Origin of the sequence: Nostoc sp. DedQUE04 (assembly GCF_034530995.1) — a bacterium.
Classification (GTDB): domain Bacteria; phylum Cyanobacteriota; class Cyanobacteriia; order Cyanobacteriales; family Nostocaceae; genus Nostoc.
Window position 1 is genome coordinate 1 of record NZ_JAVRCA010000032.1, and the last position, 57,671, is coordinate 57,671.

Annotated in this window: 34 protein-coding genes (1 of these 34 running past the window's edge); 12 read left to right on the forward strand and 22 right to left on the reverse strand. The window is 42.3% G+C overall.

All coding sequences use genetic code 11. The features are described 5' to 3' along the window. The first annotated feature begins 288 nt into the window (after window positions 1–288). Window positions 289–450: a hypothetical protein gene (locus tag RM049_RS39355; RefSeq protein WP_416211953.1), complete on the forward strand. Its 162-nt coding sequence runs from the start codon at window positions 289–291 to the stop codon at window positions 448–450. 293 nt (window positions 451–743) lie between these two features. Here the strand turns inward: RM049_RS39355 and cas5 are convergent, their stop codons facing one another. The 11 genes from cas5 to RM049_RS21190 form a co-directional block, all read right to left on the reverse strand. Then, the gene (cas5, locus tag RM049_RS21140) at window positions 744–1,370 is read right to left on the reverse strand and encodes a type I-MYXAN CRISPR-associated protein Cas5/Cmx5/DevS (RefSeq protein WP_322705558.1); all 627 of its coding nucleotides are present in this window, start codon (window positions 1,368–1,370) and stop codon (window positions 744–746) included. A gap of 1 nt (window position 1,371) precedes the next feature. Beyond that, on the reverse strand, window positions 1,372–2,346 hold the full coding sequence (locus RM049_RS21145; RefSeq protein WP_322705559.1) for a DevR family CRISPR-associated autoregulator: 975 nt from the start codon (window positions 2,344–2,346) through the stop codon (window positions 1,372–1,374). A gap of 55 nt (window positions 2,347–2,401) precedes the next feature. Beyond that, the gene (cas8a1, locus tag RM049_RS21150) at window positions 2,402–3,892 is read right to left on the reverse strand and encodes a type I-MYXAN CRISPR-associated Cas8a1/Cmx1 (RefSeq protein WP_322705560.1); all 1,491 of its coding nucleotides are present in this window, start codon (window positions 3,890–3,892) and stop codon (window positions 2,402–2,404) included. Between the two features lie 103 nt (window positions 3,893–3,995). Next, window positions 3,996–4,703: a type I-MYXAN CRISPR-associated protein Cas6/Cmx6 gene (cas6, locus tag RM049_RS21155; protein ID WP_322705561.1), complete on the reverse strand. Its 708-nt coding sequence runs from the start codon at window positions 4,701–4,703 to the stop codon at window positions 3,996–3,998. Window positions 4,704–4,870: 167 nt separating this feature from the next. Continuing rightward, the gene (locus tag RM049_RS21160; RefSeq protein WP_322705562.1) at window positions 4,871–5,818 is read right to left on the reverse strand and encodes a TnsD family Tn7-like transposition protein; all 948 of its coding nucleotides are present in this window, start codon (window positions 5,816–5,818) and stop codon (window positions 4,871–4,873) included. Window positions 5,819–5,822: 4 nt separating this feature from the next. After that, window positions 5,823–7,490: an ATP-binding protein gene (locus tag RM049_RS21165; protein WP_322705563.1), complete on the reverse strand. Its 1,668-nt coding sequence runs from the start codon at window positions 7,488–7,490 to the stop codon at window positions 5,823–5,825. Next, window positions 7,474–9,705 (reverse strand): DDE-type integrase/transposase/recombinase, encoded by a 2,232-nt coding sequence (locus RM049_RS21170; protein WP_322705564.1) that lies wholly within the window; start codon window positions 9,703–9,705, stop codon window positions 7,474–7,476. Before RM049_RS21170 ends, RM049_RS21165 begins: the two co-directional genes overlap by 17 nt. A 20-nt stretch (window positions 9,706–9,725) precedes the next feature. Next, window positions 9,726–10,370 (reverse strand): TnsA endonuclease C-terminal domain-containing protein, encoded by a 645-nt coding sequence (locus RM049_RS21175; protein WP_322684354.1) that lies wholly within the window; start codon window positions 10,368–10,370, stop codon window positions 9,726–9,728. Between the two features lie 327 nt (window positions 10,371–10,697). Further along, window positions 10,698–12,569 carry a glutamine--fructose-6-phosphate transaminase (isomerizing) gene (gene glmS, locus RM049_RS21180; protein WP_322705565.1) on the reverse strand — a complete coding sequence of 624 codons (1,872 nt, stop codon included), beginning with the start codon at window positions 12,567–12,569 and terminating at the stop codon, window positions 10,698–10,700. Between the two features lie 565 nt (window positions 12,570–13,134). After that, window positions 13,135–13,380, reverse strand: a complete 246-nt coding sequence (psaC, locus tag RM049_RS21185) for a photosystem I iron-sulfur center protein PsaC (RefSeq protein WP_012411495.1) — start codon at window positions 13,378–13,380, stop codon at window positions 13,135–13,137. Window positions 13,381–13,906: 526 nt separating this feature from the next. Beyond that, window positions 13,907–14,143 carry a hypothetical protein gene (locus RM049_RS21190; RefSeq protein ID WP_322705566.1) on the reverse strand — a complete coding sequence of 79 codons (237 nt, stop codon included), beginning with the start codon at window positions 14,141–14,143 and terminating at the stop codon, window positions 13,907–13,909. Window positions 14,144–14,352: 209 nt separating this feature from the next. Here RM049_RS21190 and RM049_RS21195 point away from each other — a divergent pair, with 209 nt between their 5' ends. Then, window positions 14,353–14,721: a Dethiobiotin synthetase gene (locus RM049_RS21195; RefSeq protein ID WP_322672787.1), complete on the forward strand. Its 369-nt coding sequence runs from the start codon at window positions 14,353–14,355 to the stop codon at window positions 14,719–14,721. A 92-nt stretch (window positions 14,722–14,813) separates the two neighbouring features. On the opposite strand, the gene RM049_RS21200 is transcribed toward RM049_RS21195, so the two are convergent. The 4 genes from RM049_RS21200 to RM049_RS21215 are packed head-to-tail and all read right to left on the reverse strand — an operon-like array spanning window position 14,814 to window position 17,509. After that, the gene (locus RM049_RS21200; protein WP_322684356.1) at window positions 14,814–15,425 is read right to left on the reverse strand and encodes a hypothetical protein; all 612 of its coding nucleotides are present in this window, start codon (window positions 15,423–15,425) and stop codon (window positions 14,814–14,816) included. Continuing rightward, the gene (locus tag RM049_RS21205) at window positions 15,403–15,609 is read right to left on the reverse strand and encodes a hypothetical protein (protein WP_322672789.1); all 207 of its coding nucleotides are present in this window, start codon (window positions 15,607–15,609) and stop codon (window positions 15,403–15,405) included. The genes RM049_RS21200 and RM049_RS21205 overlap by 23 nt, the downstream gene beginning before the upstream one ends. A gap of 51 nt (window positions 15,610–15,660) precedes the next feature. Beyond that, complete coding sequence (locus RM049_RS21210; protein ID WP_322705567.1) at window positions 15,661–16,755, reverse strand: aromatic ring-hydroxylating dioxygenase subunit alpha; 1,095 nt, start codon at window positions 16,753–16,755, stop codon at window positions 15,661–15,663. A 19-nt stretch (window positions 16,756–16,774) separates the two neighbouring features. Beyond that, entirely contained in the window at window positions 16,775–17,509 is a 735-nt protein-coding gene (locus RM049_RS21215; RefSeq protein ID WP_322705568.1) for a DUF3865 domain-containing protein, read from the reverse strand. Between the two features lie 676 nt (window positions 17,510–18,185). Between RM049_RS21215 and RM049_RS21220 the strand changes: the two genes are divergently transcribed. After that, window positions 18,186–20,408, forward strand: a complete 2,223-nt coding sequence (locus RM049_RS21220; RefSeq protein ID WP_322705569.1) for a sensor histidine kinase — start codon at window positions 18,186–18,188, stop codon at window positions 20,406–20,408. Window positions 20,409–20,634: 226 nt separating this feature from the next. Next, complete coding sequence (locus tag RM049_RS21225) at window positions 20,635–20,961, forward strand: anti-sigma factor antagonist (protein WP_322684360.1); 327 nt, start codon at window positions 20,635–20,637, stop codon at window positions 20,959–20,961. A gap of 113 nt (window positions 20,962–21,074) precedes the next feature. Here the strand turns inward: RM049_RS21225 and RM049_RS21230 are convergent, their stop codons facing one another. Next, entirely contained in the window at window positions 21,075–21,395 is a 321-nt protein-coding gene (locus RM049_RS21230) for a hypothetical protein (RefSeq protein WP_322705570.1), read from the reverse strand. 620 nt (window positions 21,396–22,015) lie between these two features. Here RM049_RS21230 and RM049_RS21235 point away from each other — a divergent pair. The 6 genes from RM049_RS21235 (at window position 22,016) to RM049_RS21260 (ending at window position 33,332) form a co-directional block, all read left to right on the forward strand. Beyond that, on the forward strand, window positions 22,016–27,001 hold the full coding sequence (locus tag RM049_RS21235; protein ID WP_322705571.1) for a CHAT domain-containing protein: 4,986 nt from the start codon (window positions 22,016–22,018) through the stop codon (window positions 26,999–27,001). A gap of 242 nt (window positions 27,002–27,243) precedes the next feature. Then, a complete protein-coding gene (locus RM049_RS21240) occupies window positions 27,244–27,981 on the forward strand; it encodes a DUF928 domain-containing protein (protein ID WP_322705572.1) in 738 nt (245 codons plus the stop codon). Window positions 27,982–28,058: 77 nt separating this feature from the next. Continuing rightward, a complete protein-coding gene (locus tag RM049_RS21245) occupies window positions 28,059–30,287 on the forward strand; it encodes an adenylate/guanylate cyclase domain-containing protein (protein ID WP_322705573.1) in 2,229 nt (742 codons plus the stop codon). Window positions 30,288–30,881: 594 nt separating this feature from the next. Next, entirely contained in the window at window positions 30,882–32,006 is a 1,125-nt protein-coding gene (locus RM049_RS21250; protein WP_322672842.1) for an acyl-CoA dehydrogenase family protein, read from the forward strand. Beyond that, entirely contained in the window at window positions 31,996–32,745 is a 750-nt protein-coding gene (locus tag RM049_RS21255) for a PIG-L family deacetylase (RefSeq protein ID WP_322705574.1), read from the forward strand. The genes RM049_RS21250 and RM049_RS21255 overlap by 11 nt, the downstream gene beginning before the upstream one ends. Next, entirely contained in the window at window positions 32,742–33,332 is a 591-nt protein-coding gene (locus RM049_RS21260) for a class I SAM-dependent DNA methyltransferase (RefSeq protein WP_322705575.1), read from the forward strand. The genes RM049_RS21255 and RM049_RS21260 overlap by 4 nt, the downstream gene beginning before the upstream one ends. A gap of 59 nt (window positions 33,333–33,391) precedes the next feature. Here the strand turns inward: RM049_RS21260 and RM049_RS21265 are convergent, their stop codons facing one another. Further along, window positions 33,392–33,535 (reverse strand): hypothetical protein, encoded by a 144-nt coding sequence (locus RM049_RS21265; protein WP_322705576.1) that lies wholly within the window; start codon window positions 33,533–33,535, stop codon window positions 33,392–33,394. A 61-nt stretch (window positions 33,536–33,596) separates the two neighbouring features. Then, window positions 33,597–34,919 (reverse strand): glycosyltransferase family A protein, encoded by a 1,323-nt coding sequence (locus tag RM049_RS21270; RefSeq protein ID WP_322705577.1) that lies wholly within the window; start codon window positions 34,917–34,919, stop codon window positions 33,597–33,599. 410 nt (window positions 34,920–35,329) lie between these two features. Between RM049_RS21270 and RM049_RS21275 the strand changes: the two genes are divergently transcribed. After that, window positions 35,330–35,539, forward strand: a complete 210-nt coding sequence (locus tag RM049_RS21275) for a hypothetical protein (protein WP_322672801.1) — start codon at window positions 35,330–35,332, stop codon at window positions 35,537–35,539. A gap of 341 nt (window positions 35,540–35,880) precedes the next feature. Here RM049_RS21275 and RM049_RS21280 read toward each other — a convergent pair whose 3' ends face one another. The 4 genes from RM049_RS21280 to RM049_RS21295 all read right to left on the reverse strand — a co-directional run bounded on the left by RM049_RS21280 (window position 35,881) and on the right by RM049_RS21295 (window position 54,051). Further along, window positions 35,881–40,725 (reverse strand): thioester reductase domain-containing protein, encoded by a 4,845-nt coding sequence (locus tag RM049_RS21280; protein WP_322705578.1) that lies wholly within the window; start codon window positions 40,723–40,725, stop codon window positions 35,881–35,883. Next, window positions 40,722–51,617, reverse strand: a complete 10,896-nt coding sequence (locus RM049_RS21285) for an SDR family NAD(P)-dependent oxidoreductase (RefSeq protein WP_322705579.1) — start codon at window positions 51,615–51,617, stop codon at window positions 40,722–40,724. Before RM049_RS21285 ends, RM049_RS21280 begins: the two co-directional genes overlap by 4 nt. Window positions 51,618–52,128: 511 nt before the next feature. Further along, complete coding sequence (locus tag RM049_RS21290) at window positions 52,129–52,560, reverse strand: ATP-binding protein (protein ID WP_322705580.1); 432 nt, start codon at window positions 52,558–52,560, stop codon at window positions 52,129–52,131. Window positions 52,561–52,593: 33 nt separating this feature from the next. Continuing rightward, window positions 52,594–54,051, reverse strand: coding sequence for a GAF domain-containing SpoIIE family protein phosphatase (locus RM049_RS21295; protein WP_322686932.1), 1,458 nt, complete (start codon window positions 54,049–54,051; stop codon window positions 52,594–52,596). Window positions 54,052–54,568: 517 nt separating this feature from the next. On the opposite strand from RM049_RS21295, the gene RM049_RS21300 reads away from it, so the two are divergent. After that, window positions 54,569–57,671, forward strand: the beginning of a protein-coding gene (locus tag RM049_RS21300; RefSeq protein ID WP_322705581.1) for a polyketide synthase. 3,323 nt of this gene lie beyond the right edge of the window; 3,103 of the gene's 6,426 nt are visible here — the first part of the coding sequence; the start codon lies at window positions 54,569–54,571; the stop codon falls past the right edge of the window.

Here is a 57,671-nt window from a genome sequence, read left to right on the forward strand (position 1 = left end):
TGTTGTTATATTCTCCCAGAATTTGTATATCTTCCAAAAGTGGATGCTCCCGTTCCGCTTACCCCATATCCCATTGTTCAACGTCTGACGACATCTAAATGTTAAAGAACTCAGTTTGGGCATTCCCCAGCACTCAAAGCTCCCGACTGCTCAACGTCTGACGACATCTAACTAATGTTAAAGAACGTGACGGCGGTGTTGATGACGGCATCAACACGTTTCTGCTCAACGTCTGACGACATCTAATGTTAAAGAACGTTTCGATAATCTGCTTGGCTCAACCAGAATATGACTGCTCAACGTCTGACGACATCTAATGTTAAAGAACGAAACAGCGTTCCTTCAACATTTATCTTTTTGACAACTGCTCAACGTCTGACGACATCTAATGTTAAAGAACAGATTTTTGGTATTTGTGTACGTAAAGAGCGCATACTGCTCAACGTCTGACGACATCTAATGTTAAAGAACAGCGATGGCTAAACATCTTAATCCATCAAGTCTTCTAGATAATCTTACAAGCACCTGTCATTAGGAGGCACTAAATTTGCAAAATTTAATGGGCTAGGCTAGCTTAACAACACCCAGAAGGCTTATTGTTGGAACTTTCTGAGGAATTGCAAGCATCCTTAATCATAATGAAAACGCTGAATTGCTGATTCAGTAGAGAATACCGACTTTTTATCTCTTTATGTCGGCTCAACAAGCAGGTATGCTTGTCAAAATCTAAATATCCTCATTTTTCAACTAGTTTGAATTGTAGTCCACGATAAATCCGGTGGTTGCCATATTTGGGACTCTTGAAGCTCATAACACTGCCAGCGTGTTCTCTTAGACCCAACATGGTCAACCCAGTAGGGTAAGGTTAGCGAACCATCTTCATCTGTAACTAACCACCACAAAGACTCACCATGATACTTCTCAGGTAAAAGGGTAACAGTATTGACTAGATCCCGACTTTCACCTAAACACAGTCCACCAAATCGATTAATAGAAGCTGGGTTCGCAAATGCCTGCTGCAAAAGTTCTGGTAAAGTAGGCTTTGCTTTGTCTGTTTTCACCCAAACTACAAACTCAACGTTCGTTAGTAACTCTTGGTAATCAGGTTTAGTATTCTTAGGGTCGTGGATATCTTTCGTTTTAAACCTGCGAAAAGTCCGAATTACAATAGATTTTTCTGGTTTGGACAAGAGCGCGATCGCTAATTGAGTTCCACAATGTTTATAACGATCTATCTCACCAATCAGAGAAAGCAACATCCCGTACACCGTAGAAGGTGGAGGTACTGGATACGTTTCAGCGTATTCTCTAGCACGGGATTGACGAAAGCAAGCAATAGGTACTTCAACTTTCAAAGCAATTGTCATCATGTTAATCGCTCCCCGATGACAACTGCAAATCTTCAGCAATGACCTGTTTTAATGCTTTGACCGCCGACTTCACTCCAGGAAACACATTTGCTCCCAAATCTTCTAAACCCTGAGAAATTAAGCCTCCAATCCATAATTCTTTGGGATCAATATCTCCTACCTCTACCTGTCGCACTAAGTTGGATACTGACATATTTCCCAGTTCGTCTTGCTCAAAGCAATATAGAAAACGAGGGGAAAAATCATGTGTCCACCGCAGTACAATACTTTCAGGGGAGAAATCATACAAAAAACGGGCATGATTTCCCGCCACTTCACCAATCGAAATCAAACCATCTAGAACAGCATGGATGCGAGATTTATCTTTGAGGCTATCGGGTGTTAATGCAAAACCATATTGATAACGAGTAGCATGAATCTCTGTGGCATAAAGAGAATTTCGTCCTTTTACTCCACTAACAGCATTAAAGGTAATGTTTCCCATAAAGGGTATCATTGATACTGCACGAGTAACTTCTAATACACCTCGTCTAGCAGTTATTTTTCCTTTAGGCTTTTGCTTTCCCTTACGTGGAGAAGTTTGCTTATCCTTACCTTTAGAACTTTTTTTGTTCTCATCTTGAGATGCTTCCTCGGCATCGCCTCCAGACTCATCTGACGCTTCCACTTTTGCTGCTTCAGCCTGCATAAATCCCAAAATATCATCATCAATAAAGCGAATATCATCAAAGTTGGGGTCTTGCAAAATATAATCTGCTACTGGTTGAGCGTTCTCATCCCAACGTCGATTCACCGGATAGCCAACATTTTGCCAGTAGTACCGTAATGCCCAACGAATCGCCTCAGATGAAACTGTAGTATGAACTTCACCTTTCCAATTCAATTTTTGTAAGGGAGTTATATTACCTTCATTTTCCCCACGATTATTAGCTGCGGTTCCATAGCTAGTCAAAATATTGCCGAATAAATGAAACATTTAAAATTGCCTATTAAATTCATGTTTTGTGTTTTATTAAGCAAAAAATGTGTAATTATTCACTATTAGAATCAGAGATTTCCAATATTTGTTTCTCAACCATATTGCTTTTTGGATAACTAGCAAGAGCAATAAAAGTTAAATCTCTGGCAACTTTCCAATCCATTATGCCAGAAGTTAATGGCAGTAATTCTTCCCAGTGTTTTTCTAAAATGGAAAGCTGACCTGCTCTTCCCCAGAACTCCGCAATAAATTTCCGAAAATTTTCAGCATTTGTACAACGTCCTAGTTGCGATAAAATACGTATATTCTCACGCTCAATTTGAGCATATTGACCTTCATTTGTTCGTCCATAAACTTTAGCGTATATTTTCTTCAATGCCTCATGACAAGCTTTAATAAAGAGTTTTTGACTTTCTAGATTCCATTCAGCGTTTTGAACCATTTTATAAACTCCATCAGTAGTAATAAATTTAAATAAACTTTTATTTTTAAAGATTGTATATAAATTAGCCCACCAAGGAAAGCCTTTTACTAAGTTATCGGCAATTGTTCCCGTAAACACATCGCTAATGATAATATTTTTATTTTTATATTTAATAATTTGGTACTTTGGAAAATAAATACGACTAAGCTTATAGATAAAATCTATTATTTCAGTTGCTTCTACCACTGCTATTTCTATGCGAGTTTTTTGCTGCTTTGACCAAACTACCGTTCCAAATAATATTACTTGGCATCGTTTGACTTGATTGGGTATAGCCAGTTCTATAATTGTTTCGCAAGTAAGGAATCTTAATGCAGCATCTCCTAAGCTAGATACATGGAAATCCTTGTAATCTAAGTTTCCCAAATTCCAGTATTCCTGGGCATAAATTTCTAAGTCAACCACTTCAGGTATAACTAAGGCATATTGTGTATGTTCCAGTTTCGTATGCGATCTCAAAATAAAATAGTGGCAAGCAACAAGAGCATATAAAAGAGCAAAAGCCAATTGTGGTTTCTCTTCAAACCTAGTTTCTTTTGTAAAAGCGACATGACGAACTACAGATCCTGGATATAGCCACCCTGCTACACCAATTGATTGTCCTAATAATTGACCTTGTTTATCACAGAGTTGTTTAGCAAAATGTTGATGAGCATAGGAAACTGCTTTCTTATACTCGACATCGATTTCTATACCATCAACTATTAATGACCAGGATTTACCGCCGTCAAATTTAAAAACCTGGTTATGTTGGAGAAACGTTCCTGTTATTCCCAAGTGAATATTAATTTGGGTTTCAATATTGATTAAATGCGTATTTAAGCCTGTCAGCGAAATTAAACCTTCTCCATTAATCTGAAAAGATTGCTTTAGCAGCCAGTCTAAAACTACGAAATCCTGCCCTTGCCATTCAAGGCTAATACTGCGAGGAGTCAGCAACCAAGTTAAATTACCAGGTCGTTCCGCAGGTATTGGGTATAGTTTTTCTAGTTGCTTGAGCGTCATCCACAGCCCTGCTATGCCAGCACGATGTATCCAAGTTATGCTTGGATCGCCCAAATTTAACTGAATTTTGGGGTTGACAACACTAGCTACTACGGACATCTTATTTATTTCTGGGAAATACTCTCAAACTTATATTGGGTAGTAGTTAAAAGCAGCTTTAACTTGCGTTTCTCTTTCTCTTCACAGGCACAAAAACGCCACAGCCCATCTTACGTTTTCCCCCAATGCCATATCTCAGCAATGTTAGCGAATCTTCATCGTTGAGATTAATGATTTCTAACCCAAAACCTACAATAGTAAAGCGTTTAATTTTGATACTTCTACGTTTTGGGCTACCATCAGTATTTTTGGTAATAAAGGCTTTCCCCTGGATACCCAGTTGTTCTAACTGACGCTGTGCTGCTGCTAAAAACGACTCTGGTTCTTGATAACCCTGGATAATCACTATACGCGATCGCAATCTCTCAGCTGGCTCAAGCAAATAAATTTCAGGAATCCCCAAGCGAATTGTATGCTTACCAATTTTCAGCGACTTCCCTGCTAACGGATAGATTAGACTGATTTTGTCCACAGGTAGGCGAATCTGAAGCCTGGAATTATCAGTCAGATAAACCTGACCATCCTCGCTGGGAATACCTGCAATAGTGTGAATACCCAATGTATTATCCATGTCGTGAACTTGGGATTGAAAATGAGCGATCGCAGAATACAACCCATAACCGTGATCCACAGGTATAGTCTGACCAATGATGCTAAAACGTAATTCAATCCAGGGTAACTTAGGCGTTAAAGTTTCTTTTGGGTAGGTTTGGGTTAAAGTTTCTGTTATGGGGGTTTGGGTAGGTAAGCTAAAATAGCTACTCATCTCTTTCACCATATCCTGTTGAACCAAACACACAAAATCTTAGGCTACTCATTCTTATTTCCTTAGAATACCCGATAGTTTTATATATAAGTTTTTATTAAGCGAAATTAACAATAATAATATTTTGTAATAAAAATGGTTTTAACTATAAAACTGCCAACTAATATCTACCTAAAAAAATTTTCTAGAGAGTTAGCTAGAAAATTTATAATTAGAATATGTATGATTCGGTCAATGACTGGGTTTATATCACAGGCTAGCAGGCAATTAGAAAAATATTTATCGGGATTTTTAATACAATTTTGATTAATAGTTTCAAAAAAGTCTTGTCCATAAAAGTTAAAGATAGATTTTGAAAAATCTTTCTCTTTAAATATAAATTTACTACCTGGAAAAAGTGTGATTAATTTTTTATTAACTAAATAATGCTTATATTGGCTGCGAAGCCAAGCTAAACCTTTAAAATCCATATTATTACTAATTAGCCACTCAACTTCCCTGGCTAACACTATTAAGTTTTGTAAAGTTCCTTCTGTATAATTTCTTGTGTTCGTATTGAGAATACAATTATCTGGACTTGCAGCATGATAGTGTGTGTTTCGCGTTTCGACAATAACTGAGCTATCATATAGAGCTGAATTATGAACAGAGCAAACCATTACACCAGGAATTTGGTGAAACCGATGCCAGTAACCTTCTCCAAATTTTTGCGTATCTTCTTCCATACATATAGGACAAAACTTGAGAAACTTTTTTGCTCTATCGGTAGAATTAAAAGCTACTTTAGCCATCTCTAAGATAGAGCCATTTAGTTTTTTCTTCATTGACTCTCTTACTACCCAAGCTTCCTGTGGAATTAGAAAAGCCGTATAAAAAGGGTATAAACTATGATTTTGAATTATATTTTCTACAGTCTGCTTTGAACGCAAGGGTAAGTTATTAACTAGATAATTTAAGTTACTAGGTAAAATAACTCTACATATTTGTTGAGAATAATATCCAAATAGCTCTATTTCTGTTTGCCTGAAACTTGTGTTACCACTCCTGATATGGTATCGAGCTAAACCACTATACAAAAGCTCATCAGGATAAAGTTGTGGAAAAAAACTGAGCATAAGCCTACTCAATATTGATAAAGTCTTGAAGTGGGTTTTTAATTATATCTGCTGCTTTTAAGTCTTGATAAGCAGGAATTTTTTTATTTTTGGCATTCTCGACAATTTGGCGAATATCATTACTCTGATATTTTGGCTTTGTTTTGCGTATGTTCGTCTTTGCAGTGCCTTTCTTAACTGGCTCGCCTTGCAAAGCATAAATATATGCTTCTTTTACTAACGAAGGAATATCTGCATTATCTTCATTAATTGCAAGAACTTTTTCAGCACACTCTTTAGCTACAGAAGGCTCTACATCTAACTTCACAAGTTCAACAATAATATGACGTAGCTTTACTGATTGATTTCCCCTGTTTTGCTGCTTACGTGCTAATCTACGAAATTCTTCTAAGTCCCTAGATTCAAGCTCAGACAAACACTTGTTTTTGTATTCTATAGCATCAATGGGAGCAATATCTTTGTATTTAATCATCCAATCCTGATCTCCTGACCTTATAGCATCCAGCATTGGTTTGACTAAATATAGTCCGTCTTTCGCTGATTGGTGAATTAAGTCAACAGTAATTTTCTCATCACCTCCGAGCGAAATTGCCCTCCATTGAATCATTTTATAGAGCTTGATAGCAATATCAATAATTCCTTGACACTCGTAGTAGAAAGCTTCGTTAATTTCATCAGAAAAATCAACAGGAGTTTTTGTCCACTGATACTCCCATATTCCCGTGAGGAAGAAATCCCAGTCATCATCTTGAAGCATTCTCTCCCAAATAACACTTCCTTGCCCTGTTCCTCTTCTAGCATTCCGAAAATTACCTTGTAAAATTGGAAAAGCCTCGTTTGTTCCCACTCGAATTACTGGAACTCCGATAGTGTTATCCATTTTGACTAAAAAATTTAATAAATCATCTCTATTCCTTCTTGCGTTCACCAAATTTTGCATTTCATCTATAACCAAAACTCCTAAGTGATGGGTATGAGCAATTTGGGCAACTTGAGCTAACATATAGTCTTCTGAATTACCTCTAGAACCAAATTTCTTGAAGTAGCTAGTTCCAAGAAGCCTGTCAACAGCAAGAAAAATATCCGTACATAAACCTTTCAAAGAGCGGGGACAATCAACTTTCAGCCAAACAATTTGGAAAGTAGTATATTCTGGATGAAGAATGACCTGCGGGTATAAAGACAAAATATTCAGCAGATTAGTTGACTTGCCCATTCCTGATGGGCCAATCAGTGTCAGCCCTGATGCAGAGGTAGGAACATAAACATAATTTTCCAATGTTTTACCGCCGCCATCTTTTATAGCATCATAGATTTGCCTTGACCTACGTGTATATTCTGGCTTCAAAATATTTCGAGCTATATAGCCTTGCATAATTAACACAGCAATTACCTTCTGTAGCTCGATTGTCTTATTCTGTGGATCAAAATATCTCGATAATCGTTCAATGCAATGAAATCTATACTGTGGCTCTAGCTCCGTCTCTACAGAATCATAATCAGGCACTTCTGTCACTTTTTCAACAAACTCATCTCTTGAAAGGATAGGAGGTAATGCCTGAACTAAGGGATTAATATTATATTCAGCTAACTTATGGTCACTATATTTAGCAATAGCAGCCCAATCACCATTTGGAATTTCAACCCATTCACACTCATTCTTTCCGTCCACGTTTACGCTCCAGTCGTTTCTGCTTAAGAATATCAAGATGATTAGGTCGCAACGATTTGGGTGGTTTTAAGCTTTCATTGTTCGTCTCTACAGCTTCTGTACTAGTTGGAGTTTCTGTTTTTGCTAGCTCAAATCCCTCATTTTCACGTCGTTTAGCCTTTTCAAAAGCCCTATTTTCTCTAATACCAGCAACTTTTTTGCTCTTACTTAATGGTTCATCCTGAGCCGCCTCTGTCATGTTTTCAGCTTTACTAACTATATGTTCTATATCTGCTATTAAATCAACTTTTTCTTGTAGTGTTTTACCTTGAGTTTTCTGCTGTTGTAATTCTTCGTAAGCAAGCATATACTCAATATCATAAAAGTTTTTGTTAATATATCTACCTTCTGGGTCAATAAGAAAACACTTTTCAAAATTTCTACCATCCTCTAATGGGAGGTAAATAAAATTAGGGTTCCTAATATCATAGGAAACTATTAACGATTTCTCTGATTTAGAGAGCATATTGCTTCTAGCTTTTTCAAACCATTGTTCCTTCTCTGCTTGAGCAAAGCTATAGTACATATCCTTGCCTCTGAGTTTAATGCCTTTAGCAGTGATGGTGGCTTTTTCAGTTGGCATTAGATTTAATTTGACAATATCTTCAGAAAAGCTTCTAAGTCTACCAGAGCGATTAGCGATACCCCACTTCCATAACTCTCTAGGGATAGGAGGTACATCATCAGCAATCATCGCTTCATCCCTCTCATATTCATTAAGAGGTTTATTATTGTGGAAAATAATTAAACGAATAATAATTTCAGCAAATTGGTCTATATCGAGTTTACTATCCAGTCGATAATCTCTTGCGCCTCTTTGTCTAAAATCTGTATCCACATAACCAGGTAAGAAAGGCTTTACATACTCATGAATTATACGAAAGTGCCTTTCGACTAAACCCTTCCAATCTGCTCGGTAGGAAGCTGCATTTTCGATACGAACATAAAGATTAGGGATTAATGGCTCTACAGCCATTCCTGCCAATTCTCCCCTGTCTCCTAGAATTGCATCTGGCATTTGATTACAAGACCATTGTTCTTCAGCAATATCAATGTTATATTCCTGACAAAGCATGACTTTATCTGCGGCTACATTAGTTAAAGCCATCATCGCTCCTATCCAAGACGGTCCCTCTAAACCGACATAAAAACCTGTTATCATTCGACTAAAAACATCAATAATTACGTATATAACTGGTCTACCAATTATCCAGTTACGATTGTATTTAGAAACTAAATATACATCTCCGACTGTAGCATCAATTTGATATCGAGAACCGGGGCCAATAGTTTCCATTTTAGAAGTTCCCAAAATAGCTCTATTTTCTAGAGCAAATTTCTTCGCTCCTATTCGAGATGTCAAAGTTTTTGTTACATCATATTGCTCAATTTGATACCAGTATTTGAATTGGGTAATTGTAGGTATTTTCTCAGTCGGAGTTAAAATAGATTTTCTAACACCATTCTCGTCATATCTGATTCCTTCTTTATAAAACTCCTTTACCATCGACTCGTAGGCAGTTGTAAAATAGTTTTCCTTTGGATTATTGTAAAATTTGCTAATAGCTATTCTAAAAATTCTCCTATCCTCTTCCGTGACATTGACCCCTTCACCAATTTCTGGGTCGTATGAATATTTTTTAGGTCTTCCTCTCTTTTTATTGGAATCTCCTCTAATTTTACCCTTACCTGATGAATTGATAAAATCAGGAATCAAAGCATTTTTTGTTTTTCCCCTTTGCCAAAATCGTCTCATGTATCCATAAACAGTTCTTTCTACTAATTTATCTTTTTCTCTTCCTTCGTTATAGCTTTTAATAACTTGCCTTACCAGAGAACCTCGAATATTCCTATAATATATTGAAGGTTCCTGGACAACTAAAGATGAAATTATTTCCCAAGCTTTATCTCTATACTCTTTATCTCTATATGTTAAATTTTCCTCACGAATTATTCTTGCCCAAGGGTCTTGTTTCTGCTTAAATGCAAGACCTTCAGACATAGCTTCTAAAATTTCAGATACTTTCTTCGGTTCTGGCAAACCTTTTTTAGAATTAACATCAAGAACAAAGGCAATAATATAACCTTCGTCGATCCAAATAATTCTTTCAATCAGTTGATTATTTCCATCTGATTCCCACTCGATAAGGTCATTGATAAATAAATTTTCATGCATCTTACTTACCAAGTAATTTTTCAAAATATAATTTTTTCGATAACTTTGCTGGAAGGACAAGCAGATATTTTAGTCTCCAACATATCTATAATGATTTTTTTTACGGCAATTAAATGCTTAAAAATATAAAGTGATGTACCAGACTTGATATTCATTTCTTTATCTAGAGCAGTAGTTACTCTATTTATTGCTGTATCATGTTCCTGAAGCCTGCATTTTAAAATAGTTGCTAGCTCATGTAATTGAGCAATATCCATCTCAGAATTTGCTTCTAATTTATAGGCAGAATGAATCCACTCAACATTTTCCGCTAATAGCCTTGGAATTTCATTTTCTGTAACAATTCCCCAGTCTATGCTTTTTGCTAAGTAGTACCGCCTCTCTAATTCCAATTTTTCAATTACTCGCTTTTTCTCTAGCTCTGTTGATTGCTTAACTGTTCGGGCAATCTGAACCTGCTTTCCATTCTGATTTACTGTAAGCATGAAATCAGTTGTTAAGACATAAGGAGTACCACTTTGTAGGTCTACAGGATACTTTATACCCATCTCCGTAGCAATACTCATCGCTAGGTCAAGGTCGTCTAGAGGGAATTGCTCTCTTGTATCTGTGACGACATCTGACCACTCAAATAAATAAAATAATCGTTTTTCTTGGTCTGACAAGAAATGATGTACTCGGTTGCTTTTCCAGCCAGGAGTCCTAGACGAGCGACCTTTCGAGGGAAAATCTTGGATTGTAATCCAGGGCTTATAGTCTTTACCACTCCCCCGCCCACGACCTTCTTTTCTATAGCGCTCAAATTTGGCTTGTGTCCATTCTCCTCTGCCTCTAACCATAAAAATAACCCCTGAGAGCGATCGCATATCTTCTTAATACAAGCGTACTCTGTAAAGGGTTATTGTTTAACCGAATTATTAATTGTTTAGCCGAATTATTAATTGTTCAACCGAATTATTCCTCCACACATGGATAAAATTTTGTAAAAAATATTACTCTACGGTAACACTTTTAGCCAGGTTTCTTGGCTGGTCAACATCTAAACCGCGACGGGCAGCAATGTGATAAGCCAATAGTTGCAAAGGTACAACTGTAAGGAGGGGAGAAAGTAATTCTTCCACATAAGAAACAGGGAGTAAATCGTTAAAAATTTCCCCAGCTTCGCCATCGTTGATGGGAGTCACGCCAATTAAGCGAGAATCTCTGGCTTTGGCTTCTTGGGCATTAGAAATAACTTTTTCATAAACACTCCCAGGGATTGCGATCGCAACTACTGGTACTTTCGCATCTAAAAGTGCGATCGGGCCATGTTTCATCTCTCCAGCCGGATACCCTTCAGCATGAATATAACTGATTTCTTTTAATTTCAATGCCCCTTCCAAAGCAATGGGAAAGTTAATTCCTCTACCCACAAAAATGAAATCTTGAGTTTCAGCAAATTCATGGGCTAGCTGTTCAGTTAAACTTTCCTGATTTGCCAAAGTCGCTTCAATTTCTTTGGGAATCTGTCGCAACCCATTAATAATTTGATCTAGTGTATCTTTTGAAACTGTCTGACGACGAGCTGCTAAATCCAATGCCAAAGCATAAAACGCCATCAGTTGAGCAGTAAAAGTTTTTGTCGCCGCCACCCCAATTTCAATTCCCGCTAGGGTACTGATGACATGAGGTACTAGATGACCAAGGCTGCTTTCAGGACGATTGGTAATGCCCAGTAGTCGCGCTTGATATTTGGGTTCTTTCCCTTGGCGACGTTCTTTTTCCATCGTCAAAGCTGCTAGGGTATCGGCTGTTTCACCTGATTGGGTAACGCCAACGATCAAGGTGTTAGCCGTCACGGGTGATGGTGCATAGCGATACTCAGAAGCGTAATGCACCTGAGTTGAAATTCCTGCTAATTGTTCAATTAAATATTTTCCAATTAATGCTGCGTGCCAACTGGTACCACAGGCGACGATCTGAATTTGTTCTAAATCGGTATATAAATCTTCAGGTAAACCAAGATTGATTGGCGATTCGGTAGATTCGGCTGGATTAAAGTATGCGTCTAAACTCGCTCTTACTACTCCTGGTTGCTCATGAATTTCTTTGAGCATGAAATGTTTGAATCCCTGCTTTTCTACCATTGCCGGATTGAAGTTGAGCAGCCGGGGTTGTTTTTTCAACCTGTCGCCAGCAAAATTGTAAATCTCAACGCCCAAAGGTGTGAGGCGGGCAATTTCGCCATTTTCCAGAGGTAGTACTGCACGGGTGTAAGAAACGATCGCAGGTGTGTCAGAGGCACAAAATAACTCCCCTTGACCAAAACCAATTACTAAAGGTGCTTGTTGGCGAACAACAATCAATTCATCGGGGAAATCAGCAGAAATAACTGCAAGTGCAAACGCCCCGCGCAAATGGTTAACGGCTTGGCGAACTGCGTCGATGAAGGGAGATGAAGGGGGAAGATTCTTTAAAAGCTCGGCTATTAGATGGGGAATGACTTCGGTATCAGTTTCAGAACGAAATTCGTGTCCTTTTGCTTTGAGTTCCTCGCGTAACTCGCGGTAGTTTTCGATAATGCCATTTTGCACCACTGCCACTCGCTTTGCTGTATCCAAATGGGGATGGGCATTATACTCTTCTGGTTTGCCATGAGTTGCCCAGCGTGTATGACCAATACCAATTTGGGCAGGGGTTTCTATTTGTTCCAGTTTAGAACGCAGGTTATGGAGTTTACCCTTTGCCCGCACACAATTTACCTCACCTTCCCAAACAGTGGCGATTCCAGCCGAATCGTAGCCCCTGTACTCTAGTTTCTCCAGTCCAGCTAGTAAAATGTCTGTCGCTGCTTGAGTGCCTATATATCCAACAATTCCGCACATTCTTCACGCCACTTTTTTTCAGGATGATTAAATCCAGTATAGTAGGTAGCATAAAGTGGACGTTTTGCAAAGAAAAAGGGAGTGATTTACTCCCCTACCACTAGTAGTTCGCCTTGGCAACGCAAGCGGGGAAAAGGGTAAGGGGGAAGGTGGGGTCCCCTCTGGGGATAAGGGGCAAGGGAAAAGGTTTTTTATCCCTTACCATGAGTCCCTTTAACCTTTACCCAACCTCCACCTAACATTTTTAGGTTGGCAGACTACTAGGTATTGTTATGGATTTTAGGTTTTTTTACAGCGGATTCGCCGTCAGCTTTTGACCTGACGGTACAAATACAACTTCTAGGATTTAGATACCCAGAGATTATATCCCCAATCTAAAATTGCGATTTCGTAAGGCGGGCAGTGTCCACTCTACGATCGTAAAGGTGCTTGCTATTGAGACAATTAAAAGTCTTGAGTGCTGAGTTCCGAGTTCTGGGTTCCGAGTGAAGAATCAAGAAATTGTGTTTCTGATTTACTTCTTTTTGTCTCAGCACTCAGCACTGGGCACTCAGCACTCAGCTTTTTAGTAAGCTAGACCCATACTGCGAGTTGTTTCAGCGCCCAGGTAAACCCGGATGCTCAAAAAGTCGGTGGGACAAGCAGTTTCGCAGCGCTTACAGCCCACGCAGTCTTCTGTACGGGGTGAAGAGGCAATTTGAGCAGCTTTACAGCCATCCCAAGGAACCATCTCAAGTACATCAGTAGGGCAAGCGCGGACGCATTGGGTGCAGCCAATGCAGGTATCGTAGATTTTTACGGTATGAGACATTGAAAAAACGGCTCCTTTCGAGTGTTCTTTTCTGCGAAAGAATCATAATCAACGCATAGTCTACCGCAGTGGTTGATAGGCCGTAATCAAAAGGCTACATAACTTTAAACAATGTAATAAGCACCGTTAAAATTTGCTTTTGCGAGATTATCCCTATTGACTGATAATCAGCAACATTATCAGAGCGTATTTCCCACAGTTACATACCATAATAGGGTTTAATCGTAAAGACAAATGAAACAAAATTAAAATTAAATAGGGACATCTCCATAATTTTAACTATGGGGATTTTGGTTAATAATTTGATTTTGCAATCGCCACATCTCCGTGTAAACGAAAACAGGTTGGCAATCTAGATTACGCAAAAACTTGTTTTCATTACTGAATAAAACTGCTGAGTGCGATGTAAATGATTAATTTCGAGACTGGGATCGCACTCAGCAATTTTTTTGCGATCGCTCACTAATAACTTGTATATTTAATTTTTTAGGCCTGGCAATTTCATAATATTTTTTCCTACATATCATTAGAGGATTTCAGAAATTGCAAACTCATCATTTATAGTAGCAATTTGTGTTTGAATATTTGGCAGGGTAGCGGTTAATTGCAGTTGTTCATCTAGATTTTTAGCATCATTAAAATTATCTTTTACATATTCCCTTTCTCGGATTTGTCGAACAATACTTTCTAACAACCAAAGTTGTTCTTCTACAGACAAGGCAAGGATAGAGCGCTCAATTTCTAGTAAATTCGATGAGATCATTTTACTTTTGATTCCTAGTCAGATGTATTTTTCAAAGATATTATATTCAGTCTATCTGGTTAACCTAGAGCATGGCCAATTCCTCATCATTTTCCCCACGCCTATCATTTCACAAATCATCGGAGATTGCTATAAATAACTAGAAAGCCGTTTTATTACTTTTTAATTAAGTATTACTGCTGAAGCAAAATGTACGCTAAACTGACTACATGAATTACGAAACAGCTAGGAAACTCCTCATAGATCAGACAATCACAACCGAGGAAAACCCAGATGCGCTGTTAACGCGTATGAAACAGGGCAAACCGCCGGTACCCGGTCAGATCACTTCGATTTTGTTGGCATTGAAAGTGGTGTTTGAAGCCCTCAAAGATGCAAAGAACGTAGACCGAGAACTGGCTTTAGCCCTTTATCAGTTAAGCATTAAGGCGCAACAACTATTTGGTGCAGGGCGTAAAGCCGGGGTTGATTGGCCACCACTACTCAAAGAAGATTTACTACGAATTTCCTTAGCAGCTGAAAGTATCTTTTCGGGTATATGGCAAACCTTAGCGACTATGGAGTTGGGGAAGAGATGAGGGAGAAATCAATTCAAAATTCAAAATTCAAAATTCAAAATTAAAGAACTTCTGCCTGCTACCTCCTGCCTCCTGCCTCCTCTTGTCGCCCACTAACGAATTTGCAGTTCATTTTCTAACTTGCCTAAATCAGTTTTGAGCAAAACGGTCATTTGACCGGTAAAAGCTTTGCCATTCTTGGGTTGGGCAACTTCCACCCAATATACATAGCGATCGCCTACTCGTAATTCTCCCTTTAAGGCTTCCCGAATCGGAGTTTTAGCCAGACGTGCGGAATTAACTACCTTCTGGTTGGGATATTGATACACAACTTGGGCGCGATCGTAATCTTGATAAATCTCCAAGCCATAAATCACCCGCAAGGATTCTTGGAGACGCGCAAATGTCATGCCGTTAATAGCATCATACATAGTAATGCGCTCAGTCCGAATTGTGCCCCGGTCTTTGGAAAACTCCACCCTACCAGGAGGCAATACCGACGCTTGAAAAGTGAATCGTTGGGCAGCAGTATCAGTCTTTTGCACAAATAATTGCTCCCCTCTCCTGGGGCGGAGTGTCGGATGTGCTTTAATCCAAGTGCCTACCTCTTCTGTACTTTGTCCTGGTAAAGCATTGGCTTGGGAATCAAAAAGCGTTCCCACACAGAGCCAGGGCACTAGAGAAAAAGGCAAAATTAAACAGTTAAGTAGAGATTTTTTGAGCATTTTGCTGTTCAGGATTTTTATAGAAATTTCCCCATTTGGGATTAACCATAGTCTTCCCGTTTTTCAGCAAAATTACTTCAATGGATTGTAGCGATCGCGCATCTAAGCCTTTATGGATCGCCGTAGGGGCTAAGATTGTACGGACAAGAAGATAAATTTTGGGACTGGGAGATTCAGAACTCATTATATTGGGTATTGGATTCTGCCTTTAAAGAAGATGACTATTGATGACAAATTAGTACTTCGACAAAACTTGATGGAAGTGAGAAATTCCATATTCAATATCTGCAAACTGAAGTACACCATAAGCTTTAGAATGAACGCTTGCTTGTAGCGATCGCACCACCCCAAAGTCTTCATTTAACACCCGCTCAAATTCCGGTCTAAATTCATCCTGCTTATAAGGAAATGCTTCAATCTGTGCTTTTGTTTGATAAATGAAAACCTCAAACTTAGTTCTTGTGGGAGATAAAGGAGTCAGCCGAAAAACTGAAACTTTGTCTCTTGCAGTATTCACCATCATATTAGGAAAGATGAAGCCCTGATACGATTGTCCACTTGGTTCTCCTGAAAAAGCGGGGTGATCTTTGACAAATTCATCATCTGTAAAAGGAACAAATATCTGATAGTGTCGCCCAGTTGAAGTGTAAATAATATTCTTCGGATCGAAACACTTTAAGCTTTGGGCATGAACAACTGACAAGTGATAACACTCTAGATAATTTTCAATGGGAAATTTCCAATTGGCTGGCTCTTCATAAAACCAACGATCGACCTGCTGAAGTTCCTGCCAAGAGTGCTGATATTGCTCTAAATAGGCTGAGAATCCGGCTAAATAACTGACTAACGATTCGCCTTCTGCTTCTGAGCAAATAAAGATAAAGCCGCCCCATGTCTCTACTCGTCCCTTAGCTAGATAGACAGCCGACTTATCTAAATTGGGAAAACACTCAGCGCGAGGTAAACCTTTAAGATTGCCTTCATAATTGAAGTTCCAACCATGATACGGACAACGCACCCGTTGACAATGACCCTGCCCTTGTAACATCAGCGCTCCGCGATGCGGACAAACATTGTGCATTGCTTGCAATTCACCATTATTATCTCGAATCACGAACATGGGCTGATCGCCAACTTGGCAAGTGAGATAATCCCCAGGATTAGGTAGATCGGATTCACGTCCTACAAACTGCCAGGTGTTACGCCAGATAGTTTGCTGCTCGTAAGCAAAAATTTGCTCGCTAAAGTAGTAATCACCAGGTAGTCCAAATTTTGGTTTATTACTATTAGGAGTTTCATCTACAAATGATGAATGCGTGAAGATATTCATAGTGTTAAGTTCTATTTAATCAGTGGTGTTGAGCGATCGCTGTAGTCAGAACAACCCCAGATGAGATTGCCTCTTGTGCTAATTCCTGCCACCAAGCTTCCATCGCATCGATCGTTGCCCGAAACCCTGCTGCAAACTCTCCAAATTGTTCGGGTTGGATATATGCTGCCAGAGATGTTCTCAAGCCCGCTTCATGTTCAATTTCCCACTCATCTAAATGTTTGCTAAAGAAATATTGCAAATCTTTGGGCATTGCTCCTTCCAGCAACCACTCTACAAGTTGCACGATCAGAGTTAATTCTGGAATTGAGGTTGCCTCGATCGCATAGGTTGCTCCCAGCACATTAGGTAGTTGTTGCTCAAATATCGATTGCACAGTTCTTAACAATTTGGATGTTGCGATCGATGGCGTTGCGTTCTTCACAGGAACATTCAGTCCTTGTTCTAACCCTTCAGCTAAAAGCGTGTAATGAGAAATTCCTTGTGTACTTTTACCCATCTCTTCAGCAATGTTTTCTTTGAGTTCTTGGGCTACAATGTCCCATTCTGCTACCAGCGCTTTCTGTCTTGCTAATTCTGTGAAACCCACCAACTCCTTTGGAAAAATCGAATATTGCTGCATGATATAAGCAATCTGAGCAAAGCTTGCTTGACTCAGCATTTGTGCAACAGGATTTTTTGTAATACTAAATGCCAGGTAATCCTGAGCGAGCAGTTGATTTAGCTGCTGAGTTAGGCAATCGAATGTGTTCACAATTTTAGTCCTTTCAAGAGTTGAAGTAGTGTCGGTCGATTTGTCTCAAAAGTTGGTGTGAATATAAAAAAGGTGATACTAGCGGCAATATCAAAACCAAGCAAAATTGATACGTAAAATTAATACGCATTTCACTAGCCCGATCGCCAAGTATTTCTGAATACAGCTAAGACAAAATTGATACTCAGTTAGCTTGGTTGATTACCAAAGATTTCTGAATACCGATATCAGGTCTGAAATTGCAAACAGTTAATTTATGAAGTTTTTGGCATTCTTGATTGCCAGATTTGGTTTTTGGAATTCAAAAACCTTGAATTTTTATTTCTACAAATATTAAATCATTATAAACATTAATACTTCATTAAGATTATTTAAGTAATGTTTAGCTACTGAAACATTTTTCAAATGGCATTATTAAAGTAAACTTAATTACTAAGTATTGATATTTAGTAAATCACATTAAATATCCCAAATAGCAGGACAAAGATGTATTTATCTTGTTCACAGAAGCAAGGAATGAGCTTGATTGAGGATAAAGTTCGGGAAGATGAAGCACAAATTATCTTAAAAATAGTATAAATACAACTAAGTGATTTTTCTGGTATTTGATAGTATGAAGTTTGTGATGGGTAATCTAGGTTAAGCCAAGACTTGAGCGAACCAAGATTTACCACTTATGAAGATACATCCGTCTAGCAAAGTCCGTGCATTTTCATTACACCTTGTTCTGATCGTTCCTTTCGTATTGCAAGTTTTTGGCATCGTGGGACTGGTTGGATATGTGTCATTTAAAAATGGCGAGAAAGCGGTGAACGATCTGGCGGATCAGTTGATGGAACGAACTAGTGGTGAAGTAAATCAACATTTGGATGCTTACCTGTCGATTCCCCATAAAGTTATCCAGTTAAATGCGGATGCAATTAATATGGGATTGCTGGATGTGCGCGATCGCCTCAAGGTTGGTAAGTATTTCTGGCACGAAATGCAAGCCTATGACCTAACCTTTATCAGCTTGAACCTAGCAACTGGAGAAGGAACTGGAGCCGGCCGCTACGATGGCAAAACAGTGACAATCGATGATAACGCCATCAAAACTCCAAGTCTGCCGAAAAATACGAAAACTTACTTAACAGATAATCATGGCAACCCAACCAAAGTGATGACAACCAGTACTTGGGATACCGTCAATGAACTTGCCTATACTGAACCTGTGAAAGCCGGAAAACCTATCTGGGTTCGCATTTATACTTATTACGATCCTGCTTATCCCCCCTATATTGTGGCATCGGCAGGTCGTCCGATTTATGATGCCAGCAAAAAACTGATTGGTGTTGTCGGGGCTGAAATTCACCTGTTGAAACTCAGTGAATTTTTACAAAAATTAAATGTCAGCCACTTTGGACAAGTTTTTATTATGGAGCGTGATGGTATGTTGGTTGCCAATTCTGCTCAAGAAAAGCCTTTTACTGTAGTCAATAACCAAATTAAACGCCTGAAAGCGATCGACAGCCCCAATCCGGCGGTACAAAACATTGCCAAGCAGCTTCAGCAACGCATTCCAAATTTCCAGTCGATTACCAATACCCAAAAACTGAAAGTTAATGTTCAAGGGGAAAATTTCTATGTGCATATTGTACCTTGGCGAGACCAACATGGTTTGGACTGGTTAGTGGTAGTTGGTATTCCGGAAAAAACTTACATGGCGCAAATCCATGCCAACACCCAAATTAGTATCCTGCTGTGTTTTGGGGCGCTGATAGTAGCAACAACGATTGGCATATTTACCTCGCGTTGGATTGCCCATCCTATCTTGCGCTTGAATCAGACTACCCAGGCAATAGCATTTGGTGATTTACAACAGACACTCGAAGAAGGGAATATCAATGAACTCAACACTCTTGCTCACTCTTTTAATCACATGGCAGGACAATTGCGCGAATCCTTTGTGGCTTTAGAAAATAGTAATGCAGAACTAGAAGCGCGAGTCGAACAACGGACTGTTGAACTGAAAACAGCCTTGAGTGAATTGCAACGTACCCAAGCACAAGTAGTTCAAAGTGAAAAAATGTCTAGTCTGGGTCAACTGGTAGCAGGTATTGCCCATGAAATCAATAACCCAGTCAACTTTATTCACGGCAATCTTACTTACTTGGATGAATATACTGAAAACTTGTTACAGATGATTTATCTCTACCAAGAACGCCATTCTAGTCACGATCCAGAAATTCAAGCATTAGCAGAGAAAATCGATCTAGAATTTCTTGTGGAAGATTTACAAAAGATGCTGTCTTCGATGAAAATGGGGACTGAAAGAATTCGTAATATTGTGCTATCGCTGCGAAATTTTTCGCGTATGGATGAAGCGGAATTTAAGACAGTTGATATTCATGAAGGTATCGAAAGTACACTCTTGATTCTGCAACATCGCCTTAAAGATAAACCAGACCGTTCAGCAATTGAAGTTATTAAAGATTATGGCAACTTGCCGCAAGTAGAATGCTATCCTGGTCAACTCAATCAAGTATTGATGAATATTTTGGTAAATGCAATCGATGCCCTTGATGAAGCAGACATCAAGCGTACCTCTCAACAGATACAAGAAAATCCCAGTCAAATTACTATCCGCACTTCAGTGGTTGATTCACAATCAATAGAAATTGCGATCGCTGATAATGCACAAGGAATGCCAGAATCGGTTCAAAACCGGATCTTCGATCCATTTTTTACTACCAAACCCGTAGGCAAAGGAACAGGTATGGGTATGGCAATCAGCTACCAAATCATTACGGAAAAGCATGGTGGGAAATTGCTATGTTTTTCTAGCCTTGGGCAAGGCACTAATTTCATAATTCAAGTGCCTATCCGCCAACAAGCTCCTGAAGGCGTCGTCAAAGTATAGACTGTTAATATCTCCCTGCCCCTCTGCCTACAAAGCGATGGGATTTTTTTTGAGTTGGAAGTCCCTTACGCGTAAACATAGCCCAAAGTAGGCATCACCTGTTCAAAGATTATGTTTACAACGCCAATTTTCAGCAATATTTAAGTATAATTGCTTGTTGATAAATTATCTCCGACATTAAAATCTTACGAATAGATTCAAATAAATAAGCATAGAGGAAAAAGTTATGGCTTTGAGCGTCACACTAGAGATCGGCAATGATGTTGCTAAAATCACTTTGTCTGGAGAATTAGATGCAATGACTGCACCCATTTTCAAGACAGAGGTAGAGAAAGCAGCAGTTGAGCATCCAAAACACCTCGTGTTGTTGATGCAAGACTTAGAATATATGGCCAGTGCGGGTCTGCGGGTACTCATTTTTGCTAAACAAACAATAGATGCTAATGCAAATATTTACATAGTTGCTCCGCAAGAAATGGTCTTGGATACACTCAAAAAAACTGGACTTGACCAAAGCCTACTTATAGTTGATGAATATGATGCTGCTTCCTGAGAAACTCAACTAGTTACTACCAAAAAAACAAATTTACGCTGGCAAAAACTCTAATCTGCACAAGCATCAACTAGGTAGGCAATAGCATCGTCTGCAAGTGCCGCGATCGTTTCCTAACTGAGTGAAGGCTCAGAAAATATAAAATTCAAAAACATGTTTTTCTGAAACCTTAATGCCTCAACCATAAAAACACCTGGAAACACCGATGCTGAAGCTACAGCATTAATTTCTTCGAGTTGAAATACCCCATAGCGATCGGAAATGTTAACTAAACCAAGCTTAGTGACTCCAACACTTGCCAGTACTTGATTTAAGAGCATCCCCTTCGTTGCCACTGCCAGTCCAAACGCTAGTATCATACTAAATAGATCGTTGCGCTGGATATTCGTAGCGATTTGTTGTTTCACATCGCGTGCTAAATCCCAAAAGGACATACTTGGTTTTAAGGTATGAAATGTAACAGTAAATGAAGCTAATGACCCCATCTGCTCATCACTAATTATTGGTTACGTTAATTAAGAGACAATTTATAAAGTAAATTTTTAAACTACAAGACAACGCAGTATGTATTCGTCGTGAGAAGTTAAGGTCAAGCCTTTTAAAATAATTTGTTCTTTAATAGATAGTTTTGGTTTACGACCTCCTCGTATAACAATAATTTTCACTTTTTTCAATTCTAATAAAGCTTGTTTTTCATGATACAATCATTGGGTATTTAAAATTAATTGTTGTAATTGTTCATACTCCCAACTAATCAAAAACTTTGTTTTTTAGGATTGTCTTCAAGATAATTAAGTATGTTGCTCATATTTTTGTGTAAAAAGATTCTCTAAGATTTTTATATATTAGAATGATACTATTTTAAAGATATCTACTGTTTGGACTTTGGACAAAAAGAAGATAGTTCGCAAGTGTTCTTTCCCCTCTGCTGGCTACGAGGAAAAGTTTGTGTAGCGCACCACTAGAATTATGGCGATCGCACATAGCAATAATGCTCATAGATGATGGCTTTTATTCCAAGTGAATTATCAACTTTAAGCTTGGGGAATTGGCAGTGAACAGAAAAAATCAAAAGTCAAAAGGAAATAGTCCGTTGGTAAGGCAGTACGTTGGCGTTAGCGTTAGCGCAGCGTTAGCGAGTCATCGAGCGTCAGCGGTAGCGAGTCATCGAGCGTCGGTAATTGCGCACTTGTACTCCTTTGGGGAAGCAAGCTACTTACAGCGTCTTTGTCAGCAAAAGCAACTGGTGTTTAGAAGTCAGAATGCTGCATTGCCGATCGCGCTCACCCTATGCTTCTGGTTAGGGAGCATTGCTGCCAAACCCGTACTTGGACAATCGATTGTTCCAGCTAATGATGGGACGGGGACAGTTGTAACTCAAGAGGGTAATCGCATCGATATCCAAGGAGGTAAACTTTCTGGCGATCGGGCGAATCTATTTCACAGCTTGGAGAAATTTGGACTCAATCAAGAGCAGATTGCCAATTTTCTCGCGAATCCCGATATTCACAATATTCTCACACGAGTTGTCGGTGGAGATCCTTCAACCATCAATGGATTGATTCAGGTAACTGGAGGAAATTCCAACTTATTCATTATGAATCCAGCAGGAGTCATTTTTGGGCCGAATGCCCAAATTAACCTTCCGGCTGATTTTACAGTAACGACTGCTACAGCAATTGGTTTTGACAATCGTTTTTGGTTTAATGCAGTCGGTAAAAATGATTACTCCAATTTAAATGGTAATCCCTCTGGGTTTGCCTTTGATTTCGCCAATCCTGGGACTATTATCAATGCTGGTAGTTTGTCAGTTTTAGAAGGATACAATCTGGCTTTAATCGGTGGAAGTATTATCAATACGGCTACATTGAGCGCACCTGGCGGCAATATCACTCTTGCAGCAGTACCGGGAACAAACCTGATTCGGATCTCTCAAGCAGGAAACCTGCTGAGTTTAGAGCTAGAACTACCAAGAAATACAACAGACCAACACCTAGCAATTAACCCTCTGGATTTGCCAACGCTGTTAACCCAAGGGGCTAAGGGACTAAATCTGGGTGTAAGACCTAATTTAGATGCTGGCACAGTACAGTTAACACGATCTGGTACAACTATCCCAACTGCCGCAGGAACTACGATCGCTTCTGGAACCCTAGATGTTTCCAATACAGGAGTTATGCAGACAGGTGGTACAGTAAACGTCTTGGGCGATCGCGTCGGATTGATTGGTGCTAACATTAATGCCTCTGGCACATCTGGTGGCGGCATCGTTCGGATTGGGGGAGATTACAAAGGTCAAGGTATCTTCCCCAATGCCTTACAGACATTTGTTAGCAGCGATTCAGTAATTAATGCTAACGCCCTGCGAAACGGTGATGGCGGTCGGGCGATCGTTTGGTCAGATAATAACACTCAGTTCTTTGGTAAGATCGACGCCATCGGCGGGCTTAATACTGGGAATGGCGGGTTAGTAGAAGTATCTAGCAAGGGATTGCTCTTATTTCAAGGCTTAGTTGATTTGCGATCGCCTGCGGGAGAAGTCGGCACGCTCCTGCTAGATCCGACTGATATCACCATCAGCAGCGCGATGGATACCGCCAGTATGACCTTCGGTAGGGGGATATTTGCTGACACCACCACAACCTCTTCTAATCTCAACTCGACTAGGCTACAAAATCAACTAGCTTTGAGTAATGTTACCGTTTCGACAACATCGGGTTTGGCTGGTAAAGGAGATATTACAGTCAGCAATCCAATCTCCTGGAGTAGCGGTTCTTCGTTGAAATTAGCTGCCGATCGCAATATCAACATCAATGCCAACATCGGCACAACGGGTACTGCCAATACAAATCTAACGCTAGAAGCTAATAACAGTATTTTTATCAACTCAAATGCCAAGCTAACAGCCAGTGGTGTGGGGAAGTTGGATGTCACCCTCAATGCAAATCGAGACGGTATCAATGGAGGAGCGATCGCTATCAAAAGCGGTGCTGCGATCGATTCTAATGGAGGCAATATAGTTCTGGGCGGTAGTAGTAACCCCTTAAACGAGCCAGCACAAGGAACAGCAGCAAATCCCATTGGAGTCAGCCTTAATGGAGCTACTCTCAACTCTGGAAGTGGCAATATTTCAATTAAAGGTCAGGGAAACAACGCTGATGCGAGCGAGCAGAAAGGCATTTTGCTGAATAATAGCAGCATCATGGCTGAAAATGGAGATATCAGCTTAACAGGCATAAGCTACGGGAATGGAAACAATAACAACGGGATTCAGCTTAACAATAGCCTGGTGAGTTCCACTGGTACTGGGAGGATTACACTCCAAGGTACTAGTAACGCCAGAGGAGGTAGGGACAACGACGGCATTGAAGTAAACAGTAGCGCCATCACCGCGACTAAAACGGGGACAATTGCTCTAGAGGGGATTGCCGGAGTCGGGACTGATATTAGTGAGGGGATATATATCGGTCGCAATTCCAAAGTCAGTTCAGCCAATGGAAATATCAACCTCACGGGTACTGGCGGTAATGGAGCGGGAAATCGTAACTTCGGCATTTTACTGGAAGACGGCGCAGAAGTGGAATCGACGGCAACAGGAAATATAACCTTAGAAGGTGCTAGTAGAAACAGCACAGAAGGAATTAGCATTAAGAACAGTTCGATTAACCCCACTGGAACAGGCAGCGGTACGATCGCCCTCACTGCTGATGAAATGAACTTCCTTGGCTCCACCCAAATCAAAGGTACTGGTATCCTTCAGTTGCAGCCTCGGACTCCTAGCTTAGGCATTACCTTGGGTGGCAACATTAACGATGCCCGTTTAAATCTAAATGCCAGTAAATTAAACACCTGGCAAAATGGCTTTTCTCAAATATCGATCGGGCGAGATAACAGCAGCGGTAGCATTACCTTGGCAGGTGATGTGACTTTCAACGATCCGGTTACTTTGCGATCGCCCTTTGGCTCAGGTTCCATCAATACTAGTGGATTTCAACTCACTGGAGCTGACAATGCCACCCTTAACCTGCAAGCCAACCAAAACATTACCACTGGCGATGTAGTAAATCAAGGTCGGGAAATTAGAATAACCAGTACCAGTGGCAATATCAATACCAGTGCGGGAACTCTCAATACTAGTTCTACAACTGGGAATGGAGGAGCGATCGCTCTCGAAAGCGGCGATGCCATTTCCACGGGCAACCTGAACAGCTCAGGAGTTAACGGTGGTGCCATCATCGCCAAAGCTGCCACCAATATTACCACTGGCGCAATTGATTCCAGCAGTAGTTTCGGCAACGGTGGCAATATCACCCTTGACTCCAGCCGTGACATTCAAGCTACCCAGATTAACGCCCAAGGTGGGAAAAACGGTAGAGGCGGTGACATAGATATTACCGCTAGACAATTTTTCCGAGTCACAGACACCTTCACCGACAGCAACAGCAGTCTGGCTAGCATTTCCAGCCTTGGCGGTAACAGTGGCGGAGACATCACGATCCGGCATGGGGGAGGCAACTTAAATCCGTTTCAGATTGGCAATGCCTCGGTAAATGGTACAGCTGGTGCGATCGTTGGCGGGAAAATCTCTATTATCCCCCCTCCACCTGCAACTGAGACTCCACTTGTTAATTTTAATCCCGTCGATCTCAGCAATCCCTTCCCTGTTACGCAGCCACTACAAGTAACCTTTGCCTCCACACCAGCAACTGACACCAACCTACCAGAACTGGAGGAAGCCTTCACCAAGACCTTTGAGAACCATTTGGGCATCAGCAATGCCCGCATCAAAACCCTAAAAGAAGCTCAGGCTATATTGCGCCGAATTGAACAAGCCACTGGCATTAAACCTGCCCTGATTTATGTCTTATTTCAACCCAAAACCGAGCAAGACTCCAAATCTCAACCAGAGGAGACTGTTAAGCAACCACAACCTATCTGGGAGTTCAATTCTCAAAGTTTGGAGCAGCGCCGACAGCAAGTACAACCCACTACGCAACAAGCTCAAGGTAACTACCAGCTCGAACTAGTGATGGTCACTTCCTCTGGAACACCAATCAGACGGCAGATTAAGGGAGCGACGCGAGAGCAAGTCCTCAAAAACGCTCAAGAATTCCAAGCAGCTATCACTAACATTCAACGCTCTCCCCCATATCTAGCTTTGGCTCAAAAGCTCTATAAGTGGCTGCTTGGGCCTTTGGAAAAGGATTTACAAGCTCAAAAAATCACGAATCTCAGCTTTTTGATGGACGCGGGTTTACGCTCCCTGCCCATCGCCGCCCTGCATGACGGACAAGGGTTTATTGTGGAAAGATACAGCGTTGGTCTTATGCCCAGCCTATCACTTACTGACACTCGCTATGCGGATGTGAGAAATCAGCAAGTCTTAGCGATGGGAGCCGATCGCTTCCCCGATCAAAAGCCTTTACCAGCAGCTTCAGTAGAGTTGTCTTTAATCGTTAGTCAATTGTGGTCTGGTAAGTCTTTCCTCAACGAAAACTTCACAGTGGAAAAGCTCAAACAAGCCCGCGCTTTACAGACGTTTGGTATTGTCCATTTCTCTACCCATGCCAACTTTCAGCCTGGTAATATCAATAAATCCTATATTGAGTTTTGGTATAGCAAATTACTAATTAGCCAATTGCAGCAGTTGAAGTTAAGTCAGCCACCAGTGGAACTATTGGTTTTGAGTGCCTGTCGTACAGCATTAGGCAACCCAGAAGCGGAGTTGGGATTTGCAGGTTTGGCGGTGTTAGCAGGAGTGAAATCAGCGATGGGCAGTCTATGGTCTGTCAACGATGAAAGCACAATGGGACTAATGACAAGTTTCTACGAGAAATTGAAAGAAACTCCCATCAAAGCCGAGGCTCTACGGCAAGCACAGGTAGCGATGCTCAAGGGCCAGGTGCGACTAGAGAAGGGTCAGTTGGTAACAGCGAGTCAGAGTTTTCCTTTACCGCCGGAGTTAAGACAAATAGGAGACAAAGAATTTGCTCATCCTTATTATTGGAGCGGTTTCACGCTCGTCGGCAATCCCTGGTAAGGGACTTCCAGAAAATAAATTATCCAATTAACTGGGAGCGGAATGGCACGCTTGTAAAGCCCAAAGACTTATTGTACCCTCGTTCCCAGCCTGGAGGCTAGGAACGAGTTCCAAGAGGCTCTGCCTCTTGACTCAGCACGGGCTAAACTTTAGCTATCCGCTAACAGCACTCAAGTATACTTCTGAAAAGACTGATTTACTGCTTCAAAGATTTACATTCAATAGAAGTCTTTACGTGGATCATGAATTTACCAAAATCTTTTCTGTTTTTAGCGATCCTTGTTAGCGCACTTTCTCCCACCATTGTCACTTTTGCTGGCTTGCCATCACGGCGATCGCCATCCAACGTGGAGTGGAAAGTCAGTCTCAAATTCCCACCTGTAGATGACCGAGGAGCGCCCTCTCAAACATTGGGTGGAGGAACGCGTGGCTCTTCTTGTATCGATGAGAGAGGAATACCGATAACGCCTTTGATGCCGTCAAAAAATAATTTTGGGAAAACGGTTGCAGCCAATCCAACACTATATTGGTACATTCCTCAAAATACTGCCCAATCTGGAGAATTGGCTTTGACAGATGAAGCTGGCAATCAGGTTTATCTGACAACTTTTAAACTGCCTAGTACTCCTGGCATCATTAAACTGGAATTACCAGCAAATGTTTCTCTCCAAATTGGCAAGTATTATCGATGGTACTTCACGATGATTTGCGATTTTCAAGACCGCTCTCAGGATCAATTTGTCAAGGGATTACTCCAGCGTACTGAAGTAAGTTCATCCCTGAAAAATCAGCTAGCTGGGGCAGGACTTCTGGAACAGGCAAAAATTTATGCAAAGTCTCAAATTTGGCAGGAAGCACTGAATACCGTTGCTCAATTGCGCCGCCAGAAGCCAACTGAATGGGAAGAACTTTTACAATCAGTCGGTTTAGAGGCGATCGCCAAAGAACCTTTCCTTGACTGCTGCACGAGCGATCCCTAACCTCAGTACAGCTAAATATCAGCAAAGTTAAAACGGCTACTTTGCTACCCGGAAAAATTAATTTTGGTACAAACAAGATGATCTGGAGAAAGTGGAAAAAGCTACTGTGGCAATGGCGCGGTGTTTTGATTACTACTCCTAGTGTGGCTGGTGTAGTCATCTTATTACGCTTTGCTGGTTTAATGCAGCCTTGGGAGTTGGAGGCTTTTGATGGATATATGCGTCTGCGACCCCAAGAAGCACCCGACGATCGAATTGTCATTGTGGGAGTAAATCTTGCAGACATGAAAAAAATTCGTCAGCCAATCGTTCCAGATGGTCTGTATGCTCAATTGTTGCAAAAATTAAAAGCCAGGAAACCACGAGCTATTGGTTTAGATATCTACCGCGATTTACCTGTAGAACCAGGACATCAAGAATTAACCAAAGTATTTACATCTACCCCTAATTTAGTCGGGATTCAAAGAGTGGTAGGAGATAACCAACGCGAGCCAATTGACCCGCCACCAGCACTCAAAGATAAAGGGCAAGTAGGTGCAAATGATTTGGTTTTAGATCCAGATAAAAAGGTAAGACGCAGTTTGCTCTACTTAACAGATAAAAATGGAGAGACTATTTACAGTTTTGCATTATATTTAGCTTTACTTTATCTCGATGCCGAAGGTATTGCACCCCAAACTTCTGGACAGACAAAAAATTGGCAGTTAGGAAAGACAAGATTTATCCCTTTTGCTGCTAATGATGGTGGCTATGTGCGAGCTGATGACCGTGGCTACCAAATTTTAATAAATTACAGGGGGCCAGCCAAACGCTTTTCTACAGTCACGATGACAGATATTTTAGAAGACAAGGTACCACCAGAATGGGGACGCGATCGCATTATTTTGATTGGTAACGTCAGCGAGAGTTTTGAGGATTTATTTTTCACTCCCTATAGTAGTGATTTGTTGACTTCTCCCGAACCTATGCCTGGGGTAGAGATTCACGCGAATATGGCTAGCCAAATTATCAGTGCAGCTACAGCAGGTCGCCCACTAATTAAGAGTTGGTCGCAGCCAATAGAAATAGGATGGATTTTTTTGTGGTCTTTTGTGGGTGCAAGTCTAACTTGGCAATGGCGATATGCAGGTGGGATAAAATTTTTATCCTTCCAGAAAATAACTAGCCCAATTTTGGCAGCAGGTGTGCTATTGGCTAGTACATATACAGCCTTTATCGCCAGTTGGTGGATACCTGTAGTACCACCATTATTAGCATTGTTGGGATCTGCGATCGCCATTACAGTCTACATCGCCCGTACTGCTGGAGAAATTCGTTATACATTTGGGCGTTACTTAAGCAAAGAAGTAGTCACTACCTTATTAGAAAGCCCAAAAGGTTTACAGCTTGGGGGCGAACGGCGTAAAATCACCATACTCGTCTCCGATTTAAGAGGATTTACCAGTATTTCGGAACAATTACCCCCGGAAAAGGTTGTTCAAATTCTCAACTTTTATTTAGCATCAATGGCAGATATCATTACCCAATATCAAGGAACCATTGATGAGTTTACAGGCGATGGTATTTTAGTATTGTTTGGTGCGCCTACTGCCAAAGAAGACGACACTATAAGGGCTATTGCTTGTGCGATCGCTATGCAGTTAGCAATGATGAGTATAAATGAAAAGATGCAGCAGTGGAATCTGCCACCATTAGAAATGGGAATAGCTGTCAACACCGGCGAAGTTGTTGTTGGAAATATTGGTTCTTATATCCGAACCAAATATGGTGTAGTCGGTGGCCAGGTGAATCTCACCTATCGTATTGAATCCTATACAATTGGAGGACAGATTGTTATTTCAGAATCGACATTTAAAGAAGTAGAGTCAATTGTTAAAATCTGTGGACAAAAGCAAGTACAAGTAAAAGGAATTAAACTACCGATAAATATTTACGAAGTTAGCGGGATTATTGGAAAATACAATCTCTTTCTAACTCAAGAAGAAGAAAGATTGCTACCCTTAGCTGAAGCAATACCAATAGAATATACAATTTTAGATGAAAAGCACATTGATAAAACCCTTTTTCAAGGCAATTTAGTTAAACTTTCCACAAAGGGAGCCGAGGTACGTCCCAAGGATATAGAAAAAGATGTCATCCCTTCTTTATTCAGTAATATTAAATTAGTTTTATCACCAAATTATTCAAAAGAATTAAGCGCTGATATTTATGCTAAAGTTTTAGAAAAACCAATAGAAGATGGGTTGTTTTATATCTACTTTACTACTAAAAGTTCTGAGATAAAAGCAATTTTTAGTAAGATTTAAGTAGTTGGGATCGGGCAGGAAGGAAGAGGATTTTAGCCTCGTTCATTGTTGGGAAAGGGCTAAAGGATAAGAGTTAAGGGTTCTTTACCTTTTCTCCTTCCCCCAAAACCCGACAAGTATTGTCTGCCGGCCTACTTAACGCTACTCTTAATCAAGCAGACATTCAATGATAGCAATAAATCTACCAAACTGTAAGCGTTTCGCGTCAGCAATATCGCATCCATCAGTTCAAAAGTTGCATCATACGCTCTACCTGAATAGTTATACGCTGCTTAATGAAATTCTTCTAATTTGGCACGTTTAATATTGGCAGATGAGAGTTGATGGTTAAACTCTGGTGATTCTGCTAAAATTAAAGTATACTCCATTGTCCTACGCAAAAAATAATTTATGCATATAATAATCTCCCTTTTGTTAGGTATATAATCATACAAAAGATAGAGATGTTAACTTATTTAATTTAATTATTATTAACAAGATATAAAGAAATATTACAGAAAGGAGTCGGCTATTAGCATCCAATTATTAAAGAATGTCGTCATCCCAAAATGGCATAGTTCCAACATTGCTCTGGATCTCAAACGTGCCGCAGAAATTGCGGATTATTGTTTAAACAATGCCACTGCAATCGATTGCAATACTGCTTTTCCCAAGCAAGAGTTTGAGCTAATTGCTAAGGCTGGGTTATTGGCTGCACCATTAGCGAAAGAATTAGGCGGATGGGGTGCAGGAATTGATGCTAATGTTACCTACGAGCTTTTAATGCTATTAAAGCAGATAGGGCATGGCAATCTGGCAGTTGGGCGAATTTATGAAGGACATATCAACGCCCTACAACTGATTCAGACCTTTGGTTCGATAGAACAGATCGCAAGCTGCGCTGATGATGCCCGCGATCGCCAGAAAATATTTGGCGTTTGGAATGCTGAAGCCTCTGATGGTGTGAAGATAATTCCTTGTGAGAATGGGCGTTATCGGCTGGAAGGTTCTAAAACGTTTTGTAGTGGTACTGGCTATGTTGAACGTCCTTTCGTGAATGGAGTATTGCCAGAGGGCGGTTGGCAAATGTGCATTGTGCCAATGGACGAAGTGACAACTCTTAGCGATCCCGCTTGGTGGCAACCTTCTGGGATGCGAGCTACTGCTAGTTACAAAGTGGATTTTAGCGGTGTCGAGTTGGATCGGAGCTATTTAATCGGCCAGCCAGGAGATTACTATCGACAGCCTTGGTTATCTGTTGGGGTAATTCGGTTTGCTGCTGTGCAACTAGGTGGAGCAGAAGCACTGTTTAACCTAACTCGTCAGTATCTACAAAAGTTGGAATATACAAACGATCCATATCAACAGGAACGGCTTGGCAGAATGGCGATCGCCATTGAAAGTGGTAATCTCTGGCTGCGGGGGGCTGCGGATCGAGTAGCAGCCTATGCACCAGTGTTTGGTGGCGATCCCACTATTGTTCACCCGCAAGCAAACCAACTCGTCGCCTATGCCAACATGGTCAGGACAGCAATTGAACAAATTTGCATTGATGTGATGCATTTGTGTCAACGTTCTGTGGGAACTCGCGGCTTACTACCACCAAATCCGATGGAACGAATTATCCGAGATTTGACTCTATATCTGCGTCAACCTGCTTTTGATGCAGCCTTGGCAAATGTCGGGCAATATGTTTTGCATGAAAGTAATCCGGCTTCAATACTTTGGAATGATGAATGAATTTGGCTTGATTGCATTACCACTAGACAATCCTAATGTTTTGCCCTGGCGTTCAGTTAACGAGATCGCTTGTAGCCCGGTACTGATTGTTGCACCCCATCCTGATGATGAGACATTAGGTTGTGGAGGTGCGATCGCTCTATTACGGTCTTTAAATTGTCATGTGCAAGTGTTAGTCATCAGTGATGGTACTCTTTCACACCCTCGTTCCCAGAAATATCCCGCAGCTAGACTCCTAGCTCTGCGGGAAGCAGAAACGCTATCAGCATTAAAATTGCTGGGTGTAGAGGTGAATGATGTCACCTTCTGTAGAATGCAGGATGGGTCAATTTCAACACAGTATCAAAGTGCAGTAGCTAGTTGTCGTGCTTACATTACAGAAATCGCCCCACAAATTATCTTTTTACCCTGGCGATATGACCCTCATACAGACCACCGAGCGACGTGGAAGTTAATTCACACAGTGCTGAATGACTTGCCCTTATCCCCCCGATTGATTGAGTATCCGATTTGGGATTGGGACTTTGACCAACGAGAGAGTCTGCCAGTACCTCTTGAGGTGACAACTTGGCGATTGAATATTAGCGCAGTGGTGGAGTTGAAACAGCAAGCGATCGCTGCTTATCGTTCCCAAACTACAGACTTAATTGATGACGATCCAGAAGGCTTTCGCCTAACTCCCGAAATGTTAGCAAATTTTACTCATCCTTGGGAAGTTTATATAGAGGAAAACCGATGAACCCGTTACAATCTAATTCCCTACCACCCAGCTACTTTGATAAACTCTACAGCGAAAATCCAGACCCGTGGAAGTTTGAGACAAGTATTTACGAAGCTAACAAATATGCTGCCACAATTGCAGCTTTACCCAAAGACCGCTATCGGTCTGCCTTTGAAATCGGTGGTTCCATTGGCGTTTTAACTGAAAAACTGCAAGAACGTTGTGACTCACTGCTCTCAGTTGATGTATCAAAATTGGCGCAGAATAGAGCAAAAGAGCGCTGTCAGCATCTCTCCAATATCAAGTTCCAGATTATGCGTGTCCCAGAGCAATATCCTGATGAAATGTTTGATTTGACCCTAGTCTCAGAAGTTGGCTATTACTGGTGCTGGGAAGACCTGAAAAAATCCCAACAGTATATTCTGGAACACTTGGAACCTGGAGGACATCTACTTTTAGTTCATTGGATACTTTATGCCCGTGATTATCCATTGAGTGGAGATGAAGTTCATGACTCGTTTTTTGAGTTGACCCCAAATAAACTGCGGCATTTAAAAGGTCAACGGGATGAAGAATATCGACTTGATTTATTCGAGCGAGTGTAAACTACCCGACGCCGACGCTATCACGTACAGCGTGCAATAATTTTCGGTTGAAGAAGAATTCAGGAGCGGAGCCGGAAACGCTCCGCCAAGGCGTCAGAATCAAGACGCGACGCTCGAATACTCGCTACCGCTTCGCTATCGCAGAATTGCTCATCAGAAACAGGTTGTCTGTATGTCCGAAAAGAGATTGGTTGACGTAGCATTTGCTACCTCAACCGCGCATTCCTCCCGACGCTCTGTGTGATTGGTTGTTTTGTGACGCGCTTAGATCGAGGGTTTAAAACCCCTATTTTCTAGGCTTTTCGTAGGGTAAAGCTCTTTAGTTAGTTCCAAATCATCCTGGGTCGAATTTCCGTGGAGTTTGCTGTAACTGAGCCGTAAACTCTCAAGACGCAAGCGCAAGTCTCCAATTGCTTGTTCAATTTCCACAAATTTCCAGCGCGAAGCCCAAATTTGTTCTGACTGCTGGCGTTCTTCGACTTGTTCAAACAACTGACCAAAGGTATAAGGTTGGGTTAATTTTTCTAAAAGCCATTGGACTGAAACTCCCAGCATCTCTGCCAAGGATACGACGCTATTGCGATCTGGTTGATAGCCATTAAGAACGCACCACCACATCACTCGTAATTGACGGCGGGCAACAAAACGAGTTTCGATAGCCCCTGCTGGCTCGACTACAAATGGTTGTTGTTGCCGTCCCATTTCTATCCATTCATTCAGCTGATTTGCTAAACCAACATTGGTACGTCCAATTTGTCTGGCCGAAGTTACTACTCGCACTAAAGAACTATGGCGAAAACGGGCATTTACCCGTACTAAAGCACGGTAAAAAGCTTCATCTTCAGGAGTCCGCACTGGTGGTAAGCCTCCCGCCAGTGCATACATTTCTGCTGTTACTGCCAAACTTGCTCCATAGTGTTGATAGTGGCGGGGAAAGCTGTCATCAGGGTCGGGATCGAGATAAGTTTCTAACTCGGTTATTAAATAGCGGTAGCCCACTTCACGCAGATAGCAAGCTCTGGCGTAAGGGTGTAGACCCGCACGACCAGTCCGTTCAACAAGAATTCGCCCACCTACAGCATCAGCACCACAGTTAATTTCATACAGATTGGCAGCAATCCAAGTTGGGCTTACCTGCGAGTCTCCATCAGTTGAAGCGATTACTCCCCTTGTGCGTCCTAAGCTACACAAACGGCGGTGTGCTTCATCCATTAAAATCTGACGCACTCGACCAATATAAGCTTGTGCAGGAGGCAGAGTTTTTTCCACTACATGCAGTGCTATATCTGGATGTTCTTGGGCGAAACTCCGGGCTATAGCTGCTGACTCATCGCTACAATTATTTGCCAACAAAATTATCTCGTAGCGTCTGGGATCTAAAAGCTGTCCTTGTAAATCAACTTGATGTATCAGGGCAGTAAGGGTTGCTGCCAACATCTGAGCTTCATTGCGAACTGGAACAATTACACAAACTTCGCAATGCGGTGACGGTGGTATTTGGACTAAAGTTTGAGAAAAGTCTTTACCCTGCTGTACAGATGGAAAGTCAGCAACGAAGAGCAAGCGTTTACTTTCCATAAAAACCATTTTTCCATCTCCAGAAGCAGCTACACAAGATTTCATCCACGATCAGAAATTATTAATATTTGTAACTCTATTTTGAATATTTTCTCATTTGTTTTGGATCTACCTACAGTATGATTAGTGTTGATTAAAACTCTCCAAACATCAGCTATTAAAAACTAAAGTCTGTCTGCTCTAACTCAAAGCTTTACTATTCAAGGCATATTTTTATATCTTTTTGCTAACGTCAAATTTCCGACGAGAAAATCATACTTAAATTATCTGTCTATTTTAGTTAATTGTTTTACTAATAATCCGTTTTAAGAATGAGATGAATAATATAACATATTATTAAGATTTATATTTTAATAAAAACTAATCAAACCGAAGCAGATTTATGCAAAAACTTAAACGCATGATTAATAACCTGCTTTTTGGTCGTTATAAACATTCCTTGGGTAATTCTAAAAGCACATCTGTTCTTAATTTGGATCGGCTCAACCTTTGTAGAAAATTTAGCTTGGTCGTGTTATGGCTGCAATGGTCGAAAGCATACTAAAACCAGCTATTGCGATCCAGAAACAAAACTTGAGGTGGCACTGTTTCATCCTCGTCAGCAGCTTTGGTCAGAGCATTTTAGCTGAAACGATGATTTTACACAGGTTATTGGTAAAACTCCCTGTGGTCGAGCAACGGTGTCAGCTCTGCAATTAAATCGGGTTGGAGTCGTTAACTTGCGTCGCCTTCTGACCTCGGCGGGACTGCATCCACCGCCATAAGAATCTTGGTAGTGGTAAATATCTAGCGATCGCTAATTCATTCTCATTTTAAGGTTTCATGGCATTAAACCCTCACAGCACGCAGGTTTGACATAATTCCTTACCACGTAAAAAACAACCAGAATCTACTTAACATTGCCAACTTTCATGCCTGAAGCCTGCTTGTTTTCAACTCAGCATTCCTGCGTTGTTTTTTGCTGCTTAGTCTAAATTCCGCTGAAAAATCCACTTTTCTTGAAGTAGCCAAAGTAGATATTGAGTAATTCGGTGTTTATTGTTGGATAAATAATATTGGTGTCAGCAAGTCCAGTCAATGTATTTTGGCAATCAAATGCTGGTAACTGCACGTTCTTTAATAATTGTTCGTCTAACAATGGCAGAAAAGCATGTAAAGCATTTGGAATATTGTGTTTCGCATTGTGTAGCAATTTAGCATACCACTCATGGTAAGAAACTTGCTTTAGCGAATAACCCAAAGACCGAACTAAGTCACACCATTTACCCCAAGACAGACAATCAGGAGAAACAAGGTGAAATGCCTTGGCGAAGGAGTCAGGGTTTTGAGAGAGGTGGACGATCGCTCTGCTACCATAATCAACTGGGGTCAGATCGAGGGGGAATTCCAAATCCGGCACCATACCTAGTTCGATACAGCCTTTAGTCAGACTGCAAAAGAAGTCATCCACGTTGGCGATTCCCGTTTGGCTGTGTCCAGAAATTGCACCTGGTCTGTAGATACATACAGGAAGTCCGCGATCGCGTGCTTGCATAACTAGCTTTTCTGCCACCCATTTACTTTGTAAATAACCCCCTTGCAACCCTTGAAATTCTGCCAATTCATCGGATTCTGGAATGGAGTTAGCGTTTGCATAAGCAGGAGCCGAAAAAATGCCCAGCGTCGAAACAAAATGCACGGGTTTGACTTTCGTTTGAGCGCCTAGACGCAAAATCGCCTGAGTTCCCAAGACATTGGCTGCTTTGAGTTTGGCGTAGGGATAAAGAAAATTGACGACAGCACCATTGTGATAGATGACATCAATTTCCTCGCTAAGTTGATGGAATTGTGACTCGTTCAGACCTAAGTTGGGTAACGCCAAATCACCAATGACTGGAACGATCCGGGAGCGAAACTGTTCTTGCCAAAGTCCGTATGCTTGTAAATGGCTTTGGATACGTTGGATGCCCTGTTTTACATCCTGCGCTCGCACTAAGCAATAAATATTAGCTGTGGTCTGTTGCAGGAGTTCGTCTACTAAATACGCACCGAGAAAACCGGTTGCTCCAGTTAAGAAAATCGCCTGGGGTTGAGCGATAAACTTGAATGGTGTAGTTGGACGAATTGCCGGATCTAAGACAGCTTCTGCTGCCAAATCGATCGCTAAATTGGCAGCCATTCCTGTCTGAGCGATCGCTTCAATTACTTGAGCCACTCCCGCAATTGTTGGGACTTCTAATAATTGATGAATGGGTATAGTCACTTGCAAGGTTTCTCGCAACCGAGACAGCAGTTGCACTGCCAACAAAGAATTGCCTCCCAAATCGAAGAAGTTATCGTAGATGCTGAGTGGGGATCTGTGAAGTAAGTTTTGCCACAGGTCAGCTAAGTGTTTCTCGGTTTCGGTACGGGGTGCAACAAATGTCTGATGCTGTTGTTGGTATTGAACTTGAGACTCCTCCATGTGCTGAAGAATCTGCTTTGGTGTATGCCAATCTGAAGCAATTTTTTGGAATAAGGTGGTGTAATTGGCGGATTGTTGGGGTATCGCCCGATCGCTTGGGGTTAAATTCCCTTCAGATGCCGAATGTTTTGCTTCTTTGTCTAATCGTTCAGAAGCAATAGCGATCGCTCGACAATCATCTGCTGATAACTTATAACAATAGCTTTCTGCTAAAGGTTCCTTGGCAATGGCTGTCAACTGTTCGAGAAAATCGCCAATAGGCTGGTTTTTGGAACTGGGTTTGTAAATAATATCGATTTGCTTCAGTCCGCGTGCCAGGGCAATTTTACCCAGGAAGTTGAGCATTTGATATTCAACTCCTCTGCCCAACACTCGACAACTGAGTAATAAAGTATCTACCACCAGGGCTGATGCTGTGGCCTGTACCATCATCATGCCCACCAAACCATAATTACCAAAGCGGTCTTTTACATCCACAACATAGCAAGTATGAGTATCTAACAGGCAAAAGGTTTTGATTTCAGCCGACGTTCTGCGTAAGGTGGTGGTGTTAAATTGATTTGTTCGCTGCGTTAGTTGAGCAACACGATCTACCTGGGAGGGCTGCATTTCCATAATATCCACTTGCAGATTGAGGCTATTGAGGAAATCTCGCAACGTGAGAGATTCGTTTGCCGCTTGCTGACGTTGGCGATTTTGCTGGTAAACAATCGTTCGCTGTCGATCCTCTACAGTAATCTTGAGACGATCGAATGCCCAGATATGAGCCAGGAATTCAGGAATTTCAGTGGCATTTGTGGGCAATTGCAAAGTTAAAACTTCTGGACAGTGATAGCGGACTTGTGCGCATTCGATGGGATTGTCATCAATAAAGATGAAGCTATCTAAACTCAGCCCTAGTTCTTGAGACAGCAATTTCAAGTTTTCTGATTTAGTTTGCCAATTAATTTGCCAAGCCGCCAAATGGTGACGCTTTAGCAGCATATCGGAGCGTTGGTCTAATACAGCAAAGACATCTGCTTGATTATTTTTGCTGCACAAACATAGCAACATCCCGCGATCGCACTGCTGAATCATAAATTCTTGCAATGCTTGATAGGATGAATCTATGACAATGCCTTCAACTCCATCCTCACCACAAACACCTTGCCATAAGGTTTGATCGCAGTCTAAGACAATTACTTTATAAGGCGGTCTATGTAGGCAGTGAATTTTTCTCGCCAACATTGTTCCTAATGCTGTGAAGAATGCTGGCGTAAATGGAATATGTCCGATTTCATCGCTATAAGCATCATAGAAGTTAGTTACTGGGTAGCTTGTTGCTAACTCCTGATAGTTAATAATATGCAGTCCACTAATATCGGCAAGTTCTGTTAATAAGTTTGCTTCAATTTGTTGCAAAAAAGTTGCCATTTTTGCATCAGCAATTATTGAATTACTTGGCAACAAACAAAGCAAATGGGGAATTTTAGTTTGTTCGCAAGATTGACGTAACGCTATAACTAAATCTTGAGCATTGCGCTCAATGGCATTCTTTTGTTCGTTACTAGATAACTCTTGTAAATCCTGCGATCTAACCCAATCTTCTAACCGCACTAAAACAATATTAACTCCCGTTTCATTTTGCGATAACAGACTATTAGGAGTCAGCAGTTGTTGGAAAACTTGGTTATAGGGAGCAAAGGTAATTTCTGAGGGTAAATTGAGTTGCTGCATCCAGAATTTTAGAGAATCTGCAACCGAATCGGCGGTAAAAGTAGCTGCGATCGCCAACTTTTGTTTTTGATATCGGCTCCTAGCTAATCTGGCTTTTCTCTCCAGGTCTTTTGGTAGTTTCAATTCATTGAGGCGAATATCTTTTGATTCAACCCATTGTTCTAAAATTTGAAATAAAGCATTACCAAAAGCGTCGATTGTTTCACTTTCAAATATGTCGGTATTATATGCAATTCCTATTTGTAAATCCGCTCCGACTTCGTAAATATAAGTATACAAATCTAAATCAGTCGGCCCCCAAATTCCCTCATCAATCAATGAAAACGTCAGATTGGGTAAATTTGTCAAGTCGCTTGGTAGTTGGCTGTTGACATAGCTTAATCCGGTGCGGAATGTTTGAAAAAAGGGAGTATCTTGGGCAACCCGACTCGACCCCATGACTTCAACGACTTTACCAAAGGGGACATTCTGGTGAGCATAAGCAGATAACAACACCGATCGCACTCGGCTAAGTACTTCGGTAAAAGTGGGATTGCCAGACAAATCTGTACGCAGCAACAAAGGATAGCCAAAAAAACCAATCAGCGACTCGACTTGCGGATGAACTCGACCAGAGGCGGTAAAGCCAATTAAAATGTCTTCCTGCTGAGAACACAAATAAATCAAAGCCTTAAACGCTGCTACGAAAGTCATAAAGGAAGTAATTCCCATTTGTTCGTGACTTCGTTGTTTGATTGCAGCCCACAGAAGAGGATCGAGTTTAAAAAACTTTCGCCGACCCTGGAAATTCTGGAGTGGCGGTCGGGGATGGTCGATGGGTAATTTTAATTCAAATGATGCCCCCTCTAGTTGCTGTTTCCAGTAAGCTAGTTCGCTTTTGAGTGCATCATTGTTGAGCCACTGGCGCTGCCATACGGCAAAATCTCGATATTGGATCGCCGGTTCTAGCAGTGGAGAAGGCTGTCCCTTGTAAAAATGACTGTAGACTGTCGCCAGTTCTCGAATCCATAAACCCATTGAGATCATATCGCTGATAATGTGATGAATGACGAGCAAGAGAATATGCTCGCGTGCATTTAAGCGAATGAGTTTAATCCGCCATAAAGGAGCGATCGCCAAATCAAAGGGAGCTTCGGCTGCTTCATCGGCAATTTGCCAGAAAGTTTTTAATTGTTCGGTTGCATCTAAATGCTCGAGATTTAAAACAGATAATTTAAACGGTTCTGGTGCAGCAATATTTTGTACGGGATTACCTTCCCACACCCCAAATGTTGTACCAAAGACATCGTGGCGACGGAAAATTTCATTAAGACTTTTTTGGAGGCAGTTTAAATCTAAATCGCCATTCAGCCGCAAGGCTTGAGCAATATTATGAGCAGATTCTACAGCAGCTAACTGAGCCAAAATCCACAGGCGTTCCTGCTGGAAAGATACCGGCACATTTTGCGTTTGTGAAACCGGAACCAAAGGAATGGAAGCAGCACCGATTTTGTTCTGATGTAGTAACCGGATTAGCTCTACTTTATTGTTAGCTAAAGCATTTCGGAGATCGGGAGTGATAACTCCTTTAGGTGCTTGAATGCGGAGTTGTTCCCCATCAACTAATAATTTCACTCCCCGGTCTGAAAGCTCGGCTAAAAGGGCATTTAGGTTCATAGTATTATTTCTTCCACATCCTCAGTAATTTCCATCGCCGAATTTTCGTTGAGTCCCTGTAAAGCTAGCTGTTTTAATAACAAGTCTGCTAGTTGGTTGATGCTGGAACCTTCAACAAACTTTTCTAAAGAAAGGTCAATTCCCAGTTCTGTGATGATCCGATTGCGAATTTCGATCGCCATCAAAGAATCTAGTCCGGCTTTGCTCAGTGCTTGATTAGCATCGACTCGATCCACAGAACAACCCAACACTTTGGCAATCTTTTCTTTCAGGTAAATGGTTAAAATCTGCAAGCGATCGCCAAAGTCATGAGTTTGCAATTGCTGCTGAATTTCCATCGGCGGTGGTGATGTCGATTGAGTAACCGCCAGTTGAGAAAACTCTGCCAAATATGCCGGACAATTCCCCGGTGAGAATTGCTGCATAAATGTCAGCCAATTGAGCGGCATCACACCTACTTGAGCAACCTCCCAAAAAAAGCTCTGCTCTAAAGCCTGTAAACCTTGGGATGGCGATATCATTTCCATTCCCTGATGTTGGAGTTGCTTACCGAACTGACGCTCGGCTGCTGCACCAATTTCAGCCCAAGCTCCCCAGTTAATACTCAATCCCGGTAATCCCAATTGATGACGATAATGTGCTAGAGCGTCTAAAAATGCATTAGCAGCGCAGTGATTAGCTTGACCGGCAGAACCCAAAATAGAAGCAGCCGAAGAAAACAAGATGAAGAAATCGAGCGGTAAGGTTTGGGTTAATGCGTGCAGATTCCAAGCACCTTGTACTTTCGGTGCCATGACTTGATGAAAGCGCTCCCAAGTTTGCTGGAGTAAAACTCCGTCATTCAAAACTCCGGCTGCATGGATAATGCCGCGTAGAGGCGGGTGGCTGCGGCCAATTTCTGCCAATACCTCCGCCACTTGTGACTGCACAGACACGTCAGCTTGCATTACCATCACCGATACACCTTGTGCCTGAAGCTGCTGAATTTGGCGATCGCTCTGTTCGTTTGTCCCTTTGCGTCCCATGAGAACTAAGTGCTTTGCCCCACGTTCTACTAACCAATGGGCAATTAGCAGTCCCAGTCCCCCTAATCCACCAGTAATTAAGTAGGTACTATCTGAATGGATGGGGATATCTGCTCGATTATGAGAGTTACGGTAAGGAACCAGTCTTGCCACCTGACGCATCCCATTACGGAATGCAATTTGGTTCTCTCGATCTGGTGATGTCAACTCTGCAAATAGTAGTGCATCAAGGGGGTTTTGACTTAGCCGATAATTTTCTTGGAGGTCTAAATCTATCAAGCGAAGTTGTAATTCTGGGTGTTCTCTGACGATCGCCTTCCCCATTCCCCATAGGGGCGATTGAACTAATCCAGCTTTATCGGCAACTGCTCCTTTAGTTATTACCCATAACTGAGGTGGCGTTATACCCATCTTTTTAACTAGCGCTTGCACCAAGTACAGAGTACTGCCACAGCTAATACGGGTTGCTGCTTGCAAATCTTCGACGCTTAAGGTTGGTGCAGTTTCTCCACTCTCTAGGCTCCACAAATGTACTGCCCCTGAGAGACGCGATCGCTTGCTAAGTATGTGCGAAACCAACTGCTGAAAATTTTCCGGTTTCTGAGGATTAATCCTGAACTCGAACTCGCTCAACAGTTCGTATTCCTGTCCGGGAAAAACTAGAGTACAGGTATCTCCTCGTTCTTGAAACCGTCGAGCAAGTTTCTGACTGATACCTTGACTATCTGCTAAAATTAGCCAGTTTTGTGGTATGTGGCTCTCAGTTCCTTTTTGGGCAACGATCGCAGCCTGAGCCAGGGAACCGATGATTTTGTTTTTAGGTGCGATCGCCACCGCCGATGTAAATCCATTCGCTTGCAACACATCTTGCCACTCGGCACTACTTAAGAGCGGGTAATTCGGTCGCAACCAGCGATCGGCAAACAACCACCAACCTGGCGTCAAACCGAAGCTCAGATCCAGCCAACAATGGCGATCGGTGACTTCTAACATCACCAGAATTCCGCCTGGTGCTAATAAGCTGTGGACGTGGGCCAATGTTTGCTGTAAATCTGGTGTCGCGTGCAGGACATTGGCTGCCAGAATCACATCATATTGTTGCCCTTCCAAGCCTTGAGTCGCTGGATCTCGGCTGATATCTAAAGATTGATAGCGGACAAATGGGTAATCCCGAAACTTCTCCCGTGCTTTGGCTGCAAACAGCGGTGAAATGTCTGTGAAGGTGTATTCAGCTTGATAATTATTCAATTGCGGCAGAATGTAAGCGGTTGTGCTGCCAGTTCCCGCTCCAATTTCTAGCAAGCGGATCTTGCTTTTCTGTGGTACTCGCAGCAGTGCTGCGGAAACTGCCTTTTGCACCAATGTATTCATCACTCTAGCAGCTGGGGCATCTTGATACAGTTGCGTCAGCAGGGTGAAATCACCATCGGGAAATAGTAATTGTAGTGGGTCAAGTTTTCCCTGAAGTACCTTTGGTAAGCTGGCACCACAGCGTTCTACTAGGGCGATTTCAGTATCTCCGGTAGGGAATCGGGCTAACAATCGCTCTGGTTGCGGCGTTTGGCGATCGAGGGCGCTAATTACTTCCCAGTGATGTCTGCCGTTGACACAATCAAGAGGTCTGAGCCACCCTGCTTCAGTCAAAATATCCAGAAACCGATGTAGCAGTTGGTGATACTGGCTAATCACCCCCAACTGTTCTGCTATTTCTGTAAAGGAAAACTGCAATCCAAGTTGAAAGTCCCATCCTAGTTGTTGCAAGGCACTGATTACATAAGACACACTGAGGGCTTCGAGTTGGGGTAAAAATTCCTCGTTTGATGAGGTTGTTGTTAAAAGTTCGGCCAATTGAGGAATCAGGTTTTGGCTGATGTCCTTGGGATTGAGCAGGTAATCCGGTGAGAGCGATCGCCCCATTCGGGCTTGAGGTCGCCACTCGATTTGATACAACCAATCTGGCGGAACTTGAGGAGAAACTGTTAATGTTGCCGCAGCGACCCTTTGAAGTTGCAGACCTTCAACAACCGCTATAATCTCACCATCATCTGCAACTAATTGTAAATCGCTAATGAGTGTTTTGTTACTGTTCTGGCTAGGATGTACTTTGGCGATGCTCCATAGTCGGTTGCTGGGGCGATCGCAAACTTGCAATCGCTTGATGGCGATCGGCACATAAGCCTCTTTGCTACCATCTTGTGGGAATTTAGCTTGCAAAACCTGAAAACAAGCATCCAAGAATGCTGGATGAAACTGATAGGTATCTGTTTCTAAAACGCATCTTTGGGGTAACTCAATTTCCCCTGTTACTACTTCTGAATTCAACCACAACTGTTTAACTCCCCGAAAACTAGCACCATAATCAACTCCCCGTTGAAGAAACTGTTGGTAATGTTTGGTTTGGTTATGGGAAGCTACTTGATTGGGGAGCCAGTGCGTTGCAGAGAGTTCCAGCGATGGTTTGAGATTGGATGCGGTGACATTTCCAGAAACGTGCAGCATCCAAGATGGTGAATCTTCTTCATCTAATTCACAACTAAAAATTTCAAAGGAATATCCTTGTTGTTCTGTTGGCTGAAGAATTAGCTGGAGCGTTTTTTCATTTTCTGATAGAACTAATGCCCGTTTATATAGGACATTTTCTAAAATTAAATTTTTGGATTTCAAAACCTTAGCTGCTGCCCCTAAAACCATCTCTAGATAGGCTGTTCCTGGCACGATTACTTTGCCGTAAACGCGATGATCAGCTAAAAAAGCGGGGAAATTAGAACTGATTTGCGTCTGGAAACGAATCTCTTTCGAGTCTGCCAAGTGCAATCTAGAACCGAGTAGAGGATGAGAAGATTTGAGATTTGCAGAGGAGATTTGAAAATTTTTGTGGCTACTGTCTTTGTTTGGTTCAACCCAAAAACGCGATCGCTCAAAGGGATAATTCGGCAATACCACGCGCCGATGCTCAGATCCCCGATGAAACTCCGACCAACTTACCGATATTCCCTGCTCATACAACGCCGCTAAACTGCCCAACATCTGCTGCCAATCTGATTCTTGCGATTTGAGACTTGCCAGCCACAGATGTCCCGATTCTGGGATACACTGACGACCCATGCTTACTAAAATTGGGTGCGGCCCCACTTCCAAACAAGCCAAATTTCCTAACGCTGACAGGCTGACAATACTGTTAGCAAATTGCACTGGCTGCAACACATGCTGCACCCAATATTCAGGCGTGCTAATCTCCACTCCTGCCAATTGCCCTGTGATATTGGAAATAAAACGAATATTCGGGTTTGGTGTACGGTAGCTCACTTGCTGGGCAATCTGCCCAAACTCTGCCACCATTGGTTGCATCAACGGCGAATGAAAAGCATGGGAAACTTTCAGTGACTTTGTTTGCACTCCTGTTGCTTCTAAGATAGCCACAGCCGATGCGATTGCCCCAGCCGCACCAGAGATCGTGATTTGCCTTGGTGCGTTGATTGCAGCAATCGTTACCTCCGGCAATGAATCAATTACCGCAGATACTTGTGCCAAATCAGTAAATACCGCTACCATTGCCCCTGTCTGCGGTAGTGCTTGCATCAAGTTACCCCGTGCAGCAATGAGTTTCAATCCATCTTCCAGACTGAATACACCTGCAACAGTTGCGGCAACATATTCGCCCACACTATGACCCATAACAGCACTAGGCTTGATACCCCAAGATTGCCATAGCTGGGACAATGCATATTCCAAAGCGAATAAGACAGGTTGGGTATAGCCCGTCTCATCCAGAAGATGAAGCGCTAAGTTTTTTTCCCTTTCCCCTTTCCCCCTTTCCCTTTCCCCTAATGGATACAGCACTTCTAACAATGGTTGCTCTAATAGTGAGTCCAGGATTTGGGCACAGCGTTCGAGGGCTTGCCGAAAAACAGGTTGGGTTTCGTAAAGTTCTCGTCCCATACCGATATACTGCGAACCTTGTCCAGTGAATAGGAAAGCTACCCCTGAAGCCTGAAAGCGAGTGCGCGAATTTTCGGCAATAAATGTTGTGAGTTGATTTCTCAATTGTGCGGGTGAATCGGCAACCAAAGCCAGCCGATAATCAAAATGCGATCGCCCCACATTACTCGTATAGCAAATATCCCTCAAACATACTTCTGAATGAGACTCCAAAAACCCCACATACCGCCCAGCTAATTCCCGTAACGCTGTCTCAGTTTTTGCCGAAAGCGTCAATAGGGATTTTGGATTGTCATCAGCATCATCCAATCTAAAATCTAAAATCGGCAATCTAAAATCGGAGGGCGCTTCCTCTAGAACAACATGAACATTCGTACCGCCAACACCCAAAGAAGTTACGCCAGCCCGCCGAGGCGTTTGGTCTGTTTGCCAGTCTGATAGAGTTGTATTTACATAAAATGGACTGTTAGCAAAATCAATCTTGGGATTGGGATGTTTAAAATTTAGGCTAGGCGGTAGCAATCGGTGCTTGAGTGCCAAAACTGTTTTAATCAATCCTGCTATGCCTGAAGCTGTATCTAAATGTCCGATGTTAGTCTTTACAGAACCAATGGCACAAAATTGTTGCTTCTGTGTTTTGCTACGAAATGCCTGGGTTAATGCTGCAATTTCAATCGGATCGCCGAGAGTCGTTCCGGTTCCGTGGGTTTCGATGTAAGTAATAGTTTCTGGATTGATATCTGCGATCGCTTGCGCTTGGGCAATCATTGCTGCCTGTCTCTGAACGCTGGGAGCCGTATAGCTAATTTTTTGAGAGCCATCGTTATTAATCGCAGAACCCTTAATCACGGCGTAAATATTATCTCCATCGGCGATCGCATCTGCCAATCGTTTCAACATCACAATGCCAACGCCATTGCCGCCAACGGTTCCTTGTGAGTTAGCGTCAAATGCTCGGCAGTGACCATCGGGTGAAAGAATCATCCCTGGCTGATACTGATAACCAGATTTTTGCGGTACGGCGATCGCAGCAGCACCAGCCAGAGCCATATCGCATTCTCCCTGAATCAAACTCCGACACGCTTGATGGACGGCAACTAAGGAAGTCGAGCAAGCGGTTTGCACGTTGACGCTGGGCCCTTGCAAGTTGAATTTGTATGAAACCCGCGTGGGCAGAAAATCTGTACCATTGGCGATCGCTAGTTGCGAGTCGTCAACGTGTTCTAGGCGATCGCGATTTGGGTAAAGATTGTGATTCCAGTAAGTTCGACCTGCATAAAGATTCATCCCCATGCCTGCATAAACCCCGATTAACCCTGTATAAGTTGCAGGGTCGTAACCAGCATTTTCGAGTGTTTCCCAAGCACACTCTAAAAACAGCCGATGCTGTGGGTCGAGGATTTGAGCTTCTTTGGGCGAGATATCGAAAAACGCGGCATCAAATAAATCAATGTCAGATAAGATACCACTAGCTTTCACGTAATTGGCATCATTCAAGGATGACGGATCGATTCCGGCTAACTCCAGTTCTTCATCGCTGAAGAATGAAATCGATTCCACGCCATTACAGCAATTTTGCCAGAATTCATCGAGTGTTTTGGCTCCTGGAAAACGCCCAGACATACCGATGATGGCAATTTCTAATTGCTGGGTATCTTTCATCTTACCCAAACGATGGGATGGCGATAATTGCGATCGCTCCGGCAATGGCATTTGAGCTTGATTCAGAAACTCTGCTAGCGTCTGAATCGTTGGATATTGGAACAAGTCAATCAGTGACAGATGTTGCCCAAATTGTTTTTGTAACCGATCGTGAACCCGAACCAAGGTGAGCGAACTACCACCTAATTCAAAAAAGTTGCGATCGATACTCACTGAAGAAATGCCGAGTACGTCTTGCCATATTTGAGCTATCTGGCGTTGAATGTCAGTTTGCGGCAAAACGACTTGCCAAGGTTGGTTGTGCTTTTGATTGCTGCCAATAATTTTGGCAATGTCTATCGTACCCGTTTGTGTTAAGGGCATTTTTGCAAGCCGTACAATTTCACAATGGCTCGGAGTCCCAAAGCGATCGCTAACTCTCATTTGCTCCCAACCATCCAACCCTGCACCATCCACAGTGGTAATATAAGCGGTTAATTTCTCGACGTTATCGGCTTCTGTCTTCAGATATCGACGAATATGGGGATTACTGCCATTTAAACCGACAATCAACTGCGGTTGATGACGCGATAAACCTGCTAGTAAGGAACGCCAACCCTGTTCTTGAGTAATACTCTGATACCCCAAGCGATGAGCTGCTTCCCGGCTGTGCATGGGGTTTCCTTCGCTCATACCAACATCATCCCACTGGCTCCAGTTAAAGCAGTAAGTATCAGGATGGTAATGGTATTGCTGATACTGACAACAACCATCTAAAAAACTGTTGGCAGCAGCATAGGCACTAAAGGTTGCTCCGCCAAACACACTATTTACAGAAGAAAAGCCGATGAAAAGGGCATCTGGTCGATTCTGAATCAGTTGAAAAAGCGTCCAAGTGCCCTGAACTTTCGGGCGTAGCATGGTACGAAAGCTTTCTAATGTAGCCACAGCTATCCAGTGATTTTCCATCACCGTCCAGTGGTGTTTGAGATCGCCTTCACCTGCGAGATGAATAATTCCTGCCAGAGGTTGATTCCATCTCAGCTCTGCCTCTGTGACAGCCTGTTGCAAGCAAGTTAAATCGCAGATATCAACAGATTTGTATAATAAATCACTACTTATCGCCAAGAGAGATTGATAATTTTTCAATCGCTTGGCGATCGCTGTATTCCCGTCGAGATGCTGCAACCATTCTGTTTCTGGTGGCAAATTTGTTCTGCCAACAATCAGCAATCGCATACCAAATTGCTTAAGTAAATATTGGCAAACGGAAGCCCCAATTCCACCCAACCCGCCTGTTACCAGATAAATCTGCCCTGCTTTAATTGGTATTTCCTGGGTTGGACTAGCAAGCATATCAACTTTGGCAAGTGATGAGACTAGCCGTTGACCTTGACGATAAGCAATTTCACTATCACCTTTAGTAATATTTAATTCTTTGAAAACATAGTTAGCATTTGTTTCCAGTGACCCAACTTCCAAGTCAAGGTGGCGACAGTGCAACCAAGATAGTTCTAAAGGAATTGTTTTCAGCAATCCGATAAGTGTAGATTTTTCATAAGCGATCGCATCATCGCTGCTAGTTAACTGGACGTTGTTAGAAATGACTTGTAACTGAATATCTATATCTAGTAGTTGGTGTTTTTCCTTGGCATTTGCTAAGGCTTGCACTAAAAATAGAATGCTATATAACCCTAAGTATTGGGCGCGTTCTAGTTCCTCTAGGCTAGAAACTTGACCCCTAGACTCGTTGTATGTCCATAAATGCAAAATCTGAGTGGGAATATCCGATGCCAGAGACTCTAGCAACCGCCGATAGTGATCGGGATTTTCGGGATTGATAATAAAGCGATCGCCTTGCTCAGATTTGATAAAATCCGTACCTGCTTCAACGCAGATATAAGATTGGTTATGGCGTTCGAGTTCTGTACACAGGTAATTTCCTAAACCTAAATCATCGAGAAACACGAGGAATTTCTGAGTCGGAAGTTTAACTGGCTGCCGATGCTTGTGATTTAACTGCTTAACACACCAAATTCGGCGATAAAACCAGTCAGGTATTGTGTTGGCATTGCCACTGAGGATATCAAACTGACGAAGGATAAATTTAAATTCACCTGATTCAAAGCGTTTAACTAATTGCGATCGCTGGATCTTGCCAATGGGCGTTTTTGGAATCGCAGCTTTTTCAACTGGAATTATATAGCTGGGATTGATCCTACAACGTTGGACAACTTTTTGGCGAATGGTTTGCATCAACGTTGCAATTTCGATTTCATCCGCGTCACCTGTATGGAAGAAAATAGCCAGTTGTTCTGTAGTTTCTCCATCACGCACAGCCACTGCGGCAGTGTAGGAAACAACTACACCTGCAATTTCTTCAACAACTGCTTCGATTTCATGACTATAGTAATTCAGTCCGTTGACGATAATAACGTCTTTCTCTCTGCCTGTAATTGTTAAACGTCCTTGTCGTAAGAAAGCTAAATCTCCCGTCTTCAACCAGCCATCTTCTGTAAAAACCTCTGAATTCAGTTCTGGTTGACCAAAATAACCTGATGTTACTGTCAATCCTTTTACTTGCAGCCTTCCGATGGCTTCTTCTTCAACGAGCTGGTCTTGAGCATCAACTATCCGCAGAGAAAATCCGGGAATCGGCGCTCCAACTTCTACGAATGCATCTTCATCTGTAGTTGATTCTCTAGAAAAGTTGTGAGAGTAAGTCACTCCCGAACAAGTTTCAGCCATTCCCCAAACGGGATGTATTGCCGTAGTCGGGAGTCCGTGCGCTGTCAGCAATTCGAGAAATCTTCTTGCAGTTTTGCCGACAATGGCTTCTGCTCCGTTCAAGATGTATCGCACTGATGATAAATCCCAATGCCCCTGAGAAAGTTCTGCTTCGGCTGCATTGATTAACCCATAGGCAAAATTCGGTGCAAAGGTTACACTCACGCGATAATCAGACATCCAATCAAGCCATTTCAGGGGTTGTTGCAACACCCAATCGGTGACGGCATGAATTTGCTGACAACTTATATAGACATCCCGAATATGAAAATACACTAATCCGGCAACGTGATCGAGTGGCATCCAGTTTAAGGAAACATCTTTTTGGGTAAACCCATTCATCTGAACACTCGCAGCCGATCGACAGATGAGACTGCGATGGCTTTGCATAACTGCTTTCGGCGTACCTGTACTGCCAGAAGTTAGAAACAGCACTGCCAAATCATCCGCCGCCGGAACATACCAGTTAGGATCGGGATGGTAAGATTGCAACTCATTGAGGGTAGCGATCGCCAAATTGTCAAGTGGCAAATCTATCAGGGAACCTCTCAGTTCAGCTGCTAATCGATCGCTAGTCAGTATTAAGCTTGGTTCTAGTCTTTCCCAGATTTGAGCTAATTTATTGACGAAACCATCAGAGCGATCGTAACTCTGAGGAACGGATAAAGGAATTGGGATAAATCCGCCCAAAATACAGCCCCAGAAGGCAGGAATGAAGTCTTGAGGCCGGTCAAATTGAAAAATTATTCGATTTTGAGGTACGAGTCCTAATTTTCTTAAACCCGCCAAAATCCGTTGAGCTGCGTCTAATAAATCTTCGTAGGATTGGTTTTGGCAAGTATCATCGGGTTGGATGTAAGTAATTCCTTTTGAAGTTTGTAACGCTGCCCTTTGGAGTAGTTCGGCTAAGTTAGTGGTTGCGTCTGTTTCCAGTTGTAAAGGTTCGCCATGACTAATTGCTTTGGCTTTTGGCTGGGAAATCTGAGATTTTGAAGGCTCAATTTGTTGATTTACGCCAGAATCCTCTAATTGAAAATTGAGCTTTGTTGCTTGAGTATCCGCTAGTAAATCCCAAACGTGTAATGGTGGCAGTTGTTTTGTCTGGTCTTGTACCATAACTGCGACTTGGTTAATCGAGGGAAGCGATCGCAAAGACGATTCCCATCGATCGATCAAATCTATGTCAATCACGGCTAAATCAGTTAGACGGCGATCGTCAATCAGTCCCTCACTGGTGAGCGGCAATCTGGATAACCAAACGTAGGATTGAGGCAGGATAGTGTTTGGCAAATGAACCTGCAAATATGCATTTAGCTGTGCCAACGAACATTTTCCTGATGCAACTACGTAGGCTACTAACCACATATCTGCGGTTTCTGTTTCTCGGATTAATACCCGACACTCTTCAATTTCTGGATGGTTCAGGAGCGCAGTTTCCAGTGCTGCTTGGTCTGCTAAGTTTGCCTGAAAATCATTGAGGGTATTAATTTTCTCCAACATCTATAAGCTCCAAACTAACTTAGACACGTTTGCTGTTGCGGGATGTCTTTACTTCTACAAGCAACCCTATTAGTTGGTGGTTTGATATAACAGGCAATAGCTAATAGGCAACAGGCTTAAAAGTTTTTGGTGTCGGGGTTTGACGATCGGTTGATGTCCTAACCTACCAAGGCAACTGCTATATATGCTTTTTTTGGCCGTTTTTGACATATTTGCTGTTTAAGGTCGCTACCTTGTGAATATTGAGAATACATGAAATTTTTTTGTAGTTACTAACTTCGTGACCATTTGTAACAAGTAACCTGAAAAGAGAATCTGGAAAAATTGGACTTAAAGGTTTGTAAATATTTGCTAGCAAGTTTTAGGAAAATTTTTGTCCAAAAATCATTCAGTTTTAAGTGCAACGGTGTCGAAAAACAAAACTATGTAAATAAAAATCAATTAACTTGTAAATCTTGTTGTATCTAGTTAAATTCATTGTTTTTTTTAATTTAAATTCCTGCGAATTGACTTAACTGATTCCCAATCCGTCGTCACGATTTACAATTAAAATATTACAATTTTGGTTTCCGTCTTGTTGGTAAATAAACCGATCTACGCTCTTCAGAGCTAGATAAACTCCCAAACCGCCAATCTGTCGTTGCTGTAGCGACTTGTTCAAATCATTTGGAGTTAACTTCTGGGTAGGATTGAAGGGAACACCAGTATCTTTAATCGTAATGCTCAAGGAGCGATCGTCAAAATCGGCTTTTAAAATCAATATGCCTTGGCGATTTGCTGCCTGATAGCCGTAATTAATGATGTTTGTAGCGATTTCATCAACCGCCAAACGCAGTTTATAGGAGGTTTTTTTATTCAAACCTGCTACCATTGCTGCTGCCATCACATATTCTGCGATCGCCTTTAAAGAGTCCAGTGTTCCAGGCACAGTTAAAGGTTCCATATTTTACAGGGGGGTAAGTGAAAGGATGAAACTTTAGTCTGATGCCTTTCTCTGCACAATCAGCATTGTGATGTCATCATACTGAGGTGCGTTGCTAATGTGAGCGAACAAATCAGTTGTAATGCGCTCTAGCAGGGGAGATGGCAAAAGTGCAGATCGATCTAAGAGCGATCGCAGTCGCTTTTCAGTAAAAAACTTACCGCTGGGACTACGTGCCTCAGTTACTCCATCGGTATAGCCAATTAAGATATCGCCTGGTTCCAACTGTACTTGTTGAATTTTAAATTTCATATTAGGCATCATCCCTACTGCTGGCCCGGTTGAGTTGAGACTGGCTTTGATACCAGTCTCACCAACAACAAACAGAGTTTCGTGTCCACCATTGATGTAGGTGAGAATGCCAGTTGCTGGATCTAGCACGCCAAAAAACAGCGTAGCAAACATACTCATCTGGGCGTGCTGCTGGGCGATGTAATTATTCGTGAGCGCTACTGCTTTCAGGGGGTTAATTTGGTATAAATTGGTTGCCATCTCTGACTCCAGCAAAATCGATAATTCCGCCTCATTAGCAATAATAGAGAGTCCGCCCAAACTAATTTGTCCCGAAAAAATACGGATTAAGCTCCGAAACAAAGCCATAAATAAGGCAGCGCCTACACCTTTGTCGGCGACATCAGCAATAACTAGTCCTAAGTAGTCGCCAGGTAGCATGAAAACGTCGTAGAAGTCCCCAGCAACTTGACGCGCAGGAGAGAAAAACGTGGCAATCTCTAAATTAGGTAGCTGTGGGATTTCGTTGGGTAGAAAATCTCTCTGGATTTGTCGCCCTTTTTCTAATTCGTAGTTGAGTGCTTTGGAATAGGTTTCAATTTTCCCATAGAGCTGGGCATTTTCTAAAACTATAGCGATTTGGTCAGCAGTGAGCTGCATCAGATGGGCAATTTCTGGGCTAAAGTGCCCAGGTTCTGGGTGTAGTAAGGTAAGAATACCTAACACCTCTTCATTCCTGAGAATGGGAACAGCTAATGCTGAACGTACAGTGTAAGGCTGATTGGGCAACTGCAACCAACGATCGTCGGTTTCAGTGTCTACGATCAATCCTATCTGGCGCTGTCTGTATACCCAACCAGCAAGCCCCTGTGCTAAAACGCAACCAATCAGGCGATCGCGCTCCGCTAGTGCTGTCTCCCTTTGCGTGAGGATACTATCAGTGACAGCACCCTGGCGATCGAGTAAAAATAGACTGCCTTTTTGGGCACCAGTAAGCTGACTACAAACATCTAACGTGTCTTGTAAAGTAGCTTTCAACATCTCTTCTTCGGGTGAAGCGCGGATGATTGTTGCTACTGAATGCTCCAGCAGCTTTTTTTGAGCTTGGAAAGCAGCTTTTTCTGTTTTTAATTCAGCTACCTCTCGCCGCAGGGCCTTCAGTTCCTCAATTAGCTGTTGATTCTCTGCTATGCCATTCTCTTCATAAGATCGTTGGATCATAAATAAACCTGTCGCTTTATTATAAAAGTTAAATTCAGGATGGCAATCGCTTCACTAAATTGAATGCATCTGCTAATTTAAATAGAAATTCCACAATTCTCCTGCGATAACTATTAAATTATTTTGATATAAAAGTCATCCCTTAAATAGTTGAGAATTTATAAAATTTATGCATGAAGAGTGAAATCTTGGTATTCTAAACAATACCAAGATTTTCTCGGAGAACACTAAGATTTTTTGGAGAACACCAAAATTTGTCAAACTGATGGCTTCATCAGTCTGATAAATTTTTAATACCTTGATTAGACCTCTTGCATAAATCAAAAATAAGAAAGAACCCCACCCCGCCAAAGCTACGCTTTGTCTCCCCTCCCGAAGAGCGGGGAGGGGTTCGGGGTGGGGTGTTAGAGACTTTTGCAAGAGAAGAGGTCTATTTACTCGCAGATGTTGACTTTGCTTGTCAATTTGCCAGAGATTAGCGTTCTGAACAATTTCCAGGTTTTAGGAGTAGCCGTGCATGGAAAAACAACATACTAGTCAGACGCTAGTAGACGTATTGCGCTACAGAGCTATTGGGCAACCTCAGACGCTAGGCTATACCTTTTTGGTAGATGGTGAATCTGAAGGAAGTAGACTCACGTATGGAGCATTGGATCGAGAGGCAAGGGCGATCGCTACCTACTTGCAAACATTTGCAAAGCCAGGCGATCGCGTACTCCTGCTCTACCCACCTGGTTTAGAATTTATTACTGCCTTTTTCGGCTGCTTATATGCTGGTACGATCGCGATTCCTGCCTATCCCCCTCGGCAAAATCAGTCAATTGCTAGGTTGGGTGCGATCGTTTCCGACGCCCAAGCAACTGCCATCCTGACAACAACAGCACTATTGCCAATCGTAAAGAACTACTTTGCAGACAATCCAGAACTAGCATCTTTAAAAGTCTTGGCCAGCGATGCGATTTCTGAGGCAATCGCACACGAATGGCAAGCACCTAATATCAATGGAAATACTTTAGCGTTCCTGCAATACACCTCCGGTTCTACGGGAATGCCTAAAGGAGTCATGGTTAGCCACAGCAATCTACTGCACAATTTAGCCTACATCGACCAAGGTTGGAATCACACAGCTAAGAGCGTGATGGTAACGTGGATTCCGTTCTTTCATGATATGGGGCTAATTTATGGAGTACTCCAACCTTTGTACTACGGCTTTCCTTGCTATATCATGGCGCCGGTGTCCTTTATTGGGCGTCCGATTCGCTGGCTGCAAGCTATTTCCCGCTATCAGGCAACCCACAGCAGCGCACCCAACTTTGCTTATGAATTATGCGTTAGGAAGATTACCGCAGAACAACGTGCTAGCCTAAATCTCAGTTCTTGGCAGGTTGCTTCTAATGGTGCCGAGCCGGTCAAAGCGGAAACACTCCAACGGTTTGCCAAAGCATTTGCTTGTTGTGGGTTTCAAGAAACAGCTTTTTGTCCAGCATACGGGCTAGCTGAGGCGACGCTGAAAGTGACTACTGTAGAGGCACAAACTCAACCAATAACGATCGAGCTAGAGACAACCGCACTGGCACAAAATCGGGTAATGCTGGCAACAGCAGAGGATTCCAAGACGCGGCTTTTAGTTGGATGTGGCAAGAGTGAACAGGGCGATACCCAAATTGCGATCGCTCATCCTGAATTATTGAGACGATGTTTACCGGATGAAGTCGGCGAGATTTGGGTAGCGGGAGCGAGTATCACCCAAGGCTATTGGCAGCGATATGAGGAAACAAAACATACATTTGCAGCTTATTTAGCAGATACAGGGGAAGGCCCGTTTCTGCGTACAGGAGATTTAGGCTTTTTACAAGACGGCGAGCTATTTATCACCGGAAGACTCAAGGATTTAATTATTATTCGAGGACACAATCATTATCCTCAAGATATTGAACTCACAGTTACAAATAGTCATTCGGCTTTGGGAACGCAGGGAGTAGCCGCATTTACTATCGAGATAGACGGTGAAGAACACCTCGTTGTGGCGTGTGAAGTCGAGCGAACTGCTGTGCGGAAGCTTGATGCAAGTGAGGTAATTGGCTCTATCCGACAAGCAGTCACAACACAGCACGAGTTAGAAGTTCATGCCGTCTTGCTGTTGAAGCCAGCCAGTATCCCTAAGACTTCCAGTGGGAAGATTCAGCGCTACGCCACCCGTGCAGGATTTTTGGCGGGAACTTTGGAAGTGGTGGGACAGTGGAGGAAGGCAGGGGAGCAGGGGAGCAGCACTTCGACTACGCTCAGTGACCGGGGAGCAGGGAGCAGGGAGCAGGGGGAGTTGAGAAGTCGCAAGTCAGGAGACAAGGGAGCGGCGGAAATTCAAGACTGGTTGGTAAATAAGATTGCTCAACGACAAAACATTGCACCCCAATCTATAGATCCGCGTGAATCATTTGCTTATTATGGGTTGGATTCTATTGCCGCAGTCAGCCTGTCAGCAGATTTAGAAGATTGGTTAGGTTGTCAGTTGTTGCCTACTTTGGCTTACGATTACCCGACGATCGCAACTCTATCAGCCTATCTCACAGAAATATCCCAACGGCGAGAATCTCCACAACCCAGACAAAACCTCAAATCTGTCGAGGCGATCGCGATTATTGGTCTTGATTGCCGCTTTCCCGGAGCTAATAATCCAGAAGCCTTTTGGCAATTACTACGAAATGGTAAAAGTGCCATCGAGCAAATTCCCGTCAATCGTTGGGATTCTCATCTTTTCTATAACCCCATCCCCGCCCAACCAGGGAAAATGAGTACTCGTTGGGGTGGATTTATCGAGCAAGTTGACCAATTCGACCCCCAGTTTTTTGGCATTTCTCCTCGTGAAGCCGAGCGGATGGACCCGCAGCAAAGGCTGTTACTAGAAGTGAGTTGGCAGGCACTAGAAAATGCTGGATTAGCAAGCGATCGCTTGACAGGCAGCAACAGTGGTGTATTTATCGGCATCAGTACCAATGACTATGCTCGATTCCAGTTCGATCGGTTGTCTGATATTGATGTCTATGCCAGTACAGGTAATGCTCTAAGCATTGCTGCTAACCGCCTATCCTATCAGCTCGATTGGCACGGCCCCAGTTGGGCTGTCGATACTGCCTGTTCTTCATCTTTGGTTGCAGTTCACCAGGCTTGTCAAAGTTTACGTTTAGGCGAATGTGACTTGGCTTTGGCAGGTGGTGTTAATTTAATTCTCACCCCCCAAATGACAATCGCCCTCTCCCAAGCAAGATTCATGTCGGGGGATGGTCGTTGTAAAACCTTTGATGCGGATGCAGATGGTTATGTCCGGGGAGAAGGTTGTGGAATCGTAGTGCTGAAGCGTTTGACTGATGCGATCGAAGATGGAGATAATATCCTGGCGCTGATTCGCGGCTCGGCAGTCAATCAGGATGGTCACAGCAATGGGCTGACTGCTCCTAGAGGAATTGCCCAACAAGCCGTTATCCATCAGGCGCTTGTTAATGCTGGAATCGCACCCGCAGCCATTAGCTATGTGGAAGCTCACGGGACAGGTACAGCCTTGGGCGACCCGATTGAAGTTAATTCGTTGCAATCAGTGCTGATATCAGGTCGTTCCCCAAAGC

Coding starts and splice junctions, on each gene's coding strand:
- RM049_RS39355 (WP_416211953.1), top strand. CDS start 289: ATGACTGCTCAACGTCTGACGACATCTAATGTTAAAGAACGAAACAGC.
- cas5 (WP_322705558.1), bottom strand. CDS start 1,370: ATGATGACAATTGCTTTGAAAGTTGAAGTACCTATTGCTTGCTTTCGT.
- RM049_RS21145 (WP_322705559.1), bottom strand. CDS start 2,346: ATGTTTCATTTATTCGGCAATATTTTGACTAGCTATGGAACCGCAGCT.
- cas6 (WP_322705561.1), bottom strand. CDS start 4,703: ATGAGTAGCTATTTTAGCTTACCTACCCAAACCCCCATAACAGAAACT.
- RM049_RS21160 (WP_322705562.1), bottom strand. CDS start 5,818: ATGCTCAGTTTTTTTCCACAACTTTATCCTGATGAGCTTTTGTATAGT.
- RM049_RS21170 (WP_322705564.1), bottom strand. CDS start 9,705: ATGCATGAAAATTTATTTATCAATGACCTTATCGAGTGGGAATCAGAT.
- glmS (WP_322705565.1), bottom strand. CDS start 12,569: ATGTGCGGAATTGTTGGATATATAGGCACTCAAGCAGCGACAGACATT.
- psaC (WP_012411495.1), bottom strand. CDS start 13,380: ATGTCTCATACCGTAAAAATCTACGATACCTGCATTGGCTGCACCCAA.
- RM049_RS21190 (WP_322705566.1), bottom strand. CDS start 14,143: ATGATCTCATCGAATTTACTAGAAATTGAGCGCTCTATCCTTGCCTTG.
- RM049_RS21195 (WP_322672787.1), top strand. CDS start 14,353: ATGAATTACGAAACAGCTAGGAAACTCCTCATAGATCAGACAATCACA.
- RM049_RS21200 (WP_322684356.1), bottom strand. CDS start 15,425: ATGCTCAAAAAATCTCTACTTAACTGTTTAATTTTGCCTTTTTCTCTA.
- RM049_RS21205 (WP_322672789.1), bottom strand. CDS start 15,609: ATGAGTTCTGAATCTCCCAGTCCCAAAATTTATCTTCTTGTCCGTACA.
- RM049_RS21210 (WP_322705567.1), bottom strand. CDS start 16,755: ATGAATATCTTCACGCATTCATCATTTGTAGATGAAACTCCTAATAGT.
- RM049_RS21220 (WP_322705569.1), top strand. CDS start 18,186: ATGAAGATACATCCGTCTAGCAAAGTCCGTGCATTTTCATTACACCTT.
- RM049_RS21225 (WP_322684360.1), top strand. CDS start 20,635: ATGGCTTTGAGCGTCACACTAGAGATCGGCAATGATGTTGCTAAAATC.
- RM049_RS21230 (WP_322705570.1), bottom strand. CDS start 21,395: ATGTCCTTTTGGGATTTAGCACGCGATGTGAAACAACAAATCGCTACG.
- RM049_RS21240 (WP_322705572.1), top strand. CDS start 27,244: ATGAATTTACCAAAATCTTTTCTGTTTTTAGCGATCCTTGTTAGCGCA.
- RM049_RS21245 (WP_322705573.1), top strand. CDS start 28,059: ATGATCTGGAGAAAGTGGAAAAAGCTACTGTGGCAATGGCGCGGTGTT.
- RM049_RS21255 (WP_322705574.1), top strand. CDS start 31,996: ATGATGAATGAATTTGGCTTGATTGCATTACCACTAGACAATCCTAAT.
- RM049_RS21260 (WP_322705575.1), top strand. CDS start 32,742: ATGAACCCGTTACAATCTAATTCCCTACCACCCAGCTACTTTGATAAA.
- RM049_RS21265 (WP_322705576.1), bottom strand. CDS start 33,535: ATGCTACGTCAACCAATCTCTTTTCGGACATACAGACAACCTGTTTCT.
- RM049_RS21270 (WP_322705577.1), bottom strand. CDS start 34,919: ATGGTTTTTATGGAAAGTAAACGCTTGCTCTTCGTTGCTGACTTTCCA.
- RM049_RS21280 (WP_322705578.1), bottom strand. CDS start 40,725: ATGAACCTAAATGCCCTTTTAGCCGAGCTTTCAGACCGGGGAGTGAAA.
- RM049_RS21285 (WP_322705579.1), bottom strand. CDS start 51,617: ATGTTGGAGAAAATTAATACCCTCAATGATTTTCAGGCAAACTTAGCA.
- RM049_RS21290 (WP_322705580.1), bottom strand. CDS start 52,560: ATGGAACCTTTAACTGTGCCTGGAACACTGGACTCTTTAAAGGCGATC.
- RM049_RS21295 (WP_322686932.1), bottom strand. CDS start 54,051: ATGATCCAACGATCTTATGAAGAGAATGGCATAGCAGAGAATCAACAG.